A 55511-nucleotide genomic window follows, 5' to 3' on the forward strand; every position below is an offset into this window, starting at 1 on the left:
CGCGCGTTCGCCAGCACGACCGGGCTCACTTCGCGCACGCCCTGGTAGACGTTGAAGAAGACGATGAAGAACACGAGCGTGACGGCGAGCGCGACCTTGCTCCAGATGCCCAGCCCGAACCACAGCCCGAAGATCGGCGCGAGGATCACGCGCGGCATGGAGTTGAACGCCTTGATGTACGGATCGAGGATCGCGCTGGCCGTCGGCGCGAGCGCGAGCCACAGTCCGAACACGAGCCCCAGCGCCGTCCCGAGCGCGAACGCCAGCACCGTTTCGAGCAGCGTCACGCCCAGGTGGGTGTAGATGTCGGCGCGGCCCGGCAGGCCGTCGGGGAACAGCGCATTGGGCGCGATGTCGAAGGGCAGGAACCACGACCACACGCGCCCGGCGACCTTGATCGGCTCACCGATGAAGAACGCGGTCTGCGAGTTGCGCGACACGAGGTGCCACAGGACGAGCACCGCGACGAGCACGCCGACCTGCCAGATGCGCAGGTTCTTCTCGGAGGGGGCGAGCGACTTCCACATGGCGACGAACCTTCAGGCGGCCTTCGTGAGCTGTTGCGCGTAGCCCTTGAGCACCTCCTCGCGCAGCACCGACCAGATGGCCGCGTGCAGCTCGACGAAGCGCGGCTGCGACCGCACCTCCGCGACGTCGCGCGGGCGCGGCAGGTCCACCTCGAACTCGCCGATGGGCCGCGTCGCCGGGCCGGCCGACAGCACCACCACGCGGTCGCTCATCGCGATGGCCTCGTCGAGGTCGTGCGTGATGAAGAGCACCGCCTTGCGCTTCGCGGCCCACAACTCGAGCACCTCGTTTTCCATCAGCTGGCGCGTCTGGATGTCGAGCGCGCTGAAGGGCTCGTCCATGAGGATGATGTCGGGGTCGAGCGCGAGCACCTGCGCGAGCGCGGTGCGCTTGCGCATGCCGCCGGAGAGCTGATGCGGATAGCGGTCGCCGAAGCCGCCGAGGCCCACGCGCTCGAGCCAGGCCTGCGCCTGGGCGCGCGCCTCGGCATCCGGCATGCCGCGGTACTGCAGGCCGACCATCACGTTGTCGAGGGCGCTGCGCCACGGCATGAGCGCGTCGGACTGGAACATGTAGCCCGCGCGGCGGTTGATGCCGCTCAGGCGCTCGCCGAAGACGCGCACTTCCCCGCTGGACGCTTCGAGCAGACCCGCGCCCACGTTGAGCAGGGTGGACTTTCCGCAGCCCGTGGGCCCGACGACGGAGACGAATTCGCCCGCGCCGACGCGCAGCGTGGTGTCGCCCACCGCGGTGTAGTGCGCCTGCCCCGGCTCGCGCGAGCGGAACGTGACGGCGATGCGGTCGAACTGAAGCGCGTCGGCCGACACCTTCAGGCTTTGAATCTGTCCTTCGCGCGGCGCGCGAATTCATTGGTGTAGGTCTTGCCGAGTTCGATCTTCTCGGGCTTGATCGACGCATCGAAGCTCGCGAGCGCCTTCAGCGCGGTCTTCGTTCCCTCTTCCGGCAGCAGGCCGTCGACCGCGATCGCCTCGCGCACCTTGTTGAACGACGCGAGATAGAGCGCCCGGTCGCCGAGCAGGTAGGACTCGGGCACGGTCTTGATGATGTCGCTCGGCCCCGCCGTCTGCAGCCACTTGAGCGCATGCACGATCGCATTGGCGAGCGCCTGGCAGGTGGCGGGATGCTTCTGCACGAATTCGCCGTGCGTGTAGAAGCACGCGGCCGGCATCGGCCCGCCGAACACCTCGTTCGTGCCCTTGAGCGTGCGGGTGTCGCTGATGATCTTGATCTCGCCCTTCTGCTCGAGCATGGTCATCACCGGGTCGATGTTGCTCATCGCATCGACCTGCCCCGAGCGCAGCGCGGTCAGCGCGCCGGCGGAGGTGCCGACGCCGACGTAGCTCACGTCGGTGGCCTTCAGGCCCGCCCGCGAAAGCACGAGATTCGACACCATGTTGGTCGAGGACCCGGGCGCCGAGACGCCGATCTTCTTGCCGCGCAGGTCGGCCACGTTCCGGTAGCCGGGCATCGCCTTGGTCGACACGCCCATCGCGATCTGCGGGGCGCGGCCCATCAGCACGATCGACTGGATGAACTGACTCTTGCTCTGCATGTTGATGGTGTGCTCGTACGCGCCCGCCACCACGTCGGCCGAGCCGCCCACCAGCGCCTGCAGCGAGCGCGCGCCGCCCGCGAAGTCGGAGATCTCGACGTCGAGCCCCTCGGCCTTGAAGTACCCCAGCTGCTCCGCGATCGTCAGCGGCAGGTAGTAGAAACCGGCCTTGCCGCCCACGGCAATGGCGATCTTCGACTTCTCCGGCTTCGACTGCGCGCGCACCCCGGGCGCGGCGACGCACGCGGCAGCGGCGAGCGCGAAGGATCGTCGGGAGAGTCGAAGGGCGGTCATGAGCGGGCCTCTGGCATCTTTTTATTCGGTTGCGTCGAGGGTAGTCAGCGCCCCCGCCGCCCGCATCGGGAACATCCCCTGAGGGTTTCCACGTAACGCGGACCGCTTATCGCCAGCCCAGGAAAAAAATGCCGATGTTCACCAGCAGCGCGAGCGCCCAGATGCCGCTTCGCACGAGCGAGAGGCCCGCCACGTACATCGCGATGTAGATGATGCGAAGCGTCACGAACAGCACCGCGAGGATGTCGAGCGTCGCCTGCGGCGCGGCGAGCTGGTGCGCGATGACGACGGCGCCGATGAAGAAGGGCAGCGCCTCGAAGGAGTTGGCCTGCGCCGCGTTCGCGCGCGCCTGCCAGCCGGTCTGCTTCGCGAGCCAGGCGCGAGGGTCGTCGTTGTCGAAGCCGCCTGTCTTGCGCGACTTGCCGAAGCCTTTCGACTTGGCGAGCCACGCGCACACGAACGGCAACAGCGATGCGATCAGGACGCACCAGTAGGCGACGGTCAGTTTCATCATTTTTCCCTTCGATCCACGAGCGCGTGCGCGATCGTTCCCAGGTCCACGTATTCGAGTTCGCTGCCCGCGGGAACGCCGCGGGCAAGCCGCGTCACGCGCAGGCCGCGCGCCTTCATCGCCTCGCCGATCACGTGGGCCGTGGCCTCGCCTTCGGCCGTGAAGTTGGTCGCGAGGATCACCTCTTCCACCACGCCGTCCTGCGCGCGCTCGAACAGCTTGGCCAGCCCGATGTCCTTGGGCCCGATGCCGTCGAGCGGGCTGAGCTTGCCCATGAGTACGAAGTAGAGGCCCTTGAAAGCCGCCGTGCGCTCGAGCGCCGCCTGGTCGGCGGGCGTCTCCACGACGCACAGCTTGCTGCGGTCGCGCTGCGGATTCGCGCAGGTGTCGCAGACCTCGCCTTCGGTGAAGGTGTTGCACTGCGAGCAGTGGCGCACGCGCGTCGCGGCCTGCCCGAGCGCCTGCGACAGCAGCTGCGCGCCCTCGCGGTCGTGCTGCAGCAGGTGGAACGCCATGCGCGAGGCCGACTTCACCCCGACGCCGGGCAGGCGCCGCAGCGCCTCGATCAGCGCATGAAGCGAATTGGGTCCGGCCAAGGGGTCAGAACGGCAGCTTCATGCCCGGGGGCAGTCCCGGCATGCCCGCGGTGAGCTTGCCCAGCTTCTCCTGCGAGGTCTCCTCGGCCTTGCGCACCGCGGCGTTGAACGCGGCGGCGACGAGGTCCTCGAGCATGTCCTTGTCGTCGGCGAGCAGGCTCGGGTCGATGGCGACGCGCTTGACGTCGTGCTTGCAGGTCATCGTGACCTTCACGAGGCCCGCGCCGGACTCGCCGGTCACTTCGATGTGCGCGAGTTCGTCCTGCGCCTTCTTCAGGTTGTCCTGCATGGCCTGGGCCTGCTTCATCAGGCCGGCGAGCTGTCCTTTGTTGAACATGGTGTCCTCAGTGGTTCGGTGTGGGCTTGATCGACCCCGGCACGATTTTCGCGCCGAAGTCCCGCATCATGGTTTGAACGAAGGGGTCGGCCAGGATGATCTGCTCGGCCGCCTCCTGTTTTTCTCTGGCGGCCTGCGCATTGCGGCGCGCCGGGCTGTCGGTGACGGGGCCGACCTCGACGCCGAGCTCGACCTCGTGACCCGCGTTCTTCAGCGCGGCGCGCAGCCGCTCGCGGCTCGTGGGCTGGTTGAGCGATTCGCGCTCGACGCGCAGCATCCAGTGGCCGACGTCGCGCGCGACCAATTGCGACTGCAGGGCAAGCTCGCGCACGAGCGCGGTGATGGCCTCCTGCGCGGCCAGCTGCTGCACGAGCGCGAACCAGAAATCGCCTTCGTCGGTGGGCACGACGGGGGCCGCGGCTGCTGCTTCGCGTAACGGCTCGGGCGGAATGCGGACGGGGACGCCGACGACGTCGCTGGCCTGCTTCTGCGGCGCGTTGGGCAGCGGCTGCGTTCGGGCGCGCGGGGGGTCGACGACGGGCAGGACCCGCCCGGGTGGCGCGCCGGGAATGGCGCTTTCCGCCGCCTTCGCGGGGACGACACCCTCGTTCCGGGTCGGTGCCGTCGCGGGGACCATGACCCCAGCTTCGTCATTCCCGCGTAGGCGGGAATCCAGGGCTTCCCGTGTCTCCGACGTGCGCGCCGCCGCGGCGCCGTCATTCAGAGTTTTTTTTTCCGGGCTCGCCGTCACCGGAGCCTTGAACGCCAGCAATCGCAACAGCGCCATCGTCAGCGCCGCGTATTCGTCCGGCGCGAGGCCGAGCTCGGCGCGGCCGTGCAGGCAGATGCTGTAGAGCAACTGCGTCTCGTCGGCGGGCATGAGCTGCGCCAGGCGCGCGATCTCGTTCGAATCGGGGTCGCTCGCATCCACGGCCGAAGGCACCGCCTGCATGACCGCCATGCGCTGCAGCACCATGCTCATCTCCTCGAGCGTGGAGCCCGCGCCGAGACCGTTCACGCGCAGCGCGTCCGACGTCTCGACGACCGTCTTGCCGTCGCCCTGCGCGAGCGCCTCGATCAGGCGGAACACATGGCTGCTGTCGACCGTGCCCAGCATGCGGCGCACCGTCTCTTCCTGCAGTTGCCCGCCGCCGAACGCGATGGCCTGGTCGGTCAGGGACAAGGCATCGCGCATCGACCCGCGCGCCGCGCGCGAGATCAGGCGCAAGGCCTGCGCCTCGGCCGCGACGTTCTCGGCCTGCAACACATGCACGAGGTGCTCCTGCACGGTCTCGGGCGCCATCGGCCGCAGGTTGAACTGCAGGCAGCGCGAGAGCACCGTCACCGGCACCTTCTGCGGGTCCGTCGTGGCCAGCACGAACTTCAGGTATTCCGGCGGCTCCTCGAGCGTCTTGAGCATCGCGTTGAACGCGTGCCCGGTGAGCATGTGGACCTCGTCGATCATGAAGACCTTGAAGCGTCCCGTGACCGGCTTGTACACGGCCTGTTCGAGCAGCGCCTGGACCTCGTCCACGCCGCGGTTGGACGCCGCGTCGAGCTCGGTGTAGTCGACGAACCGGCCCGCGTCGATGTCGGTGCAGGCCTGGCACACGCCGCACGGCTGGGCCGTGATGCCGCCCTGCCCGTCCGGGCCCTGGCAGTTGAGCGACTTGGCCAGGATCCGCGACACGGTCGTCTTGCCGACGCCGCGTGTGCCGGTGAAAAGGTAGGCGTGGTGCAGCCGCTGCTGCTCGAGCGCATTCGAGAGCGCCTGCACGACGTGTTCCTGCCCGACCATCTGGGCGAAGGTCTTGGGCCGGTATTTGCGGGCGAGCACGAGGTAGGACACGGTGGCGATTCTACGGGTCGCCTACAATCAACTTTGACGGGCCTCCCCGCATGGTGAAGCGGCCAACCGGGTCAGGTGGGGAACCAAGCAGCCCTAACTGTGGAGCCAGTGCCGGGGGTAAGGCTCGTCAACTCCTGCAGACGGTCATTCGTGCATCCGTCGACCTACCACGACCCTCCTGGAATCTCCCGAATCCGCCGCGACGATCCCACGCGGCCCCACCCCCCCGGACGACACGACGCATAAGCGTTCGCTTACAGAAGTCACGGGAACCAATTCCTATAGTTCACCCAAGCCGGGATGCACCCGGCAGGGAGATGAGAGCCATGAACAAGGCCGAAGTCGTCAGGGAGATCGGGTTCCGTTCGTTGGGATTGCGCAGTCTGGCCGCGGCGGCGGCGTGCGCGGTGTGTCCCATGGTCTTCGCGCAATCGGACGCCGCCACGTTCGATGCGCCGCTGGCTTCGCTGTCCGCCGCGGCGGCTGCGGGCGCCGCCGCCGAAACGCCGAACGCGCGCATCGAGCTGTCGACGTCCAGCCTGCCCCGCCTCGAAGGTGTGGACAACGCCGCACAGGGACCGCGCATGAACCTGTCCGTGTTGCAGCCCAAGCGCTCCGGCATGGGCCTCGCGCTCGGCATGGGCGGCTTCTCGCCGGCATCCGGCGTGGGCGGCCAGCCGGTGGCGAACACGATGAACTTCGACGTCGGCGTGATGTACCGCCATACGACCGACGGCAACAACCACGTCGACGTCACGGCCTGGCGCCGCATGACCCCGCAACTCGATGCCATCACGCTGGTGCAGGCCCGGCAGCCGGCCTATGCCGCGCGCGTGGAGTTCAACATGGCGTCGGTGCGCAAGTCGGGCCTGGTCTTCGATCGCGGCATCGGCGTGCAGCTCGAAAGCGGCGCGCGCATCTCGCTGAAGAAGAAGGACGGCGGCGCGATGGTCTACTACCGCGCGAAGTTCTGAGCCGCCTGCCGATGCACAATGCGGCCGAGGACTCCGACCCCGGCCGCATGACCGACCCGACCCCAGCCCCACCCCTTACCGCCCTGCTCGTCGAGGACGACGAACAGATCGGCCAGTTGCTGAAGTTCATCCTCCAGCGCGAGAAATTCCTGGTGCGCTGGGAAATGGACGGCCGCGCGGCGCTCGCCGCAATCGAAACGGCCGAGCCACCCGCCATCGCCCTTTTCGACGTGATGCTGCCGTTCGTGGATGGCTTCCAGCTCATCGCCGCCGCACGCGCGCGGCCCGAGTGGAACGCGGTCCCGGTGCTCATGCTCACGGCCAAGGCCCAGGAGCGCGACATCGTCCGAGCGCTCGATGCCGGCGCCAACGGCTACGTACACAAGCCCTTCAAGCCGGACGAGCTGGTCTCGCGCATTCGCTCGGCCATTGCGGGCAACGGCTGAGTCACGGGCCGCCCGAGGCGTTTCAGGCGATCGTCGGCAGCTCGAAGAAGAATTCGGTCCGCACGCCCGGCTCGCTCGTGAAATCGATGCGCCCGCCGTGGTGCTCCACGATGCTGCGGCAGATGCTCAGGCCCAGCCCCGTGCCGCCCTTGGCGCGCCGGTCCGAGCTGTCCGCCTGCGCGAAGCGCTCGAAGATGCGGCCGCGGAACTCCGGCGGAATGCCCGCGCCGTTGTCGGCCACGCCCAGGCGCGTCCACCCGTCGGCCACGGTCAGCGACATCTCCACCACGCCGCCGCGCGGCGAGAACTTCGCGGCGTTCGACATCAGGTTGACGATGACCTGCACGAGCCGGTCGGCATCGCCCAGCACGGCCGGGTCCGCATCGCCCACGAGCCGCAATTCGACGCCGTAGCGCTGTCCGAAAGCCTGCGTCGCATGCAGTGCCTGCTGCGCGAGCGAACGCAGCGGCTGGCGCTCCATGTGGTACTGCATCTTGCCCGAGGCGATCTTCTCCACGTCGAGGAGCTCGTCGACGAGTCGAAGGAGCCGCTCGCTGCTTTTGTGCGAGATCCGCACGAGCTCGTCCGCGTCGGTCGGCAAGTCGCCCGCCATGCCGCTCGACAGCAGGTCGAGCGAGCCGTAGATCGCGGTCAGCGGCGTGCGCAGCTCGTGCGAGACCGTGGAGACGAATTCGTTCTTCAGGCGCTCCACTTCCTTGCGGTCCGAGAGGTCGTACGCGAACGCGAAGAAAAACCGCGTGCCGCCGGCCTCGACGACGCCAAGGCGCAACTCCATGGGCAGCTCGCGCCCCTCGCTGTCGCACATGATGCGTTCGAGGGGACCGCCGGGCGCATGCACGAGACCGCTGGCCGCGAGCGCCCGCATCTGCGGCATGAGGTGCTGCGCGAAGCGCGCCGGCACGAGGGTCTCGTGCGCGTAGCGGCCGAGGATCTCCTCGCGCGGCCACTTGAACAGCACCTCGGCCTGGGTGTTCCATTCGATGATGCGGCCCTCGAGGTCCATGCCGATGAACGGGTCCTGGGCCGATTCGATGATCGTCTGCACGCGGCGCTCGCTCGCGCGCACGCTCGCGAGTGCGTCCACCAGTTCGGCCGTGCGCTCCGCCACGCGCTGCTCGAGTCCCGCATTGAGGTCGCGCAGCTGCGCCTCGTTGGCCTGGAGCTTGCCCACGAGGGAGTTGATCGCCTGGCCCAGGCCCTGCACTTCGCGGTAGGCGCGCGAGGGCTTCACCGGGGCGCTGCCGCCCGCTTCCAGCGCGCGGGCCGCATGGGCCAGGGCGAACAGGGGCCGCGTGATCGTGCGCGCCATGAGCCAACCCAGGAGGCTGAACAGCAGCGCGATGGCGATGCCGGAGGCCAGCACGTGCTTTTGCAGGTCTCGCACGGGCGCGTACGCCTCGGCGAGATCCTGGCGCACGAGCACCGTCCAGCCGAGGCCCGGCGAGGTCTCGTAGCCCCGCGCGCGGCTGTAGCCGACGAGGTATTCGTTGCCGTCGGGCCACTTCTCGATGGTCGATCCGGCTTCGCCCCGCGCGGCGAGCCGCAGGCTCTCGAGCGACATCCTGCCGCCCTCGGTGCCCGCCGGCCCGAGCAGCACGAGGCCATCGGTCGCCACGATCAGCGGCTCCACGCTTGCACGGCGCCCCACCGGCGTGAAGATCGCCCGGCGCGCGTCTTTCGCCCAGTCCCAGTTGACGTGCGCGCCGAGCACGCCCGTGATCGCGCCCGCCTCGTCGCGCAGCGCGAAGGCGACGTCGAAGAAGCGCAGCGGCTCGCCGCCGGGCTGCTGGCCCAGCAGCTTCGCGAGCAGCAGCGCCTCGTGGACGTCGCCGAGGTTGCGGCCCGCGATCGCCTCGCGCCACCAGGGGCGCTGCCGCACGTCGGACCCCTGCAGCATGCCGCGGCTGGCGGCGCGAACGACACCATTCTGGTCGGTGACGCCGATCCAGGCGTAGTAGCGATAACTCGCGTGGACGTCGTCGAGCTCGCGCTGGAGCAGCGCAGGGTCCGCGATCCGCGCGACACGGCGGGCCAGCAGTTCGACCTCGCGGTGGCGCTCGAACACGGATCGGTCCAGGCGCGACGTGGTCTGCGCCGCGAGTTCGGCGAGGTTGCTGCCGATGCCCGTTTCGATCTGCACGCTCGCGGTCCGCTGGATGACGCCGATCAGCACCGCGGTGAGCAGGATCGAGACCATCGAGAACGCGAAGGCGAGCCACGCACCGAGGCCCAGGCGGGCGCGTCGCAGGGGCGGGGGCGCGGCGTGAGTGGCGGCGGGAGGTGCGACGGGAGGTGCGACGGGCGCGTCGGCGTGGGCGTCGTCCATGCGGGTGCGCCTCAAGCCACGAGCGGCAGCTCGACGGTGTAGCCCGATCGCGCGCCCGGCTCGGTGTTGGGCCCGAACGAGCCCGCGTGCGCGTCGACGATGGACGCGCAGACGCGCAGGCCGGGGTCCTCGGCAGGGGGCTCCGCAGGGCCTTCATCCTGTGCCGCGCGCGCCGCGTCGACGGGGCCGATGACGGGATGCCCGCCCGACACCACGATGCGTGCGCGGCCCCGCACCTCGGCCACGTCGACGTCCACGGTGCCGCCCGGCGGCAAGGTCTGCGCGGCCGCGGCCACGAGCCGCGCGATCACCTGCACGATGCGGTCGGCGTCGCCATACACCGCGGGGTCGCCGCGAATCTCCAGCGCGATGCGGATGCCGCGCCGGTCCACCTGGGGCTGCGCGGCACGCGCCGCGCGCTCCACGAGCGGGCGCAGGATCTGGCGGTCCTTGCGGTAGCGCATGCGGCCGGTGGCGATGTTGTCGAGGTCCACGAGGTCCTCGACCAGCCGCACGAGCGCGCTGCTGTTGTTGTGCGCGATCTCGACGATGCCCCGCACGTCCTGCGGCAGCTCGTCGGCCATCTCGCCCGCGAGCAGGTCGACGGCGTCGTGGACGCGCGCGAGCGGCGCGCTCAGGTCCTGCGCGAGGGTCGAGCCGAATTCGCTCTTCGACCGCTCGAACGTCCGGCGCGCGGTCAGGTCCCAGGCGAACGCGGCGAAGTAGCGCCGGCCGCCCGCGCGAGCCACGCCGATGCGAAGCTCGACCGGAATCTCGCGGCCCTCGCGGTTCATCAGCACCTGTTCGGTCGGCGAGGCCGCGCCGGGCGGCGGCTCGTCCGCCCCGAGCGATTCGAGCTGGCGCAGGAGCGCCGGCGCATAGTGCGCGGGCACGAGCGTCTCCTGCGCGAGCTTTCCCACGATCTCGCTGCGGCGCCAGTGGAACAGCGCCTCGGCCGCGAGGTTCCACTCGACGATGCGGCCCTCGAAATCCATGCCGAAGAAGGGGTCGCGCGACGTGTCGAGGATGGACTGCATGCCCCGCTCGCTGGCCCGGGCATCCGCCAGCGCCAGCTCCAGCTCCTCGGTGCGCTGCGCCACCCGCAGCTCGAGCGTCGAGTTCAGGCTCTGCAGCTTGCCGGTCAGCGCGTCGAACGCCTGGCCGAGCGCCTGCACTTCGCGATAGCCCTGCGGCTGCACGTGGACCGCGGCGGCACCGGCCTCGGCATGCCGCGTCGCCTCCTCCAGCTCGCGCAGCGGCCGGGCGATGCGCCGTGCCGCGATCCAGCCGAGGAGGCCGAACAGCATCGCCGCACCGGCCCCCGCGATCAGCACGCGCTTTTGCAGTTCGCGCACCGGCGCGAGCGCATCGTCCATGTCCTGCCGCACGAGCACGGTCCAGCCGAGCCCCGGCGAATTCTCGTAGCCGCGCATGCGGCTGAAACCCACGACGTACGCCTTCCCGTCGGCCCAGCGCTCCAGCCGATAGCCCGCGGGTTCCGTGCGCGATCGCAGGACGCTCTCCAGCATGACGGACGCCCCCTCCAGCGGCGCAGGCCCCTGAAGCACGACGTTGTCGTCCGACACGATGACCGGCTCGACGCCGTTGCGCTGGCCGGGCTGGAATTCGGGCCGGCGCAGGTCGCGCGCCCAGTCCCAATGCACCTGCACGCCCAGCAAGCCCGTCATGGCGCCGCCCGCATCGCGCAACGGGAACCCGATGTCGAACACGCGCGGCGCGGGTGCGCCGGGGGCTGCCAGTTCGGGCGCGGCGCGCACGTCGCCGAGGCGGTTGCCCCGCAAGGCGCTGGCGAACCACGGACGCCCCGAAATGTTCGCGCCCGCGGCGGGTGGGCGGCTCGCGGCCAGGACGATGCCCTGCACGTTCGCCACCCCGACCCAGGCGTAGAAGCGGTAGCTCGCCTGGAGCTCGTCGACCTCGCGCTGCAGGTCGGTCACCTCGCTCATGCGCGAGAGGCGGTCGGCCATCAACCCGACTTCGCGGTAGCGCTCGTGCAGGGCGCGTTCGAGGCGCTGGGTCGTCTGCTGGGCGAGTTCGGTCAGGTTGCCGCCGGCCACGGCGACCGCCTGGGCGCCCGCCGTGCGCTCGATCACGAAGACGAGCACGCCCGCGAAGAGCGCGGCGGCCAGCGAAAACGAAAAGGCGAGCTTGGCCCCGAGGCCCATCCGGGGCCGTCGTGCAACCGGCTCGACAGCGTCGTTCGCTATCGCATCCATAGCATCGGGAGGGTGGCTCGGCGCCGACGAAGGGACTGGCTTTCTGTCACAATGACCGCACTGTAGCGGCATCGTACCGACTCCTCCGAAGGACCCCTCTCATGGCCAGCGACCTCATCAAGCACATCTCCGATGCGACGTTCGAATCCGACGTCCTGAAGTCAGGCACTCCGGTGCTGGTGGACTACTGGGCCGAATGGTGCGGCCCCTGCAAGATGATCGCCCCGATCCTCGACGAGGTGTCGAAGGCCTACGACGGCAAGCTGCAGATCGCGAAGATGAACGTCGACGAGAACCGCGAGATTCCCGCGAAGTTCGGCATCCGCGGCATCCCGACGCTCATGCTGTTCAAGGACGGCCAGCTCGCCGCCACGAAGGTGGGCGCGATGAGCAAGCAGCAGCTGACCGCGTTCATCGACCAGCAGCTCGCGTAGTTCGATAAATCCGCATCGACGGGACCCGCGGGTCCCGTTTTGCTTGGCGCGGCGCGATTTCATCTATACTCGCCTGCATTCGCCGGCCCTGCCAACCCAAGCAGGCGCTGCCGGACACGAGTTTCCCCCGGTTCGCGGGCCCGTTCTGGCCCCGCCCTCAACCCTCCCCCGAAGCCGTCAACCACAACACTCCGCCCGGAGTCTCCCGATGCACCTCAACGAACTCAAGGCGTTGCACGTCTCCGAAGTCCTCAAGCAAGCCGAAGAGCTCGAGATCGAAAACACCGGCCGCATGCGCAAGCAGGAGCTGATGTTCGCGATCATCAAGAAGCGGGCCCGCGCCGGCGAGCAGGTGTTCGCCGACGGCGTGCTCGAGATCCTGCCCGACGGCTTCGGCTTCCTGCGCAGCCCGGACACGAGCTACACCGCGAGCACGGACGACATCTACATCTCGCCCTCGCAGGTGCGCCGCTTCAACCTGCACACCGGCGACATGATCGAGGGCGAGGTCCGCACGCCCAAGGACGGCGAGCGCTATTTCGCGCTGACCAAGCTCGACAAGGTCAACGGCGGCGCGCCGGAGGACAACAAGCACAAGATCATGTTCGAGAACCTCACGCCGCTGTTCCCCCGGGAACAGATGCGACTCGAACGCGACGGCTTCAAGGGCGAGGAGAACATCACCGGCCGCGTGATCGACATCATCGCGCCCATCGGCAAGGGCCAGCGCGCGCTGATCGTCGCGCCGCCCAAGAGCGGCAAGACGGTGATGATGCAGCACATCGCGCACGCCATCGCCGCCAACTTCCCCGACAGCCACATGATGGTGCTGCTGGTCGACGAGCGGCCGGAGGAAGTGACCGACATGCAGCGCTCGGTGAAGGCCGAGGTCGTCGCCTCCACCTTCGACGAGCCGGCCGCGCGCCACGTCCACGTGGCGGAGATGGTGATCGAGCGCGCCAAGCGCCTGGTCGAACTGAAGCAGGACGTCGTGATCCTGCTCGACTCCATCACCCGTCTCGCCCGCGCCTACAACAACGTCGTGCCCTCGTCGGGCAAGGTGCTCACCGGCGGCGTCGACTCCAACGCGCTGCAGCGCCCCAAGCGCTTCCTGGGCGCGGCGCGCAAGGTCGAGGAAGGCGGCTCGCTCACGATCATCGCCACGGCGCTCGTCGACACCGGCTCGCGCATGGACGAAGTGATCTTCGAGGAGTTCAAGGGCACCGGCAACTGCGAGCTGCACCTCGACCGCCGCCTCTACGAGAAGCGCGTGTTCCCCTCGATCCAGCTCAACCGCTCGGGCACCCGCCGCGAGGAGCTGCTGCTCGCCCCCGAGATCCTGCAGAAGACGCGCATCCTGCGGCAGTTCATGTACAACATGGACGAGATCGAGGCGATGGAGATGGTGTTGAAGTCGATGAAGGCCACGAAGACCAACGTGGAGTTCTTCGACATGATGCGACGCGGCGGCTGACGGACGCTATAATCGGAGGCTTCGCGAAAAGTACGCCGGATGTCCCGGCGCGGCTGCCGCACCTGATGAGGTTCGCCCATGAAAGACGACATTCACCCCAACTACCGCGACGTCTGCTTCGTGGATCTGTCCAACGGCTTCAAGTTCGTGACGCGCTCGTGCGCCGCCACGCGCGAGACGATCAAGATGGACGATGGCCGCGAGCTGCCGCTTTACAAGCTCGACACGTCGAGCGAGTCGCACCCGTTCTACACGGGCACGCAGAAGTCGGTCGACAACATGGGCGGCCGCGTCGAGCGCTTCCGCAACCGTTTCGGCAAGACCGCGGCGAAGTAATTCGAACCGCAACCAAAAGAGGGCAGCCGAGGCTGCCCTTTTTGCTTTCTGCGACACTCTCCACGCCTTGACCCAGCCCACGCCCGCCATCGTCACGCAAAGCGCCGTGCGGCGCCTGCCGCGCCTGGCCCTGCTCCTGTTCTGCGTGGCCTATGTGCTGCCCGGCTTCGTCGGCCGCGAGCCGTGGAAGACGCAGGACATGTCGGCACTCGGCTACATGGCCGAGATGGCGTCGGGCCACTCGTCCTGGCTCGCGCCGATGCTGGTGGGCCATCCGCCCGAGTTCGATGCGCTGCTGCCGTACTGGCTCGGCGCGTGGGCCATGCAGCTGGCGCCGGCGTGGTTCCCGGCGGACCTCGCGGCACGCATCCCCTTCGTCGCGCTGCTCGTGCTCACCATGGCGTCGACCTGGTATGCCGTGTACTCGCTCGCGCGAAGTCCCCGCGCGCAGCCGGTCGCCTTCGCCTTCGGCGGTGAAGCGCAACCGACGGACTACGCACGGGCGATCGCCGATGGCGGCCTGCTCGCCCTCATCGCATGCCTCGGCCTCGCGCAGTTGTCCCACGAAACCACGCCGGCGCTGGCGCAGCTCGGCTTCACCGCCCTGGCCTTCTACGGTTGCGCCGCGGGCACCGAGCGCCGCGGCCTGGCCGCCGTGGCCGTGGCGGGGGGGCTGCTCGGGCTGTCGCTGAGCGGCGCGCCCGCGATGGCCGCGCTGTTCGCGCTGGGCGGCGCCGTGGCGGCCCTGCTCGATGCCGGGGAGGAAGAGCCGCACCGTCGCGCCTGGACGCGCAGCCTGTTCGTCCTCGCCGCAGCCGTCGTCGCGGCGGCCGTGGCCTGGCATTTCCACGCCTGGCACTGGCGGCTCGACCAGTCGCCCGGAGCAGGCCGCGACTGGCGCAGCCTCGGCAAGCTCTTCGTGTGGTTCACCTGGCCGGCGTGGCCGCTCGCCCTGTGGACCGTGTGGCGATGGCGGCATCGGCTCGCCAGCCGGCACGTTGCGCTGCCGCTGTGGTTCGCGCTCGTGTCGGCTGCGACGACGCTGCTCACGCCCGCGTCCGACCGCTCCCTGCTGCTGGGGCTGCCCGCGCTCGCCACGCTCGCGGCATTCGCGCTGCCCACGTTCAAGCGCAGCGCGTCCGCGCTCATCGACTGGTTCACGCTGCTCTTTTTCAGCGGCTGCGCGGTCGTCATCTGGGTCGTGTGGATCTCGCTGCAGACCGGCGTGCCGGCCAAGCCGGCGGCCAACGTCGCGAAGCTCGCGCCGGGCTTCACGCCGACGTTCTCGCTCCTCGCATTCGCGACGGCGCTCGCGGCGACGATCGCCTGGGCCTGGCTCGTGCATTGGCGTGTGGGCCGCAACCGCGAGGCGATCTGGAAGAGCCTCGTGCTGCCCGCGGGCGGCGCGGCCCTGTGCTGGCTGCTGGCCATGACGCTGTGGCTGCCGGTCCTCGATTACGCGCGCAGCTACACGCCCGTGGTGCGCAGCGTGCAGAGCGTGGTGGGTTCGGGCACCTGCGTGGAAGTGTTCGGACTCAATCGCGGCCAGCTCGCGGCCCTGCGCTATCACGGCCGCATGGACCTGCAGCAGGCCACGACCACCGCACGCTGTCCCTGGCTGCTCGTGGCGCAGGATGTGCAGCCGGCCTTGCCGCTCGCACTGAAGGCCGCGCAGTGGCAGCACGCCGCCACGATCCGCCGGCCCGCCGACGCCAAGGACAACATTCACGTCTACCGGCTGAATCGTTGACCCCCGCGCGCTCCACTTCGTGCAGCCGATGAGCGAGCTGCGCTACATCGTCCGCCACGCCGGCACCGTGCTCGTGGGCCAGTGGGCCGTGATGGCCTACGGCGTCGTCGACACCATCGTCGCCGGCCGCTATTCGGCGCAGGCGCTGGCCGCGCTGTCGGTCGGCTCCGCCGTCTTCATCACCGTGTTCGTGGCCTTCATGGGCCTGCTGAGCGCGCTGCTGCCCGCCTGGGCCGAGCTCCACGGCGCGCGTCGCAACGAAGCGCTGGGCGCCTCCGTGCGGCAGTCGCTCTACCTCGCGCTCTTCGGCGGCATCGTCGGCGCGGCCGCCCTGCTCTTCCCCGGCCCGCTGCTCGCCTGGACCGAGGTGCCCGAGGCGCTGCAGGAGGACGTGCGCAGCTACCTGGCCATCCTGACCCTCGCGCTGCCGCCCGCGCTGCTGGTGCGCATGTACGGCACGCTGAACCAGTCGCTCGGCAAACCCCGGCTGGTGACGTGGCTGCAGATCGTGTCGCTCGGCGTGAAGATTCCGCTGACGATCTGGTTCGCCTTCGGTGGACTGGGCCTGCCTGCCATGGGCGCGGCGGGCTGTGCGTGGGCGACGGTCGCGGTCAACTGGCTGTTCGTCGGCACGGCGCTCTGGCTGATCCGCACGCAGCCGCTGTACGCGCCTTACGCGATCTGGCGCCGCATCGAGCGGCCCGACTGGCGCGTGCTGCGCGAGTTCGCGCGCGTCGGCATTCCCTCGGGCCTCTCGATTGTCGTCGAGGTGACCTCGTTCACGCTCATGGCGCTCTTCATCGCGCGGCAGGGCACGCTCGCGGCGGCCGCCCATCAGATCACCGCGAACTTCGCCGCGCTGATGTTCATGGTGCCGTTGTCCATCGGCATCGCGACGAGCGCGCGCACGAGCTACTGGCTGGGCGCGGGCGATCCGAAGCTCGCGCGGCGCACGGTCCGCACCGGCCTGAAGCTCGGCATCGGTCTTGCCGCGACGATGTGCCTCGGCCTGTACATCGGCCGCCACGCCATCGCGAGCGTGTATTCGGCGCAGCCCGCGGTGGTCGCGCTCGCATCCAGCCTGCTCGCCTGGCTCGCGCTCTACCACCTGGGCGATGCGCTGCAGGGCATGATCGTCTTCATCCTGCGCTGCTACCGCGTGGCCATCGCGCCGCTGCTGGTCTACTGCGTTCTGCTGTGGGGCGTGGGACTCGGGGGCGGCGTCATGCTCGCGTATCGCGGCGTCGGGCCGTGGCCCGCGCAGAATTCGCCGGCCGCGTTCTGGATCGCCGCGAGCGCCGCGCTCGCGGTCGCCTCGCTCATCCTGAGTGCGATTCTGTGGCGCGCGGTTCGGCGCCATCGGTGACGCGCACCGCGCGCACCCGGCTCGCGGGGAAGACGATGGCGAAGGTGGAGCCCTCGCCCACGACGCTCTCGACCTTCAGTTCCGCCCCATGGCGCTGCACCACGTGCTTGACGATCGCCAGGCCGAGACCCGTGCCGCCGGTCTCGCGCGAACGGCTGCGGTCGACGCGGTAGAAGCGTTCCGTGAGGCGGGGGATATGCTCCGGTGAGATGCCGGGTCCGGTGTCGCGGACCGAAACTTCGAGCTTGCCATTCGCGTGCGGCACCCACGCGGCATCGACACGCCCGCCTGCCGGCGTGTAGCGAACCGCGTTGCTGAGAAGATTTCCCATGGCGCTGATCAACTCGTTCGGCGAGCCCGCGAGTTCGAACTCGGGCGCAGCGGCGATCGTGAGTCTTTGCGCTCGCCCCAGAATCGTGGACAGCGCGCGCGCCTCCTGCTCGCATTGCGTCCATAGCGCGGAAACCGGCGTCCACTCGCCCGCTCCCGGAAGCGGGCTGCCTTCGAGCCGCGACAGCGTGAGCAGGTCGCTGACGAGCGTCTGCATGCGCTGCGCCTGCTGCGCCATGAGCTGCAGGTAGCGTGCGTGCTCCTCAGGCGCAAGCGAGAGGTTCTGCAAGGTCTCGACGAAGCCGGTCAGCACCGTGAGCGGGGTGCGGATTTCGTGCGAGACGTTGGCCACGAAGTCGCGGCGCATGACCTCGGCCTGCTCCACGGCGGTGATGTCACGCGAGAGCAGCAGCTTGCGGCCTTCGCCGTAGGGATGGAGGTGGACGGACAGCTTCGCCGGGCGCGTGGGCGTGCTGCCCGGGGCGGCGATCACGACTTCCTGGGTCCACGAGCGGCCCTGGTAATACGCGGAGAACGTCGGGGCGCGCACGAGGTTGCCGATCAGCTGAGCCTTGTCGCGCGCGAAATCGAAGCCGAACTGCTCGGCGGCGGTCTGGTTGAACCACTCGATGCGGCCCTGCGGATCGAGCAGGATGACGCCATTGGGCGACGCCTGCATTGCCGCGAGGAACTCGTCGAGGCGACGCTTCGATTCGGCCAGCTCGCGGTCGCGCGCCTGCAGTGCCTTGCGTGTGCGCTCCAACGCCTCGCCCCAGAGGCCGCCGACCGCCGGCACGCGGTCGGGTTGACCCCGGCGCAGCCAGCGCAGCACGCGACCGGCACGCAGCGTCTCGACCGCGAACCAGCCGAGCGCTCCGGCCACGAGACCGACCGTGATGCCGCGCGAACCGCCGAACCATGCGCCGAGCAGGCCACCGGCAAGAAGGCAGAGAAGGATGGCCGCCAGCCGTGCAAGCATCGGCGAAGCTTAACGTGCGCAAGCCTCAGGCGGCGGCGCCGGTCGAGGCGTGCGCGCTGAGGCGGTAGCCCGCCCCGCGCACGGTCTCGATCATCGCGCCGGCCGCGCCGAGCGACTCGCGCAGGCGCTTCACGTGAACGTCCACGGTGCGCTCCTCGATGTACACGTGGTCGCCCCATACCTTGTCGAGCAGCTGGGAGCGGCTGTGCACGCGTTCGGGGTTGCGCATGAGGTGCGCGAGCAGCTTGAACTCCGTCGGCCCGAGCTTGACGGCCTGCGCGCGCCAAGTGACGCGGTGCGTCGCCGCATCGAGCTTGAGCTCGCCCACCGACAGCGTTTCGTCGACGGCCACGGGCGCGCGCCGGCGCAGCACCGCGCGGATGCGCGCCAGCAATTCCTGCGTGGAGAAGGGCTTGGTGATGTAGTCGTCCGCGCCCGCGTCGAGGCCGGCGACCTTGTCGGGCTCGTCGCCGCGCGCGGTGAGCATGAGGATGGGAATGTCCTTGGTCCGCGCATCGGCGCGCCATTTGCGCGCGAGCACCAGGCCGCTTTGCCCCGGCAGCATCCAGTCGAGCAGGATGGCGTCGGGGAGCGCGGCCTCGAGCTCGCGGTCGGCGTTCGCGCCGTCTTCAGCCCACACCGGCTGCAGCCCGTTGTGGCGCAGGTTGACGGCGATGAGCTCGGCGATCGCGGGCTCGTCCTCGACGATCAGGATGCGCGGCGGCTTCTTCATGCTCTCAGCGGACGACGGACTCGACGTTCTCGATGGAAGTGTGGCGCACGTCGGCGCCCTTCACCACGTAGATGATGAACTCGGCGATGTTCTTGGCATGATCGCCGATCCGCTCGATCGCCTTGGCGCAAAACAGCAGATCGAGGCTGGCCGAGATGGTACGCGGATCCTCCATCATGTAGGTGATGAGCTTGCGCACGAAGCCGTCGAACTCGCGGTCGATGGCATCGTCTTCCTTCATGATCGCGAGCGCCACCTTGACGTCGAGGCGGGCGAGCGCATCGAGCGCCTTGCGCAGCAGCGCCGAAGCGAGATCGGCCTCCACGCGCAGTTCGGACGACGGCAGCGTGCGTTGCTTGCCGCTATTGACGATCGACAGGACCATGCGCGCGATGCGTTCGGCCTCGTCGCCCGCGCGTTCCAGGTTGGCGGTCGTCTTCGAAATCGCGATCAGCAGACGCAGGTCACGCGCGGTGGGCTGACGGCGCGCGATGATGGAAGACAGCTCGCGGTCGATGTCCACCTCCATCATGTTCACCCGCACCTCGATATCCACGACCTGCTGCGCGGCCTCGACGCTGAACTGCGAAAGCGCATAGACCGCGGTGCGGATCTGCGACTCGACGAGCCCGCCCATTTCCATGACGCGGGTGGAGACGCCGCTCAGCTCGCTGTCGAACTGGCTCGAAAGGTGTTTGTCCATCGCTCGCTCCTAGCCGAACCGGCCGGTGATGTAGTCCTCGGTCTCCTGGCGCTTCGGCTTCATGAAGATTTCGTTCGTCGCGCCGTATTCGATGAGTTCGCCCAGGTACATGTAGGCGGTGTAGTCGGACACGCGCGCCGCCTGCTGCATGTTGTGCGTGACGATGAGGATCGTCACCTTGTTCTTGATCTCGCCGATCAGCTCCTCGATGGCGCCGGTGGCGATGGGGTCGAGCGCCGAAGTCGGCTCGTCGAACAGGACGATCTCGGGATCGGTCGCCATCGCGCGCGCGATGCACAGGCGCTGCTGCTGTCCGCCCGAGAGGTTGACCGCCACTTCGTCCAGCCGATCCTTGACTTCGTTCCACAGCGCCGCGCCCTTGAGCGCGGACTCCACCTTGTCCTCGAGATACGACTGCGACTTCTCGCCGCGCACGCGCAGGCCGTAGGCCACGTTCTCGAAGATCGACTTCGGAAACGGGTTGGGCTTCTGGAACACCATCGACACGCGCATGCGCACCTCGATCGGGTCGACCGACGGATGCAGGAGATCGACGTTGTCCGGATGCAGCTCGATCGTGCCGTCGTAACGGTGGCCGGGGTAGAGATCGTGCATGCGGTTGAAGCACCGCAGATACGTCGACTTGCCGCAGCCGCTGGGCCCGATCAGCGCCGTCACGCGGTTCTCGTAGATCGGCATCGTGATGCGCTTGAGCGCCTTGAAATCGCCGTAGTAGAAGTCGAGGTCTTTCGAGCGTGCCTTCAGCGGCGGCGCGTTCTCGGGGAGGGTCAGCGTAGAGGTCATGATCCGGTCACCACTTGATGTTTTTCCGCAGGCGGTAGCGCAGCCAGATCGCCAGGCCGTTCATGCCCAGCGTCAGCACCACGAGCACCAGGCTCGCGGCGGCGGCGTTCGCGTGGAAGGCCGGGTCGGGTCGCGAGGTCCAGTTGAAGATCTGGATCGGCATCACCGTGAAGGGCGAGAAGAGCCAGTCGAACGGGCCGCCGTCGCCGACGAAGGGCACCGGCGGCAGGAAGGCGATGAAGGTCAGCGCGCCGATCGTGATGATGGGCGCCGTCTCGCCGATGGCGCGCGACAAGCCGATGATCACGCCGGTCAGGATGCCGGGCATGCCGTAGGGGATGAGGTGATCGCTGCACACCTGCCACTTCGTCGCGCCGCAGGCGTAGGCGCCCTCGCGCACCACCTGCGGAATCGCGCGCAGCGCTTCGCGCGTCGCCACGATGACGATCGGCAGGATCAGCAGCCCGAGGGTGAGGCCGGCGGACAGGATGCTTTGCCCGAAGCCGAACGTATAGACGAACAATCCCAGCGCCAGCAAGCCGTACACGATGGAGGGCACGCCCGCGAGATTCGTGATGTTGATCTCGATGACGTCGGTGAACCAGTTCTTGCGCGCGTATTCTTCGAGATAGATCGCGCCGGCAATGCCGACCGGAATCGCGAACGACGCCGTCACCATCATCACGAGGAGCGAACCCACCCAGGCCGACAGGATCCCCGCCTGACCCGCGCGGCGCGACGGAAAGTTCGTGAAGAACTCCGAAGAGATTCGCGGCGCGCCGTCGATCACCATCTGCGTGAACAGCGCGACAAGCGTGAGGATGCCGACAGACATGGCCACCAGACCGACGACGCCGAAGATGACGTCCCAGCGCTTGTGGCGGCGGATGATGGACCGCAGTTCGGCGGACTTCTGTGCGCGTGCGGCGTCCATGTCAGTAGGCCTCCCTGAAGCGGCGGCGCAGCCAGTAGCCGAGCAGGTTGAATGCGAGGGTCAGCACCATGAGCGTGAGTCCGGCGGCGAAGATGGTCTGGTAGCCCACGCTGCCGTGCGGCAAGTCGCCCAGCGCCACCTGAACGATGTACGAGGTGACGGTGGCCGCGGGCTCGAGTGGATTGAGCGTGAGATTCGGCTGCATTCCGGCGGCAACGGCCAGGATCATCGTCTCGCCGACCGCGCGCGAGATGCCCAGGATGTACGCCGAGGCAATGCCCGAGAAGGCGGCGGGGACCACGACGCGCGTGGCCGTCTGGTAGCGCGTCGAGCCCATGGCATATGCGCCTTCGCGCAGGCTCATCGGCACGGCGCGCATCGCGTCCTCGGACAGCGAAGAGACGTAGGGGATGATCATGATCCCCATCACGATGCCCGCCGAGAGGATGTTGAAAGTCGGCAGCTCGGGGTAGATCTTCTGGATGATCGGCGTCACCACCAGCAGGGCGAAGAAGCCGTAGATGATGGTGGGGATGCCCGAGAGCAGCTCGAGCACCGGCTTGAGGATCTCGCGGACGCGGTAGCCCGCGAATTCGGACAGGTAGATGGCGATGATCGTGCCCAGCGGGATCGCGATGGCGAGCGCCACGAGCGAACTGCTGACGGTGCCCGAAAGCAGCACGAGGATGCCGAAGTGCGCGTCGTCGAAGAGCGGCGTCCACTGCCTGTCCGTGAGAAACGTGAGGAGCGGCACGTTGCTGAAGAAGACGAGCGACTCCTTCAGCAGGATGTAGACGATGGCGAGCGTGGTGAAGACCGAGACGCAGGCCGCGAGGAGCAGGATCGACTCGATGATCCTGTCCTTGCGCTGGCGCACGGCCTTGGAGCGGGCGAGCTGCGCGAGTCGCGCGTCGCCCGTCGGAGAAGCTGCGTTCAAGATGCGATCCGGGGTCGTCGTGGTGGTGGTCATGATTCTAGGGAGCCTCCGGACCGCGGACCCTGATTACAGGGAAGCCTCGCGCTTGAGCAGCTCGCCGATCGTGATGCCCACTTCGTTCTTGCCGCCGAACACGGTGCCCTTCTTGCCCTTGGCGATGTGGTCGAGTCCGACCTTGTAGGCATCCGCCGGCAGCGGCACGTACTTGACTTCCTTGGCCAACTTGGCGCCCTGCGTCATGTAGAAGTCGATGAACTTCTTGACTTCCGGCTTGGCGAGCGACTTCGCGTTGACGTAGATGAAGATCGGACGCGCGAGCGGCTGGTAGGTGCCGTTGAGCACCGTCGCTTCGCTCGGCGACACGGCCGGCTTGCCGTCCTTCTCGACGATCGGCAGCGCCTTGAGTTTCGCCTGGTTCTCGGCGTAATACGCGTAGCCGAAGTAGCCGATGGCGTTGACGTCGCCCGCGACGCCCTGCACCAGCACGTTGTCGTCTTCCGACGCGGTGAAGTCGCCGCGGCTCGACTTCGACTTGCCGACGATGGCTTCGGTGAAGTAGTCGAAGGTGCCCGAGTCGGAGCCGGCGCCGAACAGCTTGATCGGCTGGTCTGGCCAGGCCGGGTTCACCTGGTTCCAGCGCGTGATCTTGCCTTGGGCAGCGGGCTCCCACAGCTTCTTGAGTTCGGCGACCGTGGCCTGCTTCAGCCAGGCGTTGCGCGGATTGATGACGACGGTGAGTGCGTCGAACGCCACCGGCAGTTCGAAGTACTCGATGCCGGCCTTCTTGCAGTCATCCATTTCAGATTTCGAGATGGGCCGCGAGGCGTTGGAGATGTCGGTCTCCGCGCGGCAGAACTTCTTGAAGCCGCCGCCCGTGCCGGACACGCCGACGGTGACCTTCAGGCCCTTGTTGGCCTTCTGGAATTCTTCGGCGACCGCTTCGGTCACCGGGTAGACGGTGCTGGAGCCGTCGATCTTGACGACCTGGGCGTTCGCGGCGGCGCCGAGCATGAACAGCGCGGAGGCGGCCAGCAGCGACTTGACGTGGATCGATTTCATGGTTTTTCCTTTCGGGAAGGCGATGGGGAGACTTTATGACCGTCAGATGACGGTTATGTGACAACGATCAGGCGGTGGCGCGGCAGCCCTTGGCGACCACTTTGCCGCCATGGGCGAGTTCGGCCGTGCCGGCACCCGTGCTCAGGCGCCAGCCGTCGCCTTCGTAGACGCCGCCGTCACGGCGGTCCAGTTCCCAGCCGCCTTCGAAGCGGATGCGAACCGTCGAACCGTCGGCGGCCGCGCGGGCCGCGAGGCGCTTGCCGCCTTCGCAGGCGTACTCGACGAACTGGCCGGCCTTCATGCCGGCAGGCACCGTCGCGGTGCTGGCGCAGGCGGCCACGAGGGCGGCAGCGGCAAGCGACAGGGCGGATGCAGGTTTCATGAGGTGTTTCCTTTCGTGGCTGACGATCCGAACTGTCCGCGACGCGGATGACTCGTCCATGAAGAAGCCGTGACGATTCGATGACAAGCCCATCCCCGGCCATGGGCACCACGAACGGATCCGCGGCGGCGGCGGCCGCAGAGCGACCGGAGGTTCCGCACGATCCCGTCGACCTTGTCCGCGCCGCCCACGCCACGCGCATCGCCCGCGGTGCTATCCTGCCCCGCACATGCGCAACGGCACCCTCCTCGCCGCGGTCGACCTCGGCTCCAACAGCTTCCGCCTCGAGATCGGGCGCCTCGACCACGGGCACATCCACCGCGTGGAATACCTCAAGGAGACCGTGCGCCAAGGCAACGGCCTCGACGACGCGCGCAACCTCACGCAGGAAGCGATGGAGCGCGGCTGGGCCTGCCTCGCGCGCTTCGGCGAACGGCTCGCCGGCTTCACGAAGGGCCAGGTGCGCGCCGTCGCGACGCAGACGCTGCGCGAAGCCCGCAACCGCGACATCTTCCTGGCCGGCGCGCATCGCGCGCTCGGCTTTCCCATCGACGTGATCTCGGGTCGCGAGGAAGCGCGGCTCATCTACCAGGGCGTGGCGCATCTCCTGCCGCAGTCGGACGAGCGGCGGCTCGTCGTCGACATCGGCGGACGGTCCACCGAGCTGATACTCGGCAGGCAGTTCGAAGCGCGCGCGATGGAAAGCTACCGGGTCGGCAGCGTCGCGTGGTCGATGCGGTACTTTCCCGACGGCCAGTTCACCGAAGCCGCGTTCGACCGCGCGCGCATCGCCGCGCAGGCGGTGCTCGACGAGGCGCTCGGCACCTTCGAGCGCGGCGCCTGGGACACCGCGTACGGCTCCTCCGGCACCATCGGGGCGGTGGGCGACGTGCTGGTCGCCGCGGGTCACGACGCGGGCGCCATCTCACGCGACGGCCTGAAGTGGCTCCACGAGCAGTTGCTCGATGCGCGAAGCGCCGACCGCGTGCGGCTCGACGGATTGAAGGAAGACCGCCGGCCCGTGATCGGCGGCGGCCTGAGCGTGCTGCTCGCCGTGTTCGACCTGCTCGGCATCGAGCAAATGCATCCGGCCGACGGCGCGCTGCGCCACGGCGTGCTTTTCGACCTGCTCGATCGCGAACATGCCGCGACGGACGTGCGCTCGGCCACGGTCGCGCGGCTGGCGACGAAGTTCGAGACCGATGCCGCGCAGGGCGAACGCGTGGGCCGGGTCGCCGGCGTGCTGCTGCGCCAGCTTCGTTCGGGCGACGACGAAGCCTCGCTCGCCCGTCTCGCCGGCAAGCTCGACTGGGCGGCGCGCCTGCACGAGATCGGCAATCTCATCTCGCACAGCGACGCGCACAAGCACGGCGCGTACATCCTCGAGCACGCCGACGCGCCGGGCTTCGCGCAGCCGGAGCTTCACCGCCTGGGCATGCTGGTCCTCGGGCACCGCGGGAAGCTGCGCAAGCTCGAAGCCGACTTGAGCGACGAAGTCTTCGTGCACCAGCTGCTGGCACTGCGGCTCGCGGTCATCCTCTGCCATGCGCGGCGCGAGCCGATGCTGCAGGGACTCTCCGTGGCCGCGGGTCCGGGCGTCGCGACGATGGTCCTGCCGTCGGAGTGGGCGCGCAGGTACCCCCAGTCCGCGCACCTGCTGCTCGAGGAGACGACGGCGTGGCAGAAAACGCCCTGGACTTTCACGGTTCGCGAAACGGTATAAACTGTTTATATAGTTTCAACCGAGGAGTCGTCCATGCCCCGTTCCACCAAAGGCGCCGTGCCGAAAAAGACCGTCCCTGCCGCGAAGAAGCCTTCCGCCGCTTCGGCAAAAGCCGCGTCCGCAACCGCGCCCACGGAGGCGCCCGCCACCCGGCCTGTCGCCACGAAGCCCGTGCCGCGCCAGGCCGTCCCGAAGGCGGACAAGCGCGCAAAGCCCGTCAAGGCATCGAAAGCGGAACGGTCGGAAAGGTCGGAAAAGGGCGACAAATCGGAGAAAGCGGAGAAGTCCAGGAAGCCGAAGATGGTGCGCGACAGCTTCACCATCCCCAAGGCCGAGTTCGCCGTGCTGCAGGCGCTGAAGGATCGCGCAGCCGGCCTCGGTCGACCCGCAAAGAAGAGCGAGGTGCTGCGTGCCGGCGTGAGCGCCCTCGCGGCCATGAGCGACGCGGCCTTCCTCGCAAGCATGGGCGCCGTGCCCGCGATCAAGACCGGCCGGCCCGCGAAGGCCTGAGATATCGCTTTCCCGGCGCGCCTGCGGCCTTACAGGCTCTCCGGCGACTGCACCGCCCACACCACGGTCTGCTCGTGGCCGTCGCGCTCGCGCGTGCGCAGCCACCACACCGCGCCCTTGCGCAACGCGCAGCTGCCGCCGTCGACGTTGAGCAGCCGCGCGATGGTCTCGCCCAGCACCGGCTGATGGCCGACGATCAGGACCGGATGCCGCGCCGCGGGCCACTGCGCGGCTTCCAGCACGTCCTCCACGGTCGCGTCGGGCGCGAGTTCGTCGCGCACCTTGTACTTGCGCCCGAGCGCCAGCGCCGTCTGCTCGCAGCGGCGCGCCGGGCTGCACAGCACACGCGTGCCGTCGACGAGCTGACGATCCAGCCATGCGGCAACGCGCGCGGCCTGCTTCTCGCCGCGGGGCGTCAGCGCGCGTTCGAGATCGCCCTGCCCTTCTCCGGGCTCCTCGGCCTCGGCGTGGCGCCACAGAATCAGGTCCATGCTCCCTCCCCTTCCTCGCCGGACTTCGCGGCGTAACGCTGCATCAATGCGGCCTGCGCGCCGTGGCCTGAGCCTCCGTTCGCGCCGTCCGCGGGCTTGCAGAGTCGATAGCTGCCGTCGGCCTGAAGTTCCCACGCGTCGCGGTCGTCGTGCAGGTACGCCACGAGGCATTCGTCCACGATGCGCTGGCGCAGGTGCGGATCGTTCACGGGCCACGCGAGTTCGACCCGGCGCAGCATGTTGCGGTTCATCCAGTCGGCGCTCGAGAGATAAAGCTGTTCCTCGCCCGCGGCGCGGAAGTAGAAAACGCGCGAGTGCTCGAGGAATCGCCCGATGATCGAGCGCACGCGGATGTTGTCGGTCAGTCCGCCCAGGCGCGCGGGCAGCATGCAGGCGCCGCGCACGATGAGGTCGATGCTCACGCCCTTGCGCCCGGCCAGGATCAGCGAGCGGATCAGCGGCTCGTCGGTGAGCGAATTCATCTTCAGCACGATGCGCGCATCGCGCCCTTGCGCCGCCGCCTCGCCCGCGGCGTCGATCTGCTCGGTCAGCCGCCGATGCAGGTGAAAGGGCGCCAGCCACACCATGTTCAACTTCGGCAGGCGGCTCTGGCCCGCGATATGCACGAAGACGCTCTCCACGTCCTCCGTGAGTTTCGGGTCGGCGGTGAGGTGGCTGATGTCGGTGTAGAGACGGGCCGTGCGGGGGTTGTAGTTGCCGGTCGAGAGATGCGCATACCGCACGAGCTGCCGCCCCTCGCGGCGCGTCACGAGCAGCATCTTGGCGTGCGTCTTCAGGCCGACCACGCCGTAGACGACCTGCGCGCCGAGCGACTCGAGGATCTCCGCCGAATTGATGTTCTCTTCCTCGTCGAAGCGCGCCTTGAGCTCGACCACCGCCAGGACTTCCTTGCCGCGCCGCACCGCCTCGCGCAGCAATTCCATCATTTCGGAGTTCGCGCCGGTGCGATAGATCGTCTGGCGGATGGCCAGCACCTGCGGATCGTTCACCGCTTCGCGCAGAAAGTCGAGCACGCCATCGAAGCGTTCGAAAGGCTGGTGGATCAGCACGTCGCCGTGCTTGAGCCGCTCGAAGATCGAGCGCCCGGGCGTGATCTGCCCCGGATAGCTCGCGTGGTAGGGCGGAAACAGCAGCCGCGGCTCGTCGACGAGGTCGATCATCTGCTGCAGGCGCGCGAGGTTCACGGGTCCATGCACGCGATAGAGCGCCTGCTCCGGCAGGCCGAACTGACGCAGGAGGAAGTCCGAGAGATAGGGCGCGCAGCCTGCGGAGACTTCGAGCCGGACGGCCTGGCCGTAGTGGCGCTGCTGCAGGCCGAGGCGAAGCGCGGTGCGCAGGTTGCGCACGTCCTCCTCGTCGACCGCCAGGTCGGAGTGGCGGGTCAGCCGGAACTGCGAGAACTGCCCGACTTCGCGTCCCGGAAACAGGCTCTCGAGATGGGCGCGAACCATGCTGGACAGCGCCACCAGCAGCGTCTTCTTCCCCGACACTTTCGCCGGCATGCGGATCAGCCGCGGCAGCACGCGCGGCACCTTGACGATGGCGATCTCGTTCTCGCGGCCGAACGCATCCTTGCCGCCGAGCCGGACGATGAAGTTCAGCGACTTGTTGGCGACCTGCGGAAACGGATGCGCGGGGTCCAGCCCCACCGGTACGAGCAAGGGGCGCACTTCGCGCTCGAAATACTCCTGGACCCACTCCCTCTGGGCCGGGGTGCGTGCGCCGTGCGAGACGATCTCGATGCCGTGTTTCGCGAACGCGGGCATGAGCTCGTCGTTGTAGAGCGCGTACTGCTTCTCGACGAGTTCATGCGCCGCCACCGAGAGCGCCTCGAACGAATGCGCGGTGTACGGCCCCTTCGCTTCGCCGAGGCGCGCGGCCGTGGTGTGCGCGGCAGCGCGCACTTCGAAGAACTCGTCGAGGTTCGACGACACGATGGTGAGAAAGCGCAGGCGTTCGAGCAGCGGCACGTCCGGGCGCTGCGCCCAGTCGAGCACCCGCCAGTTGAAGGCAAGGATGCTGTGGTCGCGGTCGAGGAGCGCGACTTCGGTGGCCGCTGTGGCGTCGCACATGGGAGGTTTTGTGACGGATGAGTGACGGTCGCTCGACAGTGTCCCGGCCGCGTGTGACGGATTCGTGACAGCCGCTTCGACGTTGCGGCGGTCCATGCCGCTTCGGCTCACGCGCCGAGAAAGTGCTTGCGGTAGCGCGCCGGCATGTCGCCCAGCCGCATCATCATCGGCAGGTCCGCCGTGTTGAAGTCCGGGTCCCAGGCCGGCGCCCCCAGCACCATCGCGCCCAGGCGAAGGTAGCCCTTGATGAGTGCAGGCGGCTCCACCGGCAGGCTTGCGTCGAGCCGATCCAGCGGCAAGGGCAGCCGCGGTGTCACCCGATATTCGACCGGCGCGAGGTGCGTCGCCTTCACCTGGTTCCACACGCTCGCCGCCGCGTCGCCGCTCACCACGCCGTTGTGCAGCATCGGAATGCTCGCGCAGCCGATCATCGTGTCGAGGCGGTTGCGGGCCATGAAGGCCGCGAGGGCGCCCCACAGCGCGAGGATCACGCCGCCGTGGCGGTGCTCCGGGTGGACGCAGCTGCGACCGAGCTCGACCATGCGCTCGCGCAGGCCGCGCAGTCGCACGAGGTCGAATTCGGTGTCGCTGTAGAAGCTGCCGACGCGCTTCGACTGCGCAGCCGTGAGCACGCGGTAGGTGCCGATCACCTCGCCGCTGTCGTTGGCGCGCACCAGCAGGTGTTCGCAGAATTCGTCGAACAGGTCGACGTCGTGGCCGGGGACCGACGTGTCGAGCCGCGCGCCCATCTCGCCCGCGAAGACCGTGAACCTCAGTCGCTGCGCCGCGCGAACTTCGTCCGCATGGCGCGCCCAAGCGACCGAAATGCCGAGCCCGCGCTTCTCAGGAGGCGTTGCGTGCGGTCGAGGAAGCGACCCCCGGGGCAGCGAGACAGGCGAGAGCGGGAACGTGGGCGTGGGCAATTCGTTCATGCGGGGCTCCTTTTCGTTTTCGATGCCCGGCAGTGTCGGGAAGTCAAGTGACCGGTACGTGGCGATCCGGTGACGGCGCAATGACAGGCAGTGCGGATCGGACGCGATGCGACGGAAGTCTCTCGCGCCTCGCATGTCACGCGACTGTCATTCGCGTGACGAGAATCCGTCCGATGTCCGTCGCTTCCGCCGCCACCGTGTTCGCCGCGCCCCCGTCGCGGCCCCTGCATCTCTCCGCGCTCGTCGTTCCGGCGCGGCCCGACGAAGGCCATGGCGGCGCGGCGTCAGCCCACGCGGAAGCCGGCCTCTCCCCGGACGTGCGGCTCGCGGTGGCCGCACACGGGGTCCCGGCGTGGCGCACGATCGGAAATGCGGGGCGCGCGGGCATCGTGAAGGGGCTCGGCCAGTTCGCCTCTGCCACGGCAGGATTCGTCGTCGGTGCGGGCGCGAGCGCGGCGCTCGCAGCGTTCGGCCGCGCGGCATCGCCGGTGGCGCCCCTGGTCGGCGGCGCCCTTTTCGTGCTGCTCGCGGGCGGCTGGCTATGCCATCGCGCGGGGAATCTCCTGGCCGATGCCTCCGGCCTGGGCCGATGGGTCCATCACACGAGTGCGAGCGTGGCCGGCCTCGCGCCGCTGGCGGCCGCGGCCGCCAGCGCCTCCGCCGCCGCCTCGGCGCTCGCGGTGTCGTCGACCGGCGCACGCGGTGTCGCCGCTTTGACGCGCGATGGCCTCAACAACCTCGGGCGAGGCGCGCTCGGCGACACGCATCACGTCGACGAGGCCGGCATCCGGCTCTCCGCCGAAGAGGCATGGCATCGGCGCGACCGCGACGCGATGCTGGGCGCGCTCGTCGTCGACATCGCCGTCACGGCGCTCGGCGTCTACCTTCTTCAGCAGCGCATGGACCTGTCGGCCGCGCACGCTTCGACTCCCGACTCCACCGCCACGGCGTCGCCGCTCGACTCCGTCGTTCGCGATCTGGGCCTGGCCGTGGCGGCCGGCGGAATCCGCGGCCTGTATCAGCTGGCGGCGGAGTTGACCAAGGGTGTCGCGGCGCTGGCGGACCGTGGCGGTCTGACCTACGAAGAGGGAATGGGCGTACGTGCCGCCTTCCGCCGGAATCTCGCGAATGCCGACGAGATGGGAGCCGCCATCGCACGGGACGCAGGCATGCGCTACCTCCTCGGCGCAGGCGCCGACGTGAACCGGACGCTGGCCGATCTCGTCGATGCGTCGCCGCCCGGCGTGGGACGCGTGGCCGGCGAGTACGTGGCGGACTGGGCCGCCTGCATCTGGGGCGCGCTCGCCGAAGCGCGCCACGGGCTTGTGGTCGCGGGGCGACTTGCAGGCGCGCCCCTCAACACCCATGTGCCGAGATCCTCGCATGTCGACTCGCGTGCGCTCGCGGCCGGAGTCGCCGGGGGCATCGTCGTCGGTGCCGCGACCGCAGCCACGGCCACCCTGCTCGGCGTCGTGCCGGCAGGCGTTGCCGCTGCCGGACTCTGCGCCACGGCGACGGGCGCCTTCGTCGCAGGAGAAGCGGCGTCGCGCGCGCTGCGCGAATGACCCGTGGGCCGACGGCTCAGGTGCGCGCCGCTCACGCGAAACCCGCGCGAAACACGAGCAGGTGCTCGATGAGCCAATCGGCATCGTCGAGCGGCAGGTCGTGCCCGGTCTGCGAGTGCAGATGCAGCGGCAGCGACCAGGCTCGCGCCAGCGCGCGCGAACACTCCGGCGCGACGAGGCGGTCGTTCGACGATGCGAGCAGCAGCATCGGCACGTCGGGCCGCTGCTGCGGCAACCTGTAGGCCGCAGCAGCGCGAAGTTGCCGCAGGAAGTTCGCGCGGGTCACGGGTCGCGCTTCGAACAGCGCGGTCCATGCGCGCACTGTCGTTTCGTCTACCGGCTTGTTGCTCGTGAGCGCGAGCACGGCGCGTTCGCGCTCGTCGTCGCGAAGGCCGGGGCGCAGCAGGCCGGCAAGCGCCAAATAGCTCGCGGGCCGCAAGCGCTGCCAGAATGGCGACAGGCCCGCGAAGCTGGCATTGATGAGCACGCAGCCCGAGAGCTGGTGCGGCCGCCGCTCGGCCCATCGCATGGCCACCATGCCGCCGAGCGACAGGGCGACCGGCAGGAATGGCGGCCTGCATTGGCGAAGGTCGAGACGGTCGAGCACCGAATCGACCATGCCGTCCACCGTGCAGGGGCTTTCCAGGTGATGAAGCTCGCCATTGCCGGGCAGGCTGAACGCGACCACATGGTCGTCCTCCGGCACGCGCGCGCGCAATGCGCGGACAGTTCCGCTCCAGTGGCCGGCTTCGCGCGCGAGGCCGCGCAACAGCACCCAGGTCGTCATGCGGCGGACCTGTACCAGAGCGCCATGGCGGCGCGGCGATGCGTGTCGATATCGCCGCCGCGCGGCAGCCACATCGCGTGGCTCGCGGCGGCGCGCTGCACGAAATCCAGCAGCGGAAGGTGCCGGCGCAGCACGCGCTGCTCGCGATGCGCGAGGACGGGGTTGAAGATGCCGTCGCGCGAGAAGAGCTGACGCGGATTCTTCTTCACCCACAACCAGGAGCCCATTTCCAGCGTAAGCGGCAGGAACACGCGATTCGCCTGCGCGCACGCGCGCTGGTACAGGTGGTCCCACAGGTCGCCATGCGCGAGGTATTGGCGGCTCTGCGGCTCCATCACATAAGGATGGTGCGGAAGCGTCTGCGCGAAGATCGCATGCAGCGCGTGCAGCTGCGACACGTGCGCGATGGGCGAGCTGCGGTGGGCGAACGGAAACCACAGGCGGTCGCGAAGGCCGAAGCCCGAGTGGCAATCGAGCGCGAGGCCGAACGGGCGCGCGGCGACCTCGCGCTCCACCACGTCGCACAGGGCACGGCCCTCGGGCTCCATCGGCTCGCCCGCGCGACCCCGATACCAGGGCAGCAGGCTCGAGATTCGCTGGCCACCCACGAGCGGCGCGACGGGATCGAACGCATCGACGGGCGCGTTTCGCATGAGGTCGACCCCGTTCGGATTCGCGCGCGTGCCGCGCACCGTGCCGCCCGGATTCACGAGCGGCATGAAGACGATGCGCAACTGCTCGAGCAGCGCGTGCAGCGACGCATCCCAGCGCAGCCGCGCGACGACGTTGTGCAGCCAGGCAATGACCACGCGAGCGCCGATGCGCTCGAGCCCATGCACGCCCCCGAAGTAGCCTATGGCGCCCGCGTTCGGATCGTTCGATCCGAGCGCGATGGAGTACACGGGAAGCGTTCGCCGCCCGGCATCCACGCGACATTCGACGCGCACGTCGAGCCGCGCCCCGCCGGCCTCGATCGCACGTTCGATCTCCACCAGCTCCGGCAAGTCGTTCGGCACGGCCGCCACCTTACGCGCAGTTTGTGTCACGGCCGTGGCAGGCGTCGTTTCACGATCGTGTCACTCGGTTGCCACGCGATCGTCATCTGCCGTCCCTACGCTTCGCGGCTGCTTTCGCAGTCCATTCAACGAGGTGTACGACATGACAGAAGAGAACTTGAACACGAGCGGCAACCCCAGCATCCAGGACGTCGTGGAGCAGCGGCTGTCGCGCCGCGGCATGCTGCGCATGGGCGTCGGAACCGCGGGCGCCGCGGTCCTGGGATCGCTCTCGCTCGCCGCATGCGGCGGCGGCGGCGACGACGTGGCGGCCGCGCCCGCGCCTGCCCCATCGACCACGCCGATTTCACTGAATTTCCCCGCGGTGGCGAAGAGCACTGCGGACCTTGTCACCGTGCCTGCGGGCTACACCGCGACCGTGCTGTACGCGCTCGGCGATCCGCTGAACGCCGCAACGCCCGACTACCGCAACGACGGCACCGACACGAACTTCGAGACCCGTGCAGGCGACCACCACGACGGCATCGATTATTTCGGGCTCAACGCGGCGGGCACGGCACGCGACGTCGCCGGTTCCGAGCGCGGCATCCTCGTGATGAACCACGAGGCGCTGACCGACCAGTTCCTGCACGCCGCGGGCGTCACGGCGAATCCGCGCCCGGCCGCCGAGGCCGACAAGGAAATTCCCGCGCACGGCGTCTCGTGCGTCGAGGTCCGCAAGGTGAACGGCCGCTTCGTCTACCAGCGCGAGTCGCAGTACAACCGCCGCATCACGCCCAACACGCCCATCGAGATGCGCGGCCCGGTGCGCGGCAATGCGCTGCTGCGGACGAAGTATTCGCCCGCCGGCACCGACACGCGCGGCACCATCAACAACTGCGGCTCGAGCGTCACGCCTTGGGGAACCTTCCTCACCGGCGAAGAAAACTGGAGCGGCTACTTCGCGCGTTCCGCGACCGACGACACGGCGCGCGGCGGCGCCACGGCGAAGAGCGTGGTCTCGCTCGCGCGCTACGGCAGGCCTCAGAACTCCGCGAGCCGCCACGGCTGGGAGACGGCCGGCGCCGCCGACCTCTATGCGCGCTGGAACATCAGCCAGACGGGCACGTCCACCGACGGCACGGACGACTATCGCAACGAGATGAACACGTACGGCTATATGGTGGAGGTCGATGCGTACGCGCCCGCCGCCGCCGCTCGCAAGCGCACCGCGCTCGGCCGCTTCGCGCACGAGATGGGGATGTTCGGCCTCGCGCAGGCCGGCAAGCCGCTCGCCGTGTACATGGGCGACGACTCGCGCGGCGAGTACATCTACAAGTTCGTGTCGACCGCCTCGTGGGATGCCGCCGATGCGAGCCCCGCCAACCGCATGGCCGCGGGCGACAAGTACCTCGACGCCGGACGCCTCTACGCCGCCCGCTTCAACGCCGATGGCAGCGGCCAGTGGATCGAACTCACGATCGCGAACACGACGATCGCGAACTTCGCGAACTACCGCTTCGCCGACCAGGCCGACGTGCTGGTGAATGCGCGCCTCGCGGCCGACGCGGTGGGCGCGACGAAGATGGACCGCCCCGAGTGGGCGGCGGTGCATCCGGTGACGGGCGAGGTCTACGTCACGCTCACGAACAACAGCAACCGGAAGATCGAGGCGAGCGGTTCCGGCCAGCAGTCCGTCGACGCCGCGAATCCGCGCGCCTACACCGACGCCCCGACCGCCGCCACCGCGCCCGGCAACGTCAACGGCCACATCATCCGTTTCCGCGAAACGGGCAACGAGCCGGCGGCGACCACGTTCGCGTGGGACGTGTACCTCTTCGGCGCCGAGGCGGGCATGGATGCCACGCGCGTGAATCTCTCCGCGCTCACCGCCGACAACGACCTCTCGAGCCCCGACGGCATCTGGTTCAGCCGCAAGACCGGCCTGGTCTTCGTGCAGACCGACGACGGCGCGTACACCGACGTGACGAACTGCATGATGCTGATCGGCAAGCCCGGCCAGGTCGGCGACGGCGCCGTGCAGGCGCTGGAATACACGAAGGCGGACGGCAGCAAGCTCACGGTGAATGCGCGCGTAGGCGCGAAGCCGACGAGCGCGACGCTGCGCCGCTTCCTCGTGGGGCCGAAGGACTGCGAGATCACCGGCATCACCGAAACGCCGGACGGCAAGGCGATCTTCGTGAACATCCAGCACCCGGGCGAAACGATCGCGAAGGCGAACATCGGCGACGCGACGAAGTTCCTGAGCCACTGGCCCGGCAACGCGGGCTACGGCGCGGGCGGCGCGCTCGCGCGGCCGCGGTCGGCAACGATCGTGATCACGCGCAACGATGGCGGCCTGATCGGGACGGATGGGACCCAGGTCTTGAACGGGTATTGATCGCAGACATGGCGCCCGGCGTGGCCGCCTGGGCGACATCCTTGCCTGCGCGCGAACTTGCCATCCTCGGCCCCCGCTCTTGTCGAGCGGGGGCCGCTTTTCGTCACGGCGCCATCACCGGGCCGCGGGACCATCCAACCCATCGCGTGGAGAGCCCCATGCACGCACTCGCCTTCGTCGCCGCCGCCCTGGCATTCGGCCCGTCGCATGCGCAGGACCCCGCACGTGGTGCCATGCTCCATCTCCGCTCGCCCGACGGGCAGGCGAGTTGCGTGTCGTGCCATGGGCCGGACCCGTCCTCCTATCCGAACACACGCCGAGCGATTCATGACCCCGTGCTGCCGTTGGCGGCCACGTTCGCCTGCATCGCGCTGTGGCGGCGGCGACGGTCGCGTCGTGGAGCGACGAAGCTGCAAGACGGCTGACACACAACCGACACGCGCGCGTCACGCGTGGAACCGACATTCGGTCGCATGCCGCCCGATGACACCGTGCTGACCGCCGTCAATCCGCAGAAGCTGCGCACCGGGCTCGACCGGATCCGGCATGCCGCGGGCTATTCGCTGCAAGGCCTCCGTGCCGGCTGGGACGAACCGGCGTTCCGCCAGGAGGCCATCGCCTCCGTCGTGCTGCTGCCCGCTGCATTCTGGCTCGGGCGAAGCTGGGTCGAAGTCGCGCTACTCACGGGAACGGTGCTGCTCGTGATGATCGTGGAGCTGCTCAACACCGGCATCGAGACCGCCATCGACCGCATAGGACCCGAGTGGAACCACCTCTCGAAGCGCGCGAAGGACATGGGCAGCGCCGCCGTGCTGCTGAGCCTCACGCTCTGCGCCGGCGTGTGGTGCGCCGCGCTCGCATCGCGCTTCGCGATCTGAGGCGTCGCTCGACCGCGTACGTCCTTCAGCGACGCATCGGGACCGGGAAAGCGCTGCCGAAGCCTTTCCAGCGCACCGTGCATCGCGGTGGCGATCGGCACGATGCAGAGCCCGCCACCTTTCGGACATGAAATCGACACGCAGGCGTCATGCGGAAATACGACAGTCGCCGCATGAAAGTCCAGTGCGCATTCGCAGTCGTTCTCAGCTTGGCCTGCGGAACGGCCGCCGCCAACTGCGCGAGCACCGTCGTCGGCCTGCGGGCGCTGGCGGGAGGCTTTTACTTCCCCCTGCGGTGGATCGAGACCGGCATGGAAGACGGCAAGCCGCTGGTTCTGGGCATCTCGGAGCGCGCGGGCCTGCTGCACCTGCAATTCGTCAAGACCCGGGAGGGTCTGTGGGCCGAAGGCCCCGCACGGGTCTGCGCCGAAGACGGCCGGTTGCTCGTCCGCTTCGAACCCGGCGCCGTGCAGCCCGGGCCCGCATCGACGTGGCTGCTGCGGCAGTCGCTGCGCGCGGGCGCCCGCTTTGAATTCGAGAAGCTCGCGCCCACGGAACTCCACGTGTCCACGACCGGCTGGCGCGGCCGCTTCGCCGCCTGGCGCGAACACGCCGCGGCGCCATGACGATGTGGATGCCGCCGATCTTCCGAATGCGGAATCCGTTGCCGTCGTTCGCGACCGTGCCGCCACCCGATGCCACCGCCGATGAGCCGGACGATGCGGAATCCGAAGGCGACCCGCGCCTGCGCGCCGTGTTCATCTCCGACCTGCATCTCGGCACGGCAGGCTGCCAGGCCGACGCGCTGCTCGGCTTCCTCAAGGCACACCCGAGCGACTATCTCTACCTCGTCGGCGACATCGTCGACGGCTGGCAGTTGCGCAAGCGCTGGCACTGGCCGCAGGCGCACAACGACGTCGTGCAGAAGCTCCTGCGTCGCGCACGCAAGGGGTGCCGGGTCATCTACGTGCCCGGCAACCACGACGAATTCGCGCGCGCCTTCGCCGACCATCACTTCGGCGGCATCTACGTAGCGCAGGAAGCGGTACACACCACCGCCGATGGACGCTCGCTGTGGGTGACCCACGGCGACCACTTCGATGCGGTCGTGCAGTGCGCGAAGTGGCTCGCGTACGTCGGCGACACGCTGTACGAATTCACGTTGCGCCTGAATCGTCATCTCAACTCGACACGCGCGCGCCTCGGACTGCCGTACTGGTCGCTGTCCGCATACCTGAAGCACAAGGTAAAGAAGGCGCTCAACTACGTCACGAGCTTCGAGACGGCCGTCGCACGCGAAGCGGGCAAGCGGGGCCACGACGGCGTGGTGTGCGGCCACATCCATCGCGCGGAGATGCGCAGCATCGACGGCGTGCTCTATTGCAACGACGGCGACTGGGTGGAGAGCCGCACCGCGCTCGTCGAACACATGGACGGGCGCCTCGAGATCGTGTATTGGCAGCCGTACCGCTCCGCCAGCGCGCCGCACGTCGCCCGCCAAGAACATTCCCTGGAGACCGAATGAAACTCACCCTCGTCACCGACGCCTGGCAGCCGCAAGTCAACGGGGTTGTCACCACGCTTGTCGAACTCGTGCGCGAACTCGAAGGTCGCGGTTGGCAGGTGCTCGTGATCCAGCCATCGCTGTTTCGCACATGGCCGTGCCCTGGCTACGCCGGCATCGATCTCGCGATCGGCGCAAAGAAGGAAGTGGCGCGGCGGCTCGAGGAGTTTTCACCCGATGCGATCCACATCGCAACGGAAGGCCCCCTGGGCTGGGCCGCGCGCGGCTACTGCGTACGGCGCGGGTTGCCGTTCACGACCGCGTTCCACACAAAATTTCCCGAAATCGCGAAGGCCGCGGCGAAGGTGCCGGTGTCCTGGGGCTATGCGGTCATGCGGCACTTCCACCGGCCGTCGAGCGGTGTCATGGCGCCGACGCGCAGCGTGGCGAAAATGCTGGAGCAGCGCGGCATCGAGAACGTGCGCGAATGGACGCACGGTGTCGACACCGATCTGTTCGCGTACAGCCCGCAACCGCGCATCTACCCGCCGCTCGCGGACCTCCCGCGTCCGATCTCCCTGTTCGTCGGCCGCGTGTCGTACGAGAAGAACATCGCCGCCTTCCTCGATCTGGAATTGCCGGGGAGCAAGGTGGTCTGCGGAGTCGGCCCCGTCGAGGCGCATCTGAAACGCAAGTATCCGGGTGCGCACTGGGTGGGCCTGCTCGAACGGCCGGCGCTCGCGGAACTCTACTCCTGCGCGGACGTACTCGTGTTCACGAGTTTCGCCGATACCTTCGGCCTCGTGATGCTGGAGGCGATGGCTTGCGGCACGCCGGTCGCCGCTTTCCGCGCGGACGGTCCGACGGAGGTGCTGAGCAAGATGCACCCGACGGGCGCGCGGCCGTACGGCGGCTACATGCATCACGACCTGAAGCAGGCGTGGGAGCACGCGCTGCGAACGCCGCGCGAGGAGGCCCGGCTCCGCGCGCTCGACTACAGCTGGCAGCACACGACGGAACGCTTCGTCGACTTCCTTGTTCCCACCCGCGGCCAGTTCGCAGGGCTGACGGGAGCGCTCGCGTCACGCTGAGGGCCCGCTGCCTAGATGCGCTGGATGACCTGGATCCCGCGCGGCACGTCGCGGCGCGATCGATCCTTGTTTCACACGTGCTCGGTCAACCCCACGTATCTGCGGGATAGCTAAGGCCTGCCCGCCTTCAGAACCGCATGCCCGCCGAGAAGCGAAGCATGTCCGGGGCGGTATCGCCCCAGCGCGGATCGTAGGAAAGGCGCAGGTAGTACTGGGGCCAGTCGTAGCGGACGGCAAGGCCCACGCGATCCTGGCCGCGGCTGCGCAGGAACTGCATCGATACCGATTGCCCATCGCGCCAGCGATATCCGGCGCCGAGGCTCAGGACCTCGTTGTCCAGTGCGGTGCCGAGGCCCACGCGCGCGAACCAGGTTTGACCCGCTTCCAGCGAAAGGCCCCCGCCGGTGCCGCCCGCCACGCCGCGCCCCACGGCGGTGGAGAGCCGGACGGGTCCGGCCGTGAGCAGCGTCGCGCCCGGCGCGAGCTCGCGTTCGGTGAAGGCCGCGGGCTGAGCCCGCGTGAGATCGTAGTTCGCCGAAAACGACTGCGCGGCCGCGCCCAGAGGGGCCAGGCCCGACGCGAGGAGAAGTCCGGACAGAAGAAATGCGAAGCGCATGGCCTCAATGTAGACCTTGCGGGCCCCCGCGCCAATCCCCGACCTTGGTCTGTCGCGCCATTACGACGAGCGGCGCTTCAGCCGGTGCGAATGGCCTCGGCAAGGCGCTCCGCCCCGCGGCGCGCCATCTGCTCGTCCCGCGCCTCGACCATGACACGCACCACGGGCTCCGTGCCGCTGGCGCGGATGAGCACGCGGCCCGAGTCGTTCAATTCCGATTGAAGACTTTCGGTTTCGTTGGCAAGTTTCTGGTTCGACCGCCAGTCCTGCCCCGGCGCGAGCCGCACGTTGATCAGCGTCTGGGGGAACAGGCTCACGCCTTCGAGCAGCTGCGCCACGGTCTTGCCGCTGCGCGCGCAGGCCTTGAGCACCTGCAGCGCGCTCACCAGGCCGTCGCCCGTGGTGTGCTTGTCCAGGCACAGGAGGTGGCCCGAGCCTTCGCCGCCCAGGCACCAGCCGCGCTTGTCGAGCTCCTCGAGGACGTAGCGGTCGCCGACCTTGGCCCGCACGAACTCCAGCCCTCGCGCCTTCAGCGCCAATTCCACGGCCATGTTGGTCATGAGCGTGCCGACGGCGCCCTCGACCTTCTCGCCGCGGTCCAGGCGGTCGGCCACCATCAGGTAGAGTAGCTCGTCGCCGTTGTACAGCCGGCCGGAGGCGTCCACGAGCTGCAGGCGGTCGGCGTCGCCGTCGAGCGCGATGCCGAAGTCCGCCTTGCTCGTCTTCACGAGTTCCACCAGCGCCTCGGGATGCGTCGCGCCGACGCCATCGTTGATGTTCAGGCCGTTCGGCCCGCAGCCCATGCACACCGTGTCGGCGCCGAGCTCGTGGAAGACCATGGGCGCGATGTGATACGCCGCGCCGTTTGCCCCGTCGACGGCGATCTTCATGCCCTTGAGCGTGAGGTCGTTGGAGAAGGTGCTCTTGCAGAACTCGATGTACCGGCCCGCCGCGTCGTCGAGCCGCCGGCTGCGGCCGTATCCGTCCGAGGACGCCCACTGCCAGTCTTCCTTCAGCATGGCCTCGACGTCCATCTCCCATTCGTCGGGCAGCTTCGCGCCCTGCGCGTCGAAGAACTTGATGCCGTTGTCCTGGAACGGGTTGTGACTTGCGCTGATGACCACGCCCAGGCTCGCGCGCTGCGCGCGCGTGAGGTACGCGACGCCGGGGGTCGGCAGCGGGCCGAGCAGCACGACGTCGACGCCGGCGGAGTTGAGGCCCGATTCGAGCGCGCTTTCGAGCATGTAGCCGGAAATGCGCGTGTCCTTGCCGATCAGCACCGTGGGCTTCTCTTCCGTGCGTTTGAGCACGCGGCCGACCGCGTGGCCGAGGCGAAGCACGAAGTCGGGGGTGATCGGCGCCTGGCCGACCGTGCCCCGAATGCCGTCGGTGCCGAAATACGTTCTGCTCATCGAATGAAGCCTCTCATGGTTCCTGCCATTCCTGCGATTTCGCGGCGCGCCAGACCTTGAGCGCGGCGACGGTTTCCTTGACGTCGTGGACGCGCACGACCCGCGCGCCGCGGTCCACCGACAGCACGGCGGCGGCGATGCTCGCCGCCAGCCGGTCGTTCACGGGCTGGCCTGTCGTCGCACCGAGCGAGGACTTGCGCGACCAGCCGGCCAGCACCGGATAACCCGCCGCCAGCAGTTCATGCTGGCGCGCCAGCAGCGCGAAATTCTGTTCGACGGTCTTGCCGAAGCCGATGCCCGGGTCCCACATCACACGTTCGCGCGCGACGCCCGCCTCGGCCAGCGACTTCGAGATCGCGGCGAGGAACGCGGCGACCTGCGGCACGGCATCGCCTTCGAGCGGCGAGCGATGCATCGTGCGCGGCTCGCCGTGCATGTGCATCAGGCATACGCCGCAGTGCGGATGGGCGGCAACGGCTTCGAGCGCGCCGGGGCGGCGCAGCGCCCAGATGTCGTTGACGATGTCGACGCCGAGGTCCAGTGCTTCGCGCATCAGCTCGGGCTTGTAGGTGTCGATGGAGACCGGCACGCCGAGCTGCACGGCTTCGCGCAGGACGGGCATGACGCGTGCACGCTCCTCGTCGAGCGGAACGGGCGGGCTGCCGGGGCGGCTGGATTCGCCGCCGATATCGAGGATGTCGGCGCCTTCGAGGAGCAGCGCTTCGCAGTGCTTCACGGCGGCCACCGTGCTGGCGTAGAGGCCGCCGTCGGAGAACGAATCGGGCGTCGCGTTGACGATGCCCATCACCTTCGGCCGCGCGAGGTCGATGGTGAAGCGGGCGGTCTGCCAGTGCATGGCTGAATTGTGGCTCACGCGGGCAAAGCAAAGGGACCCGAAGGCCCCCCTTTGCTTGACTGCTGCGTGCGCTACGCCACGACTTTACGCCGCGTTCGGCTCCGGCGCCGGCCGCACCGACGGTCCGCCCGTGTCGGACGGCGGCGTGCGGGGCGTGAAGTCCTTCGGCGGGCGCGGCTCCTTGCCGGCCATGATGTCGTCGATCTGCTCGGCGTCGATGGTCTCCCATTCGAGCAGCGCCTTCGCCATCGCGTGCATCTTGTCGCTGTGGTCCTCGATCAGCTTGCGGGCCATGCCGTACTGCTCGTCGATGATGCGGCGCACCTCGGCATCGACCTTCTGCATGGTCGTCTCGGAGATGTTCGTCGTCTTCGTCACCGAGCGGCCCAGGAACACCTCGCCCTCGTTCTCGGCGTAGACCATCGGGCCCAGGGCATCGGTCATGCCGTAGCGCATGACCATGTCGCGCGCCAGGTGCGTCGCGCGCTCGAAGTCGTTGCTCGCGCCCGTGGTCATCTGGTTCATGAACACTTCCTCGGCGATCCGGCCGCCGAAGAGCATGGCGATCTGGCTGAGCATGTACTCCTTGTCGTAGGAGTAGCGGTCTTTCTCCGGCAGGCTCATCGTCACGCCCAATGCGCGGCCGCGCGGGATGATCGTGACCTTGTGGACCGGGTCGCACTTGGGCAGCAGCTTGCCGATGATCGCGTGGCCCGCCTCGTGGTAGGCCGTGTTGCGGCGCTCCTCCTCCGGCATGACCATCGACTTGCGCTCGGGGCCCATGATGATTTTGTCCTTGGCCTTCTCGAAGTCCTGCATCTCGACCACGCGCGCGTTGCGGCGCGCGGCCATGAGCGCCGCTTCGTTGCAGAGGTTGGCCAGGTCGGCGCCCGACATGCCGGGCGTGCCGCGCGCGATGATGCCCGCGTTCACGTCCTGCCCGATCGGGATCCTGCGCATGTGGACATTGAGGATCTGCTCGCGGCCCCGGATGTCCGGCAGCGTCACGTACACCTGCCGGTCGAAGCGGCCGGGGCGCAGCAGCGCGGCGTCGAGGATGTCGGGCCGGTTCGTCGCCGCGATCACGATCACGCCGAGGTTGGTCTCGAAGCCGTCCATCTCGACGAGCATCTGGTTGAGCGTCTGCTCGCGCTCGTCGTTGCCGCCGCCGAGGCCGGCGCCGCGCTGACGGCCCACCGCATCGATTTCATCGATGAAGATGATGCAGGGGGCGTTCTTCTTCGCGTTCTCGAACATGTCGCGCACGCGCGCCGCGCCCACGCCGACGAACATCTCGACGAAGTCGGAGCCGGAGATGGAGAAGAACGGGACCTTGGCCTCGCCGGCGATGGCCTTGGCGAGCAGCGTCTTGCCGGTGCCGGGAGGGCCGACCAGCAACAGGCCGCGGGGAATGCGGCCGCCCAGCTTCTGGAATTTCTGCGGGTCCTTCAGGAAGTCGACGACCTCCTTGACTTCCTCCTTCGCCTCGTCGCAGCCCGCGACGTCGGTGAAGGTGATCTGGTTGCTCGACTCGTCGAGCATGCGCGCCTTGCTTTTGCCGAAGCTGAAGGCGCCGCCCTTGCCGCCGCCCTGCATCTGGCGCATGAAGTAGATCCAGACGCCGATCAGCAGCAGCATCGGCCCCCACGACACCAGCAGCGTCATGAGCAGGGAGCCTTCCTCGCGCGGCTTCACGTCGAACTTGACGCCGTTGTTGATGAGGTCGCCCACGAGTCCGCGATCGAGGTAGGTGGCCGTCGTGCGGACCTTCCGGTCGTCCGAGGTGACGGCGACGATCTCGGTGCCGCCCTGGCCTTCCTGGATGATCGCGCTCTTGACTTGCTTGTTGCGCACCTGCTCCAGGAAATCCGAGTAGCCGACCATGGAAGCGCCGGCGGCGCCGCGCGTGTCGAACTGCTTGAATACCGTGAAGAGGACCAGTGCGATCACCAGCCAGACGGCGATCTTGGAAAACCACTGATTGTTCAACTGAATCTCCGGTCGGAAAGAGGCAAGGAACGCCCAAGGCGCCCACACCTAGTTGCCGCCCATTCTAGGACTTTCAAGGCGGCGGTTGATGCGATTTCGCTACGACGCCCATAGGACAAGGCCCGCAGGACTTGACGGATGTCGCGCACGTGTCATTCAGTCCTGGCGATGGCGGGGGGCTTTGGCCCGATCCCGACCAGGAAGGTCTCGGAGGATTTGTCGCGCGACGCCTTGGGTTTGAGAGGCTTGACGACCCGGAATCGTTCCTTGAACAGCTTCACGAGCTGACTGTAGCCGCTGCCGTGAAACAGCTTCACCACCAGCGCCCCTTCGGGCTTGAGGTGGGCCATCGAAAAATCCAATGCCAGCTCGACCAGGTGCGCGATGCGTGCGGCGTCCGCCGATTCGATGCCCGAAAGATTCGGCGCCATGTCGGAGACCACGGCATCCGCCTTGCGTCCGGCCATCGCCTCGACCAGCCGCTGCGCGACCGCCTCCTCGTGGAAATCGCCCTGCAGGAAGGTCACGCCTTCGATGGGCTCCATGGGCAGGAGGTCGAGCGCGATGATCGCGCCGTTGAGCTGCCCCACCGCCGCGCCTCCGGGTGACAGGCGCCGGCGGACGTACTGGCTCCACGCGCCGGGCGCCGAGCCGAGGTCGACCACCAGGTGGCCCGGGCGGATGAGGTGCAGCGCCTCGTCGATTTCCTTGAGCTTGTAGGCGGCACGGGCGCGATAGCCCTCCTTCTGCGCGAGCTTCACATAGGGGTCGTTGACATGGTCGTTCAACCACGCCTTGTTGACCTTCTTGCTTTTTGTCTTGACCTTCATCGAATACCGATAATAGAGGGATGCCCGCCATTCAACTGACCATTGCCGAGCGCAAGGTCCACCGCGCCGAAGCCCACCACCTCGACCCCGTGGTCATGATCGGCAACGACGGCCTCACGCCCGCCGTGCGGAAAGAGGCCGATCATGCGCTCGATGCCCACGGCCTGATCAAGGTCAGGGTCCATGGCGACGATCGCGCGGCGCGCGAGGCGCTGTACCTGCAGCTCGCCGACGAGCTGAACGCCGCACCCATCCAGCACATCGGCAAGCTCTTCGTGCTGTGGCGGCCGAAGCCGAAGAAGGAGAAACCCGAAGCCGACGAGGATCGCAAGCGCGGCCCGCGCGACTTCAAGGTGGTGAAGAACAGCTCGCGCGGAGGGCAGCGGCCGGAAGTCAAGCGCGTCACGGTGCTCGGCAACGAGCGGCTGACGTCGGGCGGCAAGGTCAAGCGGGCGAAGCCGAAACTCAAGTCGGTGAAGAAGCTGCAGGGTTGAACCTGGCGCGTTCCGCGGCGCACTTCCACAAGACGGCAAACGCGCAAACCCACTGCGCGAGATACATCGCACTCCCAACCCCGTGCCACAGCGCGAGGTTCTGCCGCGCGACGATCCGCGGTGCGACCGCGAATTCGACGAGCAGTGCCAGAAGCATGCCGGCGAGCACGGCGGCGTCGGGCCGCTCCCGGTTCGCCATCAGCAGCACGAAGCCGCATCCCAGCGACATCCAGGTCTGCCCGGAGAACAACTTCGCCGCGAGCTGCCCGGCCACGGCCGGGCTCGACGCATTCGCGAACAGCAGCGGCACCGCCAGGAACCCGATGGCCGTGAGGCTGCCCCACCACAGCGCCGCGGCGAAAAGGGGGAGGCGCGCGCGCAGCACGTTCACACGTAGCTGACGCCGACGATCTCGTAGTGCTTCACGCCGCCGGGCGCCTGCACCTCCACCGTGTCGCCCTCTTCCTTGCCGATCAGCGCACGGGCGATGGGGCTGGAGATGTTGATCAGGCCCAGCTTCAGGTCGGCCTCGTCCTCGCCGACGATCTGGTAGCGCACCTTCGCGCCGGAATCCTCGTCCTCCAGCTCGACCGTCGCGCCGAACACGACCTTGCCGCCCGCGTTCACGCTGGCCGGGTCGATGACGTGCGCGGCCGCGAGCTTGCTCTCGACCTCGCGGATGCGGCCTTCGATGAAGCCCTGGCGGTCCTTCGCGGCGTCATACTCGGCGTTCTCGGACAGGTCGCCCTGTGCGCGCGCTTCGGCGATGGCCGTGATGACGGCGGGACGGTCGACGGTCTTCAGGCGATGCAGTTCAGCCTTGAGCTTCTCGGCCCCGCGCGTGGTGATGGGAATCGTCGCCATGATTTGTCTCTCCACAAAGCAAACCGCCGGCCACTGCGGCCGGCGGTTGTTCTTCCATGCCTCTATTCTAGGCGAGTTGCGCGTGCATCTCCTGGACGGAGATCACGTCGAGGTTCGCCATCGCCTTCATGCCCTCGACGGCCGCTTCGGCCCCCGCGATGGTCGTAAAGGTCGTCACCCGCGCGAGCAGCGACGAGGTGCGGATCGCGCGGGAATCGGCGATCGCGTTGCGGCGCTCCTCGACCGTGTTGATCACCAGGCAGATCTCGTTGTTCTTGATCATGTCGACCACGTGCGGCCGGCCCTCGGTCACCTTGTTCACCGGCGTGCATTTGATGCCCGCGGCGTTGATGGCGGCAGCCGTGCCCTTGGTGGCGACGATCTCGAAGCCCATGGCCGCGAGTTCACGCGCCACGCCCACGGCGCGCGGCTTGTCGTTGTTCTTCACCGTCAGGAACGCCTTGCCGTCGGCGGGGTTGGGCAGCCGGGTGCCCGCGCCCATCTGGCTCTTCACGAACGCCTCGCCGAAGGTCTTGCCCACGCCCATCACTTCGCCGGTCGACTTCATCTCCGGGCCGAGGATGGTGTCGACGCCGGGGAACTTCACGAAGGGAAACACGGCCTCCTTCACGCTGAAGTAAGGCGGCGTCACCTCGGCGTGGATGCCCTGCTGGTCGAGCGACATGCCCACCATGCAGCGCGCCGCGACCTTCGCGAGCTGGATGCCGGTGGCCTTGCTGACGTAGGGGACGGTGCGCGAGGCCCGCGGGTTCACCTCGAGCACGAAGATGACGTCCTGGCCGTCCTTCTCCTGGATCGCGAACTGCACGTTCATGAGGCCCACGACCTTCAGCGCCTTCGCCATCGCGGCGGTCTGGCGCTTGAGCTCGTCGACCGTCGCCTTCGACAGCGAATACGGCGGCAGCGAACACGCGGAGTCGCCCGAATGCACGCCGGCCTGTTCGATGTGCTCCATCACGCCGCCGATGAACACCCGGTGGCCGTCGGAGATGCAGTCGACGTCGCACTCCACCGCATCGTTGAGGAAGCGGTCGAGCAGCACGGGAGAATCGTTCGAGACCTTCACCGCCTCGCGCATGTAGCGTTCGAGGTCGCGCTGCTCGTGCACGATCTCCATCGCGCGGCCGCCGAGCACGTAGCTGGGACGCACGACGAGCGGATAGCCGAGCGCCTGCGCCTTCTCCAGCGCCTCGGGCTCGGTGCGCGCGGTCGCGTTGGGCGGCTGGCGCAGGCCGAGTTCGTGCAGCAGCTTCTGGAAGCGCTCGCGGTCCTCGGCCGCATCGATCATGTCGGGGGAAGTGCCGATGATCGGCACGCCCTCGGCCTCGAGGCCGAGCGCCAGCTTCAGCGGCGTCTGGCCGCCGTACTGCACGATCACGCCGCTGGGCTTTTCCTTGTCGACGATCTCCAGCACGTCCTCGAGCGTCAGCGGCTCGAAGTACAGCCGGTCCGAGGTGTCGTAGTCGGTCGACACGGTCTCGGGGTTGCAGTTGACCATGATGGTCTCGTAGCCGTCCTCGCGCAGCGCGAGCGCGGCATGCACGCAGCAGTAGTCGAACTCGATGCCCTGGCCGATGCGGTTGGGTCCGCCGCCGAGCACGATGATCTTCTTGCGGTTCGTCGGCTCGGCCTCGCACTCGTCCTCGTAGGTCGAGTACATGTAGGCGGTATCGGTCGCGAACTCGGCCGCGCAGGTGTCCACGCGCTTGTACACCGGGCGCACGTTCAGCGCCTTGCGCCGTTCGCGCACGGCCTTGTCGGTGGTCTTGAGCAGCTTGGCGAGCCGGCGGTCGGAGAAGCCCTTGCGCTTGAGTGCGCGCAGCGTCGGCTCGTCGAGGCTTGCCAGGGCGTCCTCGCCCTTCTCGGCGGCCAGCCTGTCGATGTCGAGCTCGATCTTCACGATCTCCTCGATCTGCACGAGGAACCACTTGTCGATCTTCGTGAGGGCGTACACCTCGTCGACCGTGAGGCCCATCGCGAACGCGTCGCCCACGTACCAGATGCGCTCGGGGCCGGGCTCGCCCAGTTCCTTTTCGAGCACCTCGCGGTCCTGCGTCTTCTCGTTCATGCCGTCCACGCCGACTTCGAGTCCGCGCAGCGCCTTCTGGAAGCTCTCCTGGAAGGTGCGGCCCATGGCCATGACCTCACCGACGGACTTCATCTGGGTGGTGAGCCGGTCGTTGGCATCCTTGAACTTCTCGAACGCGAAGCGCGGGATCTTCGTGACGACGTAGTCGATGGAGGGCTCGAACGAGGCCGGCGTCGCGCCGCCCGTGATGTCGTTGCGCAGTTCGTCCAGCGTGTAGCCCACGGCGAGCTTGGCCGCGACCTTGGCGATGGGAAAGCCGGTCGCCTTCGACGCGAGCGCGGACGAACGCGACACGCGGGGATTCATCTCGATCACGATCATGCGCCCGTCCTGCGGGTTGATCGAGAACTGCACGTTGGAGCCGCCCGTGTCCACGCCGATCTCGCGCAGCACCGCCAGCGAGGCGTTGCGCATGATCTGGTATTCCTTGTCGGTCAGCGTCTGCGCCGGCGCGACGGTGATGGAGTCGCCCGTGTGGACGCCCATCGGGTCGAGGTTCTCGATGGAGCAGACGATGATGCAGTTGTCCTTCTTGTCGCGCACCACCTCCATCTCGTACTCCTTCCAGCCGAGCAGCGACTCCTCGATCAGCAGCTCGTTGGTGGGCGAGGCTTCGATGCCGCGCTTGCAGATGGTCTCGAACTCCTCGGCGTTGTAGGCGATGCCGCCGCCCGTGCCGCCGAGCGTGAAGCTCGGGCGGATGACGGTGGGAAAGCCCACGGTCTTCTGAACGGCCCAGGCCTCGTCCATCGTGTGCGCGATGCCCGAGCGCGCCGAGCCGAGGCCGATGCGCGTCATGGCTTCCTTGAACTTCTGGCGGTCCTCGGCCTTGTCGATGGCCTCGGGCGTCGCGCCGATCAGTTCGCACTTGTACTTGTGCAGCACGCCGTTGCGCCAGAGGTCGAGCGCGCAGTTGAGCGCGGTCTGCCCGCCCATGGTCGGCAGGATCGCGTCGGGCCGCTCCTTGGCGATGATCTTCTCGACCGTCTGCCAGGTGATGGGCTCGATGTAGGTGACGTCGGCGGTGGCCGGGTCGGTCATGATCGTCGCGGGGTTGCTGTTGATCAGGACGACCTTGTAGCCCTCTTCGCGCAGCGCCTTGCAGGCCTGCACGCCGGAGTAGTCGAACTCGCACGCCTGGCCGATGACGATCGGGCCGGCGCCGATGATGAGGATGCTTTTGATGTCTGTGCGCTTGGGCATCTGTCTTACTGGGCAGCGAGTGCCATGATTTTTGTGAAATCGCCGTCGGCGGAGAGAGGTTCGAGTTGGTGCCGCTCGGCGCAGACCACGTGGAAGACGTCGAACTGGTGCTTGTCGAAAGACTTGCCTGCCTTTTTCGCAATCCGGAAGATCTCGGCGGCACGGACCGCATCGAGGCCGCTCACATCCAGTTCGTCGAAGTCGTTCAGAAGTGCGTTGAGGTCTTCGGGCGCGCGTGTGCGGCAACCTCTGAGGACTTCGTAGCGAATCAGGGGCGTCAGCACGAGCCTCACGTCGGGCTCGCGGAGCAGCGCTTCGACCTGATCTTTCGCGGCCATATGAGCAGGGTTGTCTTCGTCGCCATCGAAAGCGCCGATCAGGACGTTGGCATCAAGCAGAATCGCCCTAGGCACTTGCGCTCCCCTTGCGGTTCAGGAACTCCAGCATGGCTTTCTTGGCCGCGCTCTGGTCGTCGGCTTCCAGCGACTGGAGCTTCAGCGCGTTCAGATCCACCCCAAGCCCACTCTGCAAGACGTCGACGAAGGCGCGCTTGTTGGGCGAGTCGATGACCTGGGACCTGACCACCCCGTCCGCGTCCTTCTCGAGCAGATAGGCCTCTCCTTCGGCGAGTCTCGCGAGCACCAGCGGAGAGTGCGTGGCGATGAAGAAGAACGTGTTCGGCAGAAGTTCCTTCAGCCTGCCGACCACATGCGCCTGCCAGCCAACATGCAAATGGCTCTCGATCTCGTCGATGAGAACGATGCCTCTCACGTCACGCAGGTTGACTTCATTCGTAAAGTAAGAGTAGCCGGCAATGATTGCCTGGACGAGCTTCACGAGGGAGGCGAAACCGGAACTGAGTTCACCGAGTCTCCGCACCTGACCATCGACCCGGAGTGCGACCGCTCCGGAGCCGTCGATCTGGAGAAAGGCCTTGTCGATACGGGGATCGATCGCATTGAGCATCGACAGTACGGCGTTCACCTCGACCTGACGGTTGTCCGCGGACTCCTGATAGGGGTTCGCGGATTGCGCTCGCAGCACGAACCAGCGACTAACGTCTTCCGACATTCCAATGCTGGAATGCTGTCCATCGTTCATCTGATTGATGATCGAAGCGAAATACGCGCGACGCCGCGAGGAAAAGGTCCCCAGCATATCCGGCGCATCGCGCTCACTCACAACCGAAGACCGGTTCGCCGCTCCCAGAAAAACGACAGGAAACTGCTCTTGCGTTGCTTCGAGTGGCCTTGGACTCCAAGTCCATGACTGATCCAACTTCAGCTTGGGCGTATCCGGGATCGATAGAGAGAAGCCGTCAACAATCACGGACTGCATCACCGGGAAAGATTCCCTGATCTGCGCACCGTGCTGCTCGCTTACGAACTGGCTATTGGACAGGAGAAAAAATTGGTAAAGCGCCTCAAGGCACTTCGTCTTTCCAACTCCATTGGTCCCGAAGAGTGTGCAGACGCGGGCATGCTCGACCAGAGAAAGCTCGACGCGCCCCACGCCGCGAAGTCCGATGATCTCGATTCGCTTGAACACGATGCGATCCTTCCGGTTCACTTTCCCGATTTATCCATTAGATCAGTGAACCGGTCGAACAGATAGCCGATGTCGTGCGGCCCGGGCGACGCCTCGGGATGCCCCTGGAAGCAGAACGCGGGCTTGTCGGTGCGCGCCAGGCCCTGCAGCGTGCCGTCGAACAGGCTCACGTGCGTGGGCCGCAGGTTCGCGGGCAGCGTCTTCTCGTCGACGGCGAAGCCGTGGTTCTGGCTCGTGATGCTCACGCGGCCGGAGTCGAGGTCCTTCACCGGATGGTTCGCGCCGTGGTGGCCGAACTTCATCTTGAACGTCTTCGCGCCGGACGCCAGCGCCATGATCTGGTGGCCCAGGCAGATGCCGAAGGTCGGGTAGCCGTCTTCGATCAGCTCGCGCGTCGCCTCGATGGCGTAGTCGCAGGGCTCGGGGTCGCCGGGGCCGTTGGAGAGGAAGACGCCGTCGGGCTGGAGCTTCCTCACCTCCGCGGCCGGCGTCTTCGCGGGGACCACGGTCACCTTGCAGCCGCGCTCGGCCAGCATGCGCAGGATGTTCTTCTTCACGCCATAGTCGAAGGCGACCACGTGGTACCTGGGGCTCGCCAGCGCGCCGCAGCCCTCGCCGAGCTCCCACTCGGTCTGGTCCCAGTCGTACGACTGGGCGACCGTGACTTCCTTCGCAAGGTCGAGTCCGGCCATCGAATGCACGGCGCGCGCGGCGGCCACGGCTTCGTCGACGATCGCGGGGGTGATCGCCTCGCCGTCCTTCAGCGCCCGGATGCACCCGTTCTGCGCGCCCTTCGATCGGAGGATGCGGGTGAGCTTGCGCGTGTCGATGTTGGCGATGCCCACCGTGTTCTCGAGCTGCAGGTACTGCTGCAGCGTCATGTCGGCCCGGAAATTCGAGGCGACGAGCGGCAGGTCGCGGATGACGAGGCCGGCGGCATGCACCCGGGAAGCTTCGACGTCTTCGCTGTTGACGCCGTAGTTGCCGATGTGCGGATAGGTGAGCGTGACGATCTGCCGGCTGTAACTCGGGTCCGTCAGGATTTCCTGATAGCCGGTGAGCGCCGTGTTGAACACGACTTCGCCGGTCGTGGAGCCGGCGGCTCCGATCGAGTTGCCGATGAAGACCGTGCCGTCTGCGAGCGCCAGGAGGGCGGGCGGCAATGCGCCTTGGAGCGACGAAAGCACTGGGTTCTCCGTAGTGGTGACGGGTACGCCCAAACGCGGACCGAAAGCGGACTCTCGGTGTTGCTTTTGTCGGGGGAGTGGCGGCGGGCTGCGCTAGGCGTACGGGGTTTGCGGGAAAGCCCTTGATTATAGCCCGTGACTCGCGCTGGCATGCAGGCAGATGGCCGCCGCCGCAGCGACGTTCAGGGACTCTTCTCCGCCCGGCTGCGCGATGCGCACGTGCATCGTGGCAAGCGCGGCGAGTTCGGCCGATACGCCGTGGCCCTCATGGCCCAGCAACCAGGCACAGGGAGACGGCAATTCGGTGCGGTGCAGGAAATCTCCACGATGCGAACTCGTGGCGATCAGGGGAATCTTCAGGCCGGCCACCGTGGCAGCCTGCGCGCCCTCGATCAGTCGCAGGCCGAAATGCGCGCCCATGCCGGCGCGCAGCACCTTCGGACTCCAGAGCGCGGCCGTGCCTTTCAGCGCGATCACCTGCGGGAAACCGAATGCGGCCGCCGAGCGCAGGATCGCGCCCACGTTGCCCGCGTCCTGGAGGCCGTCGAGCACGACGGTTGCAGTTTCAGGCGCCACTTCCCCTGGCGCGGGGAGATCCAGCACGAAGCCGATGGGCGCCGGCGATTCGAGGCCGCTGAGCGTGGAGAACAAGGCATCGGCGACCACAACCGCCCGCGCGGCGGCATGCTCGAACTCGCCGGAAAACCGCGGCCATGCCGACTCCGCGATCACGACGATGGCCGGGCGCACGCCGCGCAGGATGGCAGCGCGTCCGAGGTGGTCCCCCTCCAGCCACACCCTGCCTCGCTTGCGGTAGGCCGTGCTGTCCTGCGCCAGCTTGCGCAGATCCTTCAGCAGCGGGTTGTCGCGCGAGGTGACGTGCTGGACGGCGGGGGCGGTCACGGCGCAGCCGCGCCGAAGGCCACGCCGGGGGCGCGCACGTCGCTTGTTCGCGCCGTGTCGAAGCCGTCGAGCGCGCCCTCGCCCATCATCACGCGCATTGCAACGGGCGCGAAATACTTGCGGTGGTGGGCACAGGGCCCATGCACGCGCAGCGCTTCCAGGTGCTCTCGCGTGCCGTAGCCCTTGTGCGAGGCGAAGCCGTACTGCGGAAACTCATCGTGCAACTGCTGCAGCATGCGGTCGCGCGTGACCTTGGCGACGATGGAGGCGGCCGAAATCGACTTCACCAGCGCATCGCCGCCGACGATGGCTTCGCAGAACACGTCGATCTTCGGCAGCCGGTTGCCGTCGACGAGCACCTTGCCGGGCTTCAGGCGCAGGCCCTCGACCGCGCGCTTCATCGCGAGCATGGTGGCCTGCAGGATGTTGATCGAGTCGATTTCGTCGACGCTCGCCTCGCCGACCGAGCAGCACAGCGCCTTCTCGCGGATCTGGTCGAACAGCCGGTCGCGCTGCAGCGCCGTGAGCTGCTTGGAATCGTTCAGGCCGCGGATGCGCTTGCTGTCGTCGAGGATGACGGCCGCGGCGACGACGGGGCCGGCGAGCGGGCCGCGGCCGGCTTCGTCCACGCCGGCCAGCAGGCCGTCGGGGAACCAGTCAAGCCGCGCCTGGCGCGGCGGCCTGCTCGATAACTTTTTCGATGGCATCGGTCGCCAGCTTCGTGGTGTCGCGGCGCAGCCGTTCGTGCAACGCGCCGAATTTCTCTTGTACGGCCGCCATTCTGTCAGGAGCGCGGAGCCACTCCAAGAGGGCCCGCGCGAGCGACTCGGGATTGGCGTCGCCTTGCAGCAACTCCGGCACGACAAAGTCCTCGCACAGGATGTTGGGCAGGCCGACCCAGGGCTGCAACTGCTTGCTGCGGTGGATGCGCCAGGACAGCCAGTTCATCGCGTAGGCGATCACCATCGGCCGCTTGAAAAGCGCCATTTCGAGCGTCGCGGTGCCGCTCGCGACGAGCGCGAGATCGCAGGCCGCCATGACCGCGTGCGACTGGCCGCCGTACACCCGCATCCGCTCGCCGAGGCCCGCGCGTGCGGCGGCGGCTTCGATGCGATCCTTCAGTTGCGGGACCGCCGGGACGATGAAGGTGGCGCTTGGCCTCTCCTTCGCCACGATCGCCGATGCGGCGAAGAACCGGTCGGCGAGATACTGGATTTCCGCGGCGCGGCTGCCGGGAAGGATGGCGATGACTTCGCCCTCCTCCTTCAGGCCGAGCGCGCGCCGCGCACCCGCGCGGTCGGGCGCCATCGGGATCACGTTGGCGACGGGATGGCCCACGTAGGTCGCGGCGATTCCGTGCTTCGCCAGCAGCGCAGGCTCGAAGGGAAAGATGCACAGCACGTGGTCGCAACTCGCCTTGATCTTGTGGATGCGCTCGGCGCGCCAGGCCCAGATCGACGGGCAGACGAAATGCACCGTGGGGATGCCTCGCGCCTTGAGGGCGGCTTCGAGATCGAGGTTGAAATCGGGCGCGTCGACGCCGATGAAAACCGAGGGCGGATTCGCGAGCAGCTTTTCCCGCAGTGCGTTTCGGATCCCGACGATCTCGCGGTAGTGCTTCAGCACCTCCACGTAGCCGCGCACCGCGAGTTTGTCGTGCGGCCACCAGACGTCGAAGCCGCGCTTCGCCATGAGCGGGCCGCCGATGCCGTGGGACTGCATCTGCGGCCAGCGGGCGCGCATGCCGTCGAGGAGCAGACCCGCCAGCAGGTCGCCGGACGCCTCGCCCGCGACCATGGCGAACGTAAAAGTCATTGCCGAAGCCAGGCGCCTTCGCGGGCACCCGCGGAACCGGCTTTGCCGGGCCGCTGGGTGCGCCCCCTGGAGGGGGAGGCGCCGCAGGCGCTTCGGGGGGGAGTCATTACCGCACGATGCCACGCTGCGCCGGCGTCTTCGCCAGGAATTCGGCCATCATGGCGGCGTCGCCCGCGACCTCCGGCGTCGCGTCGCCCAATGCACGAATGCGCGAAACGGCATCGTCCAAGGTCAATCCCTCGCGGTACAGCGCCTTGTGCATCGCCTTCACCGCGCTCACGCGCGCCGCCGAAAAGCCACGGCGGCGCAGGCCCTCGTAGTTCATCGACCGTGCCGCCGCCGGCTGCCCTTCGCTCATCACGAAAGGCGGCTGGTCGGCCAGCAGCACGGTGCCCATTCCGGTCATGCCGTGCGCGCCGATGCGCACGAACTGGTGAACGCAGGTGTAGGCGCCGAGAATCACCCAGTCGCCCACGACCACGTGTCCGGCGATCTGCGCGTTGTTGGCGAAGATGGTGTTGCTGCCCACGATGCAGTCGTGCGCGAGGTGCGTGTACGCCATCATCCAGTTGTCGTCGCCCAGGCGCGTGATGCCGCCGCCCTGGGCCGTGCCGATGTGATACGTGCTGTACTCGCGGATCGTGTTGCGGTCGCCGATCACGAGCTCGCAGGGCTCGCCCTTGTACTTCTTGTCCTGGTTGATCGAGCCGAGCGAGACGAACTGGAAGATGCGGTTGTCGCGGCCGATCGTGGTGTGGCCCTCGATCACGCAGTGCGATGCCACCTGCGATCCCGCGCCGA

Annotated in this window: 55 protein-coding genes and 1 other RNA gene (2 of these 56 running past the window's edge); 18 read left to right on the top strand and 38 right to left on the bottom strand. The window is 68.1% G+C overall.

Annotated features, from left to right (window positions below; all coding sequences use genetic code 11):
- The 7 genes from AB7E83_RS07995 to dnaX all read right to left on the bottom strand — a co-directional run.
- Positions 1 to 527, bottom strand: partial view of an ABC transporter permease gene (locus tag AB7E83_RS07995; RefSeq protein ID WP_428567519.1) — the 5' portion only. 313 nt of this gene lie to the left of the window's left edge; only the first 527 of its 840 coding nucleotides appear in the window; it begins with the start codon at positions 525 to 527; its stop codon lies beyond the left edge, outside the window.
- 12 nt (positions 528 to 539) lie between these two features.
- Positions 540 to 1325 (bottom strand): ABC transporter ATP-binding protein, encoded by a 786-nt coding sequence (locus tag AB7E83_RS08000; RefSeq protein ID WP_428567687.1) that lies wholly within the window; start codon positions 1323 to 1325, stop codon positions 540 to 542.
- A gap of 32 nt (positions 1326 to 1357) precedes the next feature.
- Positions 1358 to 2395, bottom strand: coding sequence for an ABC transporter substrate-binding protein (locus AB7E83_RS08005; protein WP_428567522.1), 1038 nt, complete (start codon positions 2393 to 2395; stop codon positions 1358 to 1360).
- 106 nt (positions 2396 to 2501) lie between these two features.
- On the bottom strand, positions 2502 to 2909 hold the full coding sequence (locus tag AB7E83_RS08010) for an MAPEG family protein (RefSeq protein WP_428567525.1): 408 nt from the start codon (positions 2907 to 2909) through the stop codon (positions 2502 to 2504).
- Positions 2906 to 3502, bottom strand: a complete 597-nt coding sequence (recR, locus tag AB7E83_RS08015; protein ID WP_428567528.1) for a recombination mediator RecR — start codon at positions 3500 to 3502, stop codon at positions 2906 to 2908. The genes AB7E83_RS08010 and recR overlap by 4 nt, the downstream gene beginning before the upstream one ends.
- A 4-nt stretch (positions 3503 to 3506) precedes the next feature.
- Positions 3507 to 3839 carry a YbaB/EbfC family nucleoid-associated protein gene (locus AB7E83_RS08020; RefSeq protein ID WP_428567530.1) on the bottom strand — a complete coding sequence of 111 codons (333 nt, stop codon included), beginning with the start codon at positions 3837 to 3839 and terminating at the stop codon, positions 3507 to 3509.
- A 7-nt stretch (positions 3840 to 3846) separates the two neighbouring features.
- Positions 3847 to 5688, bottom strand: a complete 1842-nt coding sequence (gene dnaX / locus AB7E83_RS08025) for a DNA polymerase III subunit gamma/tau (RefSeq protein WP_428567533.1) — start codon at positions 5686 to 5688, stop codon at positions 3847 to 3849.
- A 35-nt stretch (positions 5689 to 5723) separates the two neighbouring features.
- On the opposite strand from dnaX, the gene ffs reads away from it, so the two are divergent.
- The 3 genes from ffs to AB7E83_RS08040 all read left to right on the top strand — a co-directional run bounded on the left by ffs (position 5724) and on the right by AB7E83_RS08040 (position 7108).
- Positions 5724 to 5820, top strand: an RNA gene (gene ffs / locus AB7E83_RS08030) — signal recognition particle sRNA small type.
- Positions 5821 to 6014: 194 nt separating this feature from the next.
- Complete coding sequence (locus tag AB7E83_RS08035; protein ID WP_428567536.1) at positions 6015 to 6662, top strand: hypothetical protein; 648 nt, start codon at positions 6015 to 6017, stop codon at positions 6660 to 6662.
- 11 nt (positions 6663 to 6673) lie between these two features.
- Positions 6674 to 7108 carry a response regulator transcription factor gene (locus AB7E83_RS08040; protein WP_428567537.1) on the top strand — a complete coding sequence of 145 codons (435 nt, stop codon included), beginning with the start codon at positions 6674 to 6676 and terminating at the stop codon, positions 7106 to 7108.
- A gap of 22 nt (positions 7109 to 7130) precedes the next feature.
- Here AB7E83_RS08040 and AB7E83_RS08045 read toward each other — a convergent pair whose 3' ends face one another.
- Both AB7E83_RS08045 and AB7E83_RS08050 read right to left on the bottom strand, forming a co-directional pair.
- Positions 7131 to 9455, bottom strand: a complete 2325-nt coding sequence (locus tag AB7E83_RS08045; RefSeq protein ID WP_428567540.1) for an ATP-binding protein — start codon at positions 9453 to 9455, stop codon at positions 7131 to 7133.
- Positions 9456 to 9466: 11 nt separating this feature from the next.
- Positions 9467 to 11641 carry a PAS domain S-box protein gene (locus AB7E83_RS08050; RefSeq protein WP_428567543.1) on the bottom strand — a complete coding sequence of 725 codons (2175 nt, stop codon included), beginning with the start codon at positions 11639 to 11641 and terminating at the stop codon, positions 9467 to 9469.
- Between the two features lie 152 nt (positions 11642 to 11793).
- On the opposite strand from AB7E83_RS08050, the gene trxA reads away from it, so the two are divergent.
- From trxA to AB7E83_RS08075, 5 genes are all read left to right on the top strand, one after another.
- Positions 11794 to 12126 carry a thioredoxin TrxA gene (gene trxA / locus AB7E83_RS08055; RefSeq protein WP_428567545.1) on the top strand — a complete coding sequence of 111 codons (333 nt, stop codon included), beginning with the start codon at positions 11794 to 11796 and terminating at the stop codon, positions 12124 to 12126.
- Positions 12127 to 12334: 208 nt separating this feature from the next.
- A complete protein-coding gene (rho, locus tag AB7E83_RS08060) occupies positions 12335 to 13600 on the top strand; it encodes a transcription termination factor Rho (RefSeq protein WP_428567548.1) in 1266 nt (421 codons plus the stop codon).
- 78 nt (positions 13601 to 13678) lie between these two features.
- On the top strand, positions 13679 to 13936 hold the full coding sequence (locus AB7E83_RS08065) for a type B 50S ribosomal protein L31 (protein WP_428567551.1): 258 nt from the start codon (positions 13679 to 13681) through the stop codon (positions 13934 to 13936).
- A gap of 67 nt (positions 13937 to 14003) precedes the next feature.
- On the top strand, positions 14004 to 15686 hold the full coding sequence (locus AB7E83_RS08070) for a hypothetical protein (protein WP_428567553.1): 1683 nt from the start codon (positions 14004 to 14006) through the stop codon (positions 15684 to 15686).
- A gap of 28 nt (positions 15687 to 15714) precedes the next feature.
- Complete coding sequence (locus tag AB7E83_RS08075) at positions 15715 to 17052, top strand: MATE family efflux transporter (RefSeq protein ID WP_428567556.1); 1338 nt, start codon at positions 15715 to 15717, stop codon at positions 17050 to 17052.
- Here the strand turns inward: AB7E83_RS08075 and phoR are convergent.
- The 8 genes from phoR to AB7E83_RS08115 all read right to left on the bottom strand — a co-directional run bounded on the left by phoR (position 17006) and on the right by AB7E83_RS08115 (position 23913).
- Positions 17006 to 18361, bottom strand: coding sequence for a phosphate regulon sensor histidine kinase PhoR (gene phoR, locus AB7E83_RS08080; protein WP_428567558.1), 1356 nt, complete (start codon positions 18359 to 18361; stop codon positions 17006 to 17008). The two genes, AB7E83_RS08075 and phoR, sit on opposite strands and share 47 nt — an antisense overlap.
- 25 nt (positions 18362 to 18386) lie before the next feature.
- Positions 18387 to 19094 (bottom strand): phosphate regulon transcriptional regulator PhoB, encoded by a 708-nt coding sequence (gene phoB, locus AB7E83_RS08085; protein WP_428567561.1) that lies wholly within the window; start codon positions 19092 to 19094, stop codon positions 18387 to 18389.
- Positions 19095 to 19098: 4 nt separating this feature from the next.
- Entirely contained in the window at positions 19099 to 19797 is a 699-nt protein-coding gene (phoU, locus tag AB7E83_RS08090) for a phosphate signaling complex protein PhoU (RefSeq protein WP_428567563.1), read from the bottom strand.
- Between the two features lie 9 nt (positions 19798 to 19806).
- A complete protein-coding gene (gene pstB / locus AB7E83_RS08095) occupies positions 19807 to 20601 on the bottom strand; it encodes a phosphate ABC transporter ATP-binding protein PstB (protein WP_428567565.1) in 795 nt (264 codons plus the stop codon).
- A gap of 7 nt (positions 20602 to 20608) precedes the next feature.
- Positions 20609 to 21535, bottom strand: coding sequence for a phosphate ABC transporter permease PstA (pstA, locus tag AB7E83_RS08100; protein ID WP_428567567.1), 927 nt, complete (start codon positions 21533 to 21535; stop codon positions 20609 to 20611).
- Position 21536: 1 nt separating this feature from the next.
- Complete coding sequence (gene pstC / locus AB7E83_RS08105; protein ID WP_428567570.1) at positions 21537 to 22472, bottom strand: phosphate ABC transporter permease subunit PstC; 936 nt, start codon at positions 22470 to 22472, stop codon at positions 21537 to 21539.
- Positions 22473 to 22538: 66 nt separating this feature from the next.
- Positions 22539 to 23531, bottom strand: coding sequence for a PstS family phosphate ABC transporter substrate-binding protein (locus AB7E83_RS08110; protein WP_428567572.1), 993 nt, complete (start codon positions 23529 to 23531; stop codon positions 22539 to 22541).
- 67 nt (positions 23532 to 23598) lie between these two features.
- Positions 23599 to 23913, bottom strand: a complete 315-nt coding sequence (locus tag AB7E83_RS08115; RefSeq protein WP_428567575.1) for a hypothetical protein — start codon at positions 23911 to 23913, stop codon at positions 23599 to 23601.
- 229 nt (positions 23914 to 24142) lie between these two features.
- On the opposite strand from AB7E83_RS08115, the gene ppx reads away from it, so the two are divergent.
- Positions 24143 to 25636: an exopolyphosphatase gene (gene ppx, locus AB7E83_RS08120; RefSeq protein WP_428567578.1), complete on the top strand. Its 1494-nt coding sequence runs from the start codon at positions 24143 to 24145 to the stop codon at positions 25634 to 25636.
- Positions 25637 to 25641: 5 nt separating this feature from the next.
- Here ppx and AB7E83_RS08125 read toward each other — a convergent pair whose 3' ends face one another.
- Complete coding sequence (locus tag AB7E83_RS08125) at positions 25642 to 25959, bottom strand: hypothetical protein (RefSeq protein WP_428567580.1); 318 nt, start codon at positions 25957 to 25959, stop codon at positions 25642 to 25644.
- Between AB7E83_RS08125 and AB7E83_RS08130 the strand changes: the two genes are divergently transcribed.
- On the top strand, positions 25937 to 26146 hold the full coding sequence (locus AB7E83_RS08130; protein ID WP_428567583.1) for a hypothetical protein: 210 nt from the start codon (positions 25937 to 25939) through the stop codon (positions 26144 to 26146). The genes AB7E83_RS08125 and AB7E83_RS08130 overlap by 23 nt on opposite strands.
- Positions 26147 to 26175: 29 nt before the next feature.
- Here AB7E83_RS08130 and AB7E83_RS08135 read toward each other — a convergent pair whose 3' ends face one another.
- From AB7E83_RS08135 to AB7E83_RS08145, 3 genes are all read right to left on the bottom strand, one after another.
- Positions 26176 to 26637, bottom strand: a complete 462-nt coding sequence (locus tag AB7E83_RS08135; RefSeq protein ID WP_428567585.1) for a SixA phosphatase family protein — start codon at positions 26635 to 26637, stop codon at positions 26176 to 26178.
- Positions 26628 to 28730 (bottom strand): polyphosphate kinase 1, encoded by a 2103-nt coding sequence (ppk1, locus tag AB7E83_RS08140; protein ID WP_428567587.1) that lies wholly within the window; start codon positions 28728 to 28730, stop codon positions 26628 to 26630. The genes AB7E83_RS08135 and ppk1 overlap by 10 nt, the downstream gene beginning before the upstream one ends.
- Positions 28731 to 28837: 107 nt before the next feature.
- Positions 28838 to 29662, bottom strand: a complete 825-nt coding sequence (locus AB7E83_RS08145) for a GNAT family N-acetyltransferase (protein ID WP_428567589.1) — start codon at positions 29660 to 29662, stop codon at positions 28838 to 28840.
- A 173-nt stretch (positions 29663 to 29835) separates the two neighbouring features.
- Here AB7E83_RS08145 and AB7E83_RS08150 point away from each other — a divergent pair, with 173 nt between their 5' ends.
- Positions 29836 to 31227, top strand: a complete 1392-nt coding sequence (locus tag AB7E83_RS08150) for a hypothetical protein (protein ID WP_428567591.1) — start codon at positions 29836 to 29838, stop codon at positions 31225 to 31227.
- A gap of 31 nt (positions 31228 to 31258) precedes the next feature.
- Here the strand turns inward: AB7E83_RS08150 and AB7E83_RS08155 are convergent, their stop codons facing one another.
- Both AB7E83_RS08155 and AB7E83_RS08160 read right to left on the bottom strand, forming a co-directional pair.
- Entirely contained in the window at positions 31259 to 32014 is a 756-nt protein-coding gene (locus AB7E83_RS08155; protein ID WP_428567594.1) for an alpha/beta fold hydrolase, read from the bottom strand.
- The gene (locus AB7E83_RS08160; protein WP_428567596.1) at positions 32011 to 33030 is read right to left on the bottom strand and encodes a M14 family zinc carboxypeptidase; all 1020 of its coding nucleotides are present in this window, start codon (positions 33028 to 33030) and stop codon (positions 32011 to 32013) included. Before AB7E83_RS08160 ends, AB7E83_RS08155 begins: the two co-directional genes overlap by 4 nt.
- 142 nt (positions 33031 to 33172) lie before the next feature.
- Here AB7E83_RS08160 and AB7E83_RS08165 point away from each other — a divergent pair, with 142 nt between their 5' ends.
- The 6 genes from AB7E83_RS08165 (at position 33173) to AB7E83_RS08190 (ending at position 38883) form a co-directional block, all read left to right on the top strand.
- Positions 33173 to 35410, top strand: coding sequence for a PhoX family protein (locus tag AB7E83_RS08165; RefSeq protein ID WP_428567598.1), 2238 nt, complete (start codon positions 33173 to 33175; stop codon positions 35408 to 35410).
- A gap of 158 nt (positions 35411 to 35568) precedes the next feature.
- On the top strand, positions 35569 to 35835 hold the full coding sequence (locus AB7E83_RS08170; RefSeq protein WP_428567600.1) for a hypothetical protein: 267 nt from the start codon (positions 35569 to 35571) through the stop codon (positions 35833 to 35835).
- Between the two features lie 48 nt (positions 35836 to 35883).
- Positions 35884 to 36288: a diacylglycerol kinase gene (locus AB7E83_RS08175; protein WP_428567602.1), complete on the top strand. Its 405-nt coding sequence runs from the start codon at positions 35884 to 35886 to the stop codon at positions 36286 to 36288.
- Positions 36289 to 36461: 173 nt separating this feature from the next.
- Positions 36462 to 36914, top strand: a complete 453-nt coding sequence (locus AB7E83_RS08180) for a hypothetical protein (RefSeq protein ID WP_428567604.1) — start codon at positions 36462 to 36464, stop codon at positions 36912 to 36914.
- 26 nt (positions 36915 to 36940) lie between these two features.
- Positions 36941 to 37813, top strand: coding sequence for a UDP-2,3-diacylglucosamine diphosphatase (locus tag AB7E83_RS08185; RefSeq protein WP_428567689.1), 873 nt, complete (start codon positions 36941 to 36943; stop codon positions 37811 to 37813).
- The gene (locus AB7E83_RS08190; protein WP_428567606.1) at positions 37810 to 38883 is read left to right on the top strand and encodes a glycosyltransferase family 4 protein; all 1074 of its coding nucleotides are present in this window, start codon (positions 37810 to 37812) and stop codon (positions 38881 to 38883) included. The genes AB7E83_RS08185 and AB7E83_RS08190 overlap by 4 nt, the downstream gene beginning before the upstream one ends.
- Positions 38884 to 39010: 127 nt before the next feature.
- On the opposite strand, the gene AB7E83_RS08195 is transcribed toward AB7E83_RS08190, so the two are convergent.
- From AB7E83_RS08195 to AB7E83_RS08215, 5 genes are all read right to left on the bottom strand, one after another.
- Entirely contained in the window at positions 39011 to 39499 is a 489-nt protein-coding gene (locus tag AB7E83_RS08195; RefSeq protein ID WP_428567609.1) for a hypothetical protein, read from the bottom strand.
- A 77-nt stretch (positions 39500 to 39576) separates the two neighbouring features.
- Complete coding sequence (gene glmM, locus AB7E83_RS08200) at positions 39577 to 40911, bottom strand: phosphoglucosamine mutase (RefSeq protein ID WP_428567611.1); 1335 nt, start codon at positions 40909 to 40911, stop codon at positions 39577 to 39579.
- Between the two features lie 13 nt (positions 40912 to 40924).
- Positions 40925 to 41767, bottom strand: a complete 843-nt coding sequence (gene folP, locus AB7E83_RS08205; protein WP_428567613.1) for a dihydropteroate synthase — start codon at positions 41765 to 41767, stop codon at positions 40925 to 40927.
- Positions 41768 to 41851: 84 nt separating this feature from the next.
- Complete coding sequence (gene ftsH / locus AB7E83_RS08210; RefSeq protein WP_428567616.1) at positions 41852 to 43756, bottom strand: ATP-dependent zinc metalloprotease FtsH; 1905 nt, start codon at positions 43754 to 43756, stop codon at positions 41852 to 41854.
- Positions 43757 to 43908: 152 nt separating this feature from the next.
- Positions 43909 to 44586, bottom strand: coding sequence for an RlmE family RNA methyltransferase (locus AB7E83_RS08215; RefSeq protein WP_428567619.1), 678 nt, complete (start codon positions 44584 to 44586; stop codon positions 43909 to 43911).
- A 20-nt stretch (positions 44587 to 44606) separates the two neighbouring features.
- On the opposite strand from AB7E83_RS08215, the gene AB7E83_RS08220 reads away from it, so the two are divergent.
- A complete protein-coding gene (locus tag AB7E83_RS08220; protein WP_428567621.1) occupies positions 44607 to 45080 on the top strand; it encodes a YhbY family RNA-binding protein in 474 nt (157 codons plus the stop codon).
- Here the strand turns inward: AB7E83_RS08220 and AB7E83_RS08225 are convergent.
- From AB7E83_RS08225 to lpxA, 10 genes are all read right to left on the bottom strand, one after another.
- The gene (locus AB7E83_RS08225) at positions 45052 to 45462 is read right to left on the bottom strand and encodes a DUF4149 domain-containing protein (RefSeq protein WP_428567692.1); all 411 of its coding nucleotides are present in this window, start codon (positions 45460 to 45462) and stop codon (positions 45052 to 45054) included. The genes AB7E83_RS08220 and AB7E83_RS08225 overlap by 29 nt on opposite strands.
- A gap of 5 nt (positions 45463 to 45467) precedes the next feature.
- Positions 45468 to 45944, bottom strand: a complete 477-nt coding sequence (greA, locus tag AB7E83_RS08230; protein ID WP_428567624.1) for a transcription elongation factor GreA — start codon at positions 45942 to 45944, stop codon at positions 45468 to 45470.
- Between the two features lie 67 nt (positions 45945 to 46011).
- Entirely contained in the window at positions 46012 to 49257 is a 3246-nt protein-coding gene (gene carB, locus AB7E83_RS08235; RefSeq protein ID WP_428567626.1) for a carbamoyl-phosphate synthase large subunit, read from the bottom strand.
- Between the two features lie 5 nt (positions 49258 to 49262).
- The gene (locus AB7E83_RS08240) at positions 49263 to 49670 is read right to left on the bottom strand and encodes a type II toxin-antitoxin system VapC family toxin (protein ID WP_428567629.1); all 408 of its coding nucleotides are present in this window, start codon (positions 49668 to 49670) and stop codon (positions 49263 to 49265) included.
- Complete coding sequence (locus AB7E83_RS08245; RefSeq protein WP_428567631.1) at positions 49663 to 50805, bottom strand: AAA family ATPase; 1143 nt, start codon at positions 50803 to 50805, stop codon at positions 49663 to 49665. Before AB7E83_RS08245 ends, AB7E83_RS08240 begins: the two co-directional genes overlap by 8 nt.
- Before the next feature lie 17 nt (positions 50806 to 50822).
- Positions 50823 to 51992 (bottom strand): glutamine-hydrolyzing carbamoyl-phosphate synthase small subunit, encoded by a 1170-nt coding sequence (gene carA, locus AB7E83_RS08250; protein ID WP_428567633.1) that lies wholly within the window; start codon positions 51990 to 51992, stop codon positions 50823 to 50825.
- A 126-nt stretch (positions 51993 to 52118) separates the two neighbouring features.
- The gene (locus tag AB7E83_RS08255) at positions 52119 to 52895 is read right to left on the bottom strand and encodes a TrmH family RNA methyltransferase (protein ID WP_428567636.1); all 777 of its coding nucleotides are present in this window, start codon (positions 52893 to 52895) and stop codon (positions 52119 to 52121) included.
- On the bottom strand, positions 52892 to 53602 hold the full coding sequence (gene rnhB / locus AB7E83_RS08260; protein WP_428567639.1) for a ribonuclease HII: 711 nt from the start codon (positions 53600 to 53602) through the stop codon (positions 52892 to 52894). The genes AB7E83_RS08255 and rnhB overlap by 4 nt, the downstream gene beginning before the upstream one ends.
- Positions 53553 to 54710 carry a lipid-A-disaccharide synthase gene (lpxB, locus tag AB7E83_RS08265; RefSeq protein WP_428567642.1) on the bottom strand — a complete coding sequence of 386 codons (1158 nt, stop codon included), beginning with the start codon at positions 54708 to 54710 and terminating at the stop codon, positions 53553 to 53555. Before lpxB ends, rnhB begins: the two co-directional genes overlap by 50 nt.
- Positions 54711 to 54816: 106 nt before the next feature.
- A protein-coding gene (gene lpxA, locus AB7E83_RS08270; protein ID WP_428567645.1) for an acyl-ACP--UDP-N-acetylglucosamine O-acyltransferase crosses the window boundary here: on the bottom strand, positions 54817 to 55511 show its 3' portion. The gene runs 100 nt beyond the window's last position; the window shows 695 of its 795 coding nt (coding positions 101-795); its start codon lies off the right edge, out of view; the stop codon is at positions 54817 to 54819.

The sequence above is a fragment of the Ramlibacter sp. genome (assembly GCF_050250995.1).
Lineage (GTDB): Bacteria > Pseudomonadota > Gammaproteobacteria > Burkholderiales > Burkholderiaceae_C > Ramlibacter.

What these genes read in the sequence shown, in the direction of transcription:
- AB7E83_RS08175 (WP_428567602.1), top strand. Translation starts at nt 35,884, where the DNA reads ATGCCGCCCGATGACACCGTGCTGACCGCCGTCAATCCGCAGAAGCTG.
- AB7E83_RS08110 (WP_428567572.1), bottom strand. Translation starts at nt 23,531, where the DNA reads ATGAAATCGATCCACGTCAAGTCGCTGCTGGCCGCCTCCGCGCTGTTC.
- rho (WP_428567548.1), top strand. Translation starts at nt 12,335, where the DNA reads ATGCACCTCAACGAACTCAAGGCGTTGCACGTCTCCGAAGTCCTCAAG.
- AB7E83_RS08125 (WP_428567580.1), bottom strand. Translation starts at nt 25,959, where the DNA reads ATGGTGAAGCTGTCGCGCACCATCTTCGGCTTCCTGGACTTCTCCGCT.
- AB7E83_RS08155 (WP_428567594.1), bottom strand. Translation starts at nt 32,014, where the DNA reads ATGACGACCTGGGTGCTGTTGCGCGGCCTCGCGCGCGAAGCCGGCCAC.
- ppk1 (WP_428567587.1), bottom strand. Translation starts at nt 28,730, where the DNA reads ATGTGCGACGCCACAGCGGCCACCGAAGTCGCGCTCCTCGACCGCGAC.
- AB7E83_RS08010 (WP_428567525.1), bottom strand. Translation starts at nt 2,909, where the DNA reads ATGATGAAACTGACCGTCGCCTACTGGTGCGTCCTGATCGCATCGCTG.
- AB7E83_RS08035 (WP_428567536.1), top strand. Translation starts at nt 6,015, where the DNA reads ATGAACAAGGCCGAAGTCGTCAGGGAGATCGGGTTCCGTTCGTTGGGA.
- AB7E83_RS08215 (WP_428567619.1), bottom strand. Translation starts at nt 44,586, where the DNA reads ATGAAGGTCAAGACAAAAAGCAAGAAGGTCAACAAGGCGTGGTTGAAC.
- AB7E83_RS08150 (WP_428567591.1), top strand. Translation starts at nt 29,836, where the DNA reads ATGTCCGTCGCTTCCGCCGCCACCGTGTTCGCCGCGCCCCCGTCGCGG.
- AB7E83_RS08130 (WP_428567583.1), top strand. Translation starts at nt 25,937, where the DNA reads ATGGTGCGCGACAGCTTCACCATCCCCAAGGCCGAGTTCGCCGTGCTG.
- pstB (WP_428567565.1), bottom strand. Translation starts at nt 20,601, where the DNA reads ATGACCTCTACGCTGACCCTCCCCGAGAACGCGCCGCCGCTGAAGGCA.
- AB7E83_RS08045 (WP_428567540.1), bottom strand. Translation starts at nt 9,455, where the DNA reads ATGGACGACGCCCACGCCGACGCGCCCGTCGCACCTCCCGTCGCACCT.
- AB7E83_RS08145 (WP_428567589.1), bottom strand. Translation starts at nt 29,662, where the DNA reads ATGAACGAATTGCCCACGCCCACGTTCCCGCTCTCGCCTGTCTCGCTG.
- AB7E83_RS08050 (WP_428567543.1), bottom strand. Translation starts at nt 11,641, where the DNA reads ATGGGCCTCGGGGCCAAGCTCGCCTTTTCGTTTTCGCTGGCCGCCGCG.
- AB7E83_RS08180 (WP_428567604.1), top strand. Translation starts at nt 36,462, where the DNA reads ATGAAAGTCCAGTGCGCATTCGCAGTCGTTCTCAGCTTGGCCTGCGGA.
- trxA (WP_428567545.1), top strand. Translation starts at nt 11,794, where the DNA reads ATGGCCAGCGACCTCATCAAGCACATCTCCGATGCGACGTTCGAATCC.
- phoU (WP_428567563.1), bottom strand. Translation starts at nt 19,797, where the DNA reads ATGGACAAACACCTTTCGAGCCAGTTCGACAGCGAGCTGAGCGGCGTC.
- phoB (WP_428567561.1), bottom strand. Translation starts at nt 19,094, where the DNA reads ATGAAGAAGCCGCCGCGCATCCTGATCGTCGAGGACGAGCCCGCGATC.
- rnhB (WP_428567639.1), bottom strand. Translation starts at nt 53,602, where the DNA reads ATGCCATCGAAAAAGTTATCGAGCAGGCCGCCGCGCCAGGCGCGGCTT.
- AB7E83_RS08040 (WP_428567537.1), top strand. Translation starts at nt 6,674, where the DNA reads ATGCACAATGCGGCCGAGGACTCCGACCCCGGCCGCATGACCGACCCG.
- AB7E83_RS08185 (WP_428567689.1), top strand. Translation starts at nt 36,941, where the DNA reads ATGCGGAATCCGTTGCCGTCGTTCGCGACCGTGCCGCCACCCGATGCC.
- glmM (WP_428567611.1), bottom strand. Translation starts at nt 40,911, where the DNA reads ATGAGCAGAACGTATTTCGGCACCGACGGCATTCGGGGCACGGTCGGC.
- AB7E83_RS08165 (WP_428567598.1), top strand. Translation starts at nt 33,173, where the DNA reads ATGACAGAAGAGAACTTGAACACGAGCGGCAACCCCAGCATCCAGGAC.
- carB (WP_428567626.1), bottom strand. Translation starts at nt 49,257, where the DNA reads ATGCCCAAGCGCACAGACATCAAAAGCATCCTCATCATCGGCGCCGGC.
- AB7E83_RS08190 (WP_428567606.1), top strand. Translation starts at nt 37,810, where the DNA reads ATGAAACTCACCCTCGTCACCGACGCCTGGCAGCCGCAAGTCAACGGG.
- ppx (WP_428567578.1), top strand. Translation starts at nt 24,143, where the DNA reads ATGCGCAACGGCACCCTCCTCGCCGCGGTCGACCTCGGCTCCAACAGC.
- AB7E83_RS08220 (WP_428567621.1), top strand. Translation starts at nt 44,607, where the DNA reads ATGCCCGCCATTCAACTGACCATTGCCGAGCGCAAGGTCCACCGCGCC.
- AB7E83_RS08195 (WP_428567609.1), bottom strand. Translation starts at nt 39,499, where the DNA reads ATGCGCTTCGCATTTCTTCTGTCCGGACTTCTCCTCGCGTCGGGCCTG.
- AB7E83_RS08020 (WP_428567530.1), bottom strand. Translation starts at nt 3,839, where the DNA reads ATGTTCAACAAAGGACAGCTCGCCGGCCTGATGAAGCAGGCCCAGGCC.
- AB7E83_RS08170 (WP_428567600.1), top strand. Translation starts at nt 35,569, where the DNA reads ATGCACGCACTCGCCTTCGTCGCCGCCGCCCTGGCATTCGGCCCGTCG.
- pstA (WP_428567567.1), bottom strand. Translation starts at nt 21,535, where the DNA reads ATGGACGCCGCACGCGCACAGAAGTCCGCCGAACTGCGGTCCATCATC.
- AB7E83_RS08135 (WP_428567585.1), bottom strand. Translation starts at nt 26,637, where the DNA reads ATGGACCTGATTCTGTGGCGCCACGCCGAGGCCGAGGAGCCCGGAGAA.
- greA (WP_428567624.1), bottom strand. Translation starts at nt 45,944, where the DNA reads ATGGCGACGATTCCCATCACCACGCGCGGGGCCGAGAAGCTCAAGGCT.
- AB7E83_RS08005 (WP_428567522.1), bottom strand. Translation starts at nt 2,395, where the DNA reads ATGACCGCCCTTCGACTCTCCCGACGATCCTTCGCGCTCGCCGCTGCC.
- AB7E83_RS08115 (WP_428567575.1), bottom strand. Translation starts at nt 23,913, where the DNA reads ATGAAACCTGCATCCGCCCTGTCGCTTGCCGCTGCCGCCCTCGTGGCC.
- folP (WP_428567613.1), bottom strand. Translation starts at nt 41,767, where the DNA reads ATGCACTGGCAGACCGCCCGCTTCACCATCGACCTCGCGCGGCCGAAG.
- AB7E83_RS08065 (WP_428567551.1), top strand. Translation starts at nt 13,679, where the DNA reads ATGAAAGACGACATTCACCCCAACTACCGCGACGTCTGCTTCGTGGAT.
- AB7E83_RS08075 (WP_428567556.1), top strand. Translation starts at nt 15,715, where the DNA reads ATGAGCGAGCTGCGCTACATCGTCCGCCACGCCGGCACCGTGCTCGTG.
- lpxB (WP_428567642.1), bottom strand. Translation starts at nt 54,710, where the DNA reads ATGACTTTTACGTTCGCCATGGTCGCGGGCGAGGCGTCCGGCGACCTG.
- phoR (WP_428567558.1), bottom strand. Translation starts at nt 18,361, where the DNA reads ATGCTTGCACGGCTGGCGGCCATCCTTCTCTGCCTTCTTGCCGGTGGC.